General features: G+C 38.3%; 51 protein-coding genes and 1 pseudogene (1 of these 52 running past the window's edge). 46 read left to right on the top strand and 6 right to left on the bottom strand.

The window, feature by feature from the left end:
- On the top strand, positions 1-946 hold the 3' portion of the coding sequence (gene glmM, locus OMU_RS06540) for a phosphoglucosamine mutase (protein ID WP_016179181.1). 410 nt of this gene lie to the left of the window's left edge; the window shows 946 of its 1,356 coding nt (coding positions 411-1,356); the start codon falls outside the window, past its left edge; it ends in the stop codon at positions 944-946.
- An 88-nt stretch (positions 947-1,034) separates the two neighbouring features.
- On the opposite strand, the gene glmS is transcribed toward glmM, so the two are convergent.
- Positions 1,035-2,843 (bottom strand): glutamine--fructose-6-phosphate transaminase (isomerizing), encoded by a 1,809-nt coding sequence (gene glmS / locus OMU_RS06535; protein ID WP_016179180.1) that lies wholly within the window; start codon positions 2,841-2,843, stop codon positions 1,035-1,037.
- 481 nt (positions 2,844-3,324) lie between these two features.
- Between glmS and OMU_RS06530 the strand changes: the two genes are divergently transcribed.
- The 8 genes from OMU_RS06530 (at position 3,325) to yihA (ending at position 11,495) form a co-directional block, all read left to right on the top strand.
- Positions 3,325-3,612 (top strand): hypothetical protein, encoded by a 288-nt coding sequence (locus OMU_RS06530; protein ID WP_016179179.1) that lies wholly within the window; start codon positions 3,325-3,327, stop codon positions 3,610-3,612.
- A gap of 185 nt (positions 3,613-3,797) precedes the next feature.
- A complete protein-coding gene (sppA, locus tag OMU_RS06525; protein WP_016179178.1) occupies positions 3,798-4,826 on the top strand; it encodes a signal peptide peptidase SppA in 1,029 nt (342 codons plus the stop codon).
- 2 nt (positions 4,827-4,828) lie between these two features.
- Positions 4,829-5,377, top strand: a complete 549-nt coding sequence (locus OMU_RS06520) for an RDD family protein (RefSeq protein WP_016179177.1) — start codon at positions 4,829-4,831, stop codon at positions 5,375-5,377.
- Positions 5,374-6,309, top strand: coding sequence for a tetratricopeptide repeat protein (locus OMU_RS06515; RefSeq protein ID WP_016179176.1), 936 nt, complete (start codon positions 5,374-5,376; stop codon positions 6,307-6,309). Before OMU_RS06520 ends, OMU_RS06515 begins: the two co-directional genes overlap by 4 nt.
- 103 nt (positions 6,310-6,412) lie before the next feature.
- Entirely contained in the window at positions 6,413-7,696 is a 1,284-nt protein-coding gene (tig, locus tag OMU_RS06510; protein WP_016179175.1) for a trigger factor, read from the top strand.
- 261 nt (positions 7,697-7,957) lie between these two features.
- On the top strand, positions 7,958-9,319 hold the full coding sequence (locus tag OMU_RS06505) for a GH25 family lysozyme (protein ID WP_016179174.1): 1,362 nt from the start codon (positions 7,958-7,960) through the stop codon (positions 9,317-9,319).
- 150 nt (positions 9,320-9,469) lie between these two features.
- Complete coding sequence (gene clpX / locus OMU_RS06500) at positions 9,470-10,717, top strand: ATP-dependent Clp protease ATP-binding subunit ClpX (RefSeq protein WP_016179173.1); 1,248 nt, start codon at positions 9,470-9,472, stop codon at positions 10,715-10,717.
- Positions 10,718-10,904: 187 nt separating this feature from the next.
- On the top strand, positions 10,905-11,495 hold the full coding sequence (gene yihA / locus OMU_RS06495) for a ribosome biogenesis GTP-binding protein YihA/YsxC (RefSeq protein WP_016179172.1): 591 nt from the start codon (positions 10,905-10,907) through the stop codon (positions 11,493-11,495).
- A gap of 11 nt (positions 11,496-11,506) precedes the next feature.
- Here yihA and OMU_RS23345 read toward each other — a convergent pair whose 3' ends face one another.
- Positions 11,507-11,653, bottom strand: coding sequence for an SPJ_0845 family protein (locus OMU_RS23345; RefSeq protein WP_016179171.1), 147 nt, complete (start codon positions 11,651-11,653; stop codon positions 11,507-11,509).
- A gap of 133 nt (positions 11,654-11,786) precedes the next feature.
- Between OMU_RS23345 and OMU_RS06490 the strand changes: the two genes are divergently transcribed.
- On the top strand, positions 11,787-13,115 hold the full coding sequence (locus OMU_RS06490) for a hypothetical protein (RefSeq protein ID WP_016179170.1): 1,329 nt from the start codon (positions 11,787-11,789) through the stop codon (positions 13,113-13,115).
- Positions 13,116-13,203: 88 nt separating this feature from the next.
- Positions 13,204-13,389, top strand: a complete 186-nt coding sequence (locus tag OMU_RS06485) for a hypothetical protein (protein WP_016179169.1) — start codon at positions 13,204-13,206, stop codon at positions 13,387-13,389.
- Between the two features lie 40 nt (positions 13,390-13,429).
- Here OMU_RS06485 and OMU_RS06480 read toward each other — a convergent pair whose 3' ends face one another.
- Genes OMU_RS06480 through OMU_RS06470 form a run of 3 tightly spaced genes read right to left on the bottom strand, consistent with a single transcriptional unit; the run spans position 13,430 to position 17,072 of the window.
- Entirely contained in the window at positions 13,430-15,355 is a 1,926-nt protein-coding gene (locus tag OMU_RS06480; protein ID WP_016179168.1) for a PTS fructose transporter subunit IIABC, read from the bottom strand.
- Between the two features lie 53 nt (positions 15,356-15,408).
- A complete protein-coding gene (gene pfkB / locus OMU_RS06475) occupies positions 15,409-16,323 on the bottom strand; it encodes a 1-phosphofructokinase (RefSeq protein ID WP_016179167.1) in 915 nt (304 codons plus the stop codon).
- Entirely contained in the window at positions 16,320-17,072 is a 753-nt protein-coding gene (locus OMU_RS06470; RefSeq protein WP_016179166.1) for a DeoR/GlpR family DNA-binding transcription regulator, read from the bottom strand. The genes pfkB and OMU_RS06470 overlap by 4 nt, the downstream gene beginning before the upstream one ends.
- A 158-nt stretch (positions 17,073-17,230) precedes the next feature.
- Here OMU_RS06470 and OMU_RS06465 point away from each other — a divergent pair, with 158 nt between their 5' ends.
- The gene (locus tag OMU_RS06465; protein ID WP_016179165.1) at positions 17,231-18,691 is read left to right on the top strand and encodes an alpha-amylase; all 1,461 of its coding nucleotides are present in this window, start codon (positions 17,231-17,233) and stop codon (positions 18,689-18,691) included.
- A 140-nt stretch (positions 18,692-18,831) separates the two neighbouring features.
- Here the strand turns inward: OMU_RS06465 and OMU_RS06460 are convergent, their stop codons facing one another.
- Entirely contained in the window at positions 18,832-20,406 is a 1,575-nt protein-coding gene (locus tag OMU_RS06460; protein WP_016179164.1) for a ClC family H(+)/Cl(-) exchange transporter, read from the bottom strand.
- Between the two features lie 152 nt (positions 20,407-20,558).
- On the opposite strand from OMU_RS06460, the gene pcrA reads away from it, so the two are divergent.
- From pcrA to ltrA (OMU_RS06295), 34 genes and pseudogenes are all read left to right on the top strand, one after another.
- Positions 20,559-22,808, top strand: coding sequence for a DNA helicase PcrA (pcrA, locus tag OMU_RS06455; protein ID WP_016179163.1), 2,250 nt, complete (start codon positions 20,559-20,561; stop codon positions 22,806-22,808).
- Between the two features lie 31 nt (positions 22,809-22,839).
- On the top strand, positions 22,840-24,858 hold the full coding sequence (gene ligA / locus OMU_RS06450) for an NAD-dependent DNA ligase LigA (protein WP_048719898.1): 2,019 nt from the start codon (positions 22,840-22,842) through the stop codon (positions 24,856-24,858).
- 195 nt (positions 24,859-25,053) lie between these two features.
- Positions 25,054-25,359: an Asp-tRNA(Asn)/Glu-tRNA(Gln) amidotransferase subunit GatC gene (gatC, locus tag OMU_RS06445; RefSeq protein ID WP_010744987.1), complete on the top strand. Its 306-nt coding sequence runs from the start codon at positions 25,054-25,056 to the stop codon at positions 25,357-25,359.
- On the top strand, positions 25,359-26,828 hold the full coding sequence (gene gatA, locus OMU_RS06440) for an Asp-tRNA(Asn)/Glu-tRNA(Gln) amidotransferase subunit GatA (protein ID WP_016179161.1): 1,470 nt from the start codon (positions 25,359-25,361) through the stop codon (positions 26,826-26,828). The genes gatC and gatA overlap by 1 nt, the downstream gene beginning before the upstream one ends.
- Positions 26,828-28,258, top strand: a complete 1,431-nt coding sequence (gene gatB, locus OMU_RS06435; RefSeq protein WP_016179160.1) for an Asp-tRNA(Asn)/Glu-tRNA(Gln) amidotransferase subunit GatB — start codon at positions 26,828-26,830, stop codon at positions 28,256-28,258. The genes gatA and gatB overlap by 1 nt, the downstream gene beginning before the upstream one ends.
- A gap of 13 nt (positions 28,259-28,271) precedes the next feature.
- Positions 28,272-29,282, top strand: a complete 1,011-nt coding sequence (locus tag OMU_RS06430) for a diacylglycerol kinase (RefSeq protein WP_016179159.1) — start codon at positions 28,272-28,274, stop codon at positions 29,280-29,282.
- A 160-nt stretch (positions 29,283-29,442) separates the two neighbouring features.
- Entirely contained in the window at positions 29,443-30,807 is a 1,365-nt protein-coding gene (rlmD, locus tag OMU_RS06425) for a 23S rRNA (uracil(1939)-C(5))-methyltransferase RlmD (RefSeq protein WP_016179158.1), read from the top strand.
- Between the two features lie 3 nt (positions 30,808-30,810).
- The gene (locus OMU_RS23890; protein WP_016179157.1) at positions 30,811-30,939 is read left to right on the top strand and encodes a hypothetical protein; all 129 of its coding nucleotides are present in this window, start codon (positions 30,811-30,813) and stop codon (positions 30,937-30,939) included.
- 23 nt (positions 30,940-30,962) lie between these two features.
- Positions 30,963-31,376 (top strand): hypothetical protein, encoded by a 414-nt coding sequence (locus OMU_RS06415; protein ID WP_171030591.1) that lies wholly within the window; start codon positions 30,963-30,965, stop codon positions 31,374-31,376.
- A gap of 50 nt (positions 31,377-31,426) precedes the next feature.
- Positions 31,427-32,095: a 2,3-bisphosphoglycerate-dependent phosphoglycerate mutase gene (locus OMU_RS06410; protein ID WP_016179155.1), complete on the top strand. Its 669-nt coding sequence runs from the start codon at positions 31,427-31,429 to the stop codon at positions 32,093-32,095.
- A 30-nt stretch (positions 32,096-32,125) separates the two neighbouring features.
- Positions 32,126-32,731, top strand: a complete 606-nt coding sequence (locus OMU_RS06405) for an HAD-IA family hydrolase (RefSeq protein ID WP_016179154.1) — start codon at positions 32,126-32,128, stop codon at positions 32,729-32,731.
- Positions 32,732-32,815: 84 nt separating this feature from the next.
- Entirely contained in the window at positions 32,816-33,199 is a 384-nt protein-coding gene (locus OMU_RS06400) for a DUF1149 family protein (protein WP_016179153.1), read from the top strand.
- A gap of 269 nt (positions 33,200-33,468) precedes the next feature.
- The gene (locus tag OMU_RS06395) at positions 33,469-34,860 is read left to right on the top strand and encodes an L-cystine transporter (protein ID WP_016179152.1); all 1,392 of its coding nucleotides are present in this window, start codon (positions 33,469-33,471) and stop codon (positions 34,858-34,860) included.
- 198 nt (positions 34,861-35,058) lie between these two features.
- Complete coding sequence (locus tag OMU_RS06390) at positions 35,059-35,430, top strand: VOC family protein (protein WP_016179151.1); 372 nt, start codon at positions 35,059-35,061, stop codon at positions 35,428-35,430.
- Positions 35,431-35,458: 28 nt separating this feature from the next.
- On the top strand, positions 35,459-36,187 hold the full coding sequence (locus OMU_RS06385) for a metallophosphoesterase family protein (protein ID WP_016179150.1): 729 nt from the start codon (positions 35,459-35,461) through the stop codon (positions 36,185-36,187).
- Positions 36,188-36,508: 321 nt separating this feature from the next.
- Positions 36,509-37,405 carry a DMT family transporter gene (locus OMU_RS06380; RefSeq protein ID WP_016179149.1) on the top strand — a complete coding sequence of 299 codons (897 nt, stop codon included), beginning with the start codon at positions 36,509-36,511 and terminating at the stop codon, positions 37,403-37,405.
- Between the two features lie 239 nt (positions 37,406-37,644).
- Entirely contained in the window at positions 37,645-39,825 is a 2,181-nt protein-coding gene (locus OMU_RS06375) for a Tex family protein (protein ID WP_016179148.1), read from the top strand.
- Positions 39,818-40,267 (top strand): SprT family protein, encoded by a 450-nt coding sequence (locus OMU_RS06370; protein WP_016179147.1) that lies wholly within the window; start codon positions 39,818-39,820, stop codon positions 40,265-40,267. The genes OMU_RS06375 and OMU_RS06370 overlap by 8 nt, the downstream gene beginning before the upstream one ends.
- 102 nt (positions 40,268-40,369) lie before the next feature.
- Positions 40,370-41,704 carry a UDP-N-acetylmuramate--L-alanine ligase gene (gene murC, locus OMU_RS06365; RefSeq protein ID WP_016179146.1) on the top strand — a complete coding sequence of 445 codons (1,335 nt, stop codon included), beginning with the start codon at positions 40,370-40,372 and terminating at the stop codon, positions 41,702-41,704.
- A gap of 164 nt (positions 41,705-41,868) precedes the next feature.
- Positions 41,869-42,348 (top strand): MaoC family dehydratase, encoded by a 480-nt coding sequence (locus OMU_RS06360; RefSeq protein WP_034876970.1) that lies wholly within the window; start codon positions 41,869-41,871, stop codon positions 42,346-42,348.
- Positions 42,341-43,024, top strand: coding sequence for a Bax inhibitor-1/YccA family protein (locus tag OMU_RS06355; RefSeq protein ID WP_016179144.1), 684 nt, complete (start codon positions 42,341-42,343; stop codon positions 43,022-43,024). The genes OMU_RS06360 and OMU_RS06355 overlap by 8 nt, the downstream gene beginning before the upstream one ends.
- 178 nt (positions 43,025-43,202) lie before the next feature.
- Complete coding sequence (gene polA / locus OMU_RS06350; protein ID WP_016179143.1) at positions 43,203-45,842, top strand: DNA polymerase I; 2,640 nt, start codon at positions 43,203-43,205, stop codon at positions 45,840-45,842.
- A 48-nt stretch (positions 45,843-45,890) separates the two neighbouring features.
- The gene (gene mutM / locus OMU_RS06345; protein ID WP_016179142.1) at positions 45,891-46,724 is read left to right on the top strand and encodes a DNA-formamidopyrimidine glycosylase; all 834 of its coding nucleotides are present in this window, start codon (positions 45,891-45,893) and stop codon (positions 46,722-46,724) included.
- Positions 46,725-46,727: 3 nt separating this feature from the next.
- Positions 46,728-47,327, top strand: a complete 600-nt coding sequence (gene coaE, locus OMU_RS06340) for a dephospho-CoA kinase (RefSeq protein WP_016179141.1) — start codon at positions 46,728-46,730, stop codon at positions 47,325-47,327.
- Positions 47,328-47,510: 183 nt separating this feature from the next.
- On the top strand, positions 47,511-47,984 hold the full coding sequence (gene nrdR / locus OMU_RS06335; RefSeq protein WP_016179140.1) for a transcriptional regulator NrdR: 474 nt from the start codon (positions 47,511-47,513) through the stop codon (positions 47,982-47,984).
- Positions 47,985-47,995: 11 nt separating this feature from the next.
- On the top strand, positions 47,996-49,309 hold the full coding sequence (locus OMU_RS06330) for a DnaD domain protein (RefSeq protein ID WP_016179139.1): 1,314 nt from the start codon (positions 47,996-47,998) through the stop codon (positions 49,307-49,309).
- Positions 49,309-50,235, top strand: coding sequence for a primosomal protein DnaI (dnaI, locus tag OMU_RS06325; protein ID WP_016179138.1), 927 nt, complete (start codon positions 49,309-49,311; stop codon positions 50,233-50,235). Before OMU_RS06330 ends, dnaI begins: the two co-directional genes overlap by 1 nt.
- A 118-nt stretch (positions 50,236-50,353) precedes the next feature.
- Complete coding sequence (locus OMU_RS06320) at positions 50,354-51,067, top strand: tRNA (adenine(22)-N(1))-methyltransferase (RefSeq protein WP_016179137.1); 714 nt, start codon at positions 50,354-50,356, stop codon at positions 51,065-51,067.
- Positions 51,048-52,169 carry a Nif3-like dinuclear metal center hexameric protein gene (locus tag OMU_RS06315; RefSeq protein WP_034876975.1) on the top strand — a complete coding sequence of 374 codons (1,122 nt, stop codon included), beginning with the start codon at positions 51,048-51,050 and terminating at the stop codon, positions 52,167-52,169. Before OMU_RS06320 ends, OMU_RS06315 begins: the two co-directional genes overlap by 20 nt.
- Positions 52,170-52,192: 23 nt before the next feature.
- Positions 52,193-53,422: a peptidase T gene (gene pepT / locus OMU_RS06310; protein WP_016179135.1), complete on the top strand. Its 1,230-nt coding sequence runs from the start codon at positions 52,193-52,195 to the stop codon at positions 53,420-53,422.
- Between the two features lie 102 nt (positions 53,423-53,524).
- A complete protein-coding gene (locus OMU_RS06305; RefSeq protein WP_016179134.1) occupies positions 53,525-54,559 on the top strand; it encodes a lysylphosphatidylglycerol synthase transmembrane domain-containing protein in 1,035 nt (344 codons plus the stop codon).
- A gap of 455 nt (positions 54,560-55,014) precedes the next feature.
- A pseudogene (gene ltrA, locus OMU_RS06300) lies at positions 55,015-55,809 on the top strand (group II intron reverse transcriptase/maturase); the annotation flags it as partial.
- A gap of 349 nt (positions 55,810-56,158) precedes the next feature.
- On the top strand, positions 56,159-56,281 hold the full coding sequence (locus OMU_RS23885; RefSeq protein ID WP_016178252.1) for a hypothetical protein: 123 nt from the start codon (positions 56,159-56,161) through the stop codon (positions 56,279-56,281).
- A 68-nt stretch (positions 56,282-56,349) separates the two neighbouring features.
- Positions 56,350-57,594, top strand: a complete 1,245-nt coding sequence (ltrA, locus tag OMU_RS06295; RefSeq protein WP_016178253.1) for a group II intron reverse transcriptase/maturase — start codon at positions 56,350-56,352, stop codon at positions 57,592-57,594.
- Positions 57,595-57,671 lie beyond the last annotated feature (77 nt).

The following is a 57,671-nucleotide window of genomic DNA, read 5'->3' as shown; positions in this document are numbered from 1 at the left end:
GGAGGATACATTGCCGCGTCCATCTGCTGAAGGATTAGGGACATTAGACGAATTCCATGAAGGGTTATTAAAATATTCTCAGTTCTTAGTGCAGACAATTTCAGGCGATTTATCAGGGTTAACAGTTTGTGTAGATGCAGCTAATGGTGCAACTTCAACAAGTGTTAATCGCTTATTTGCCGATTTAGAAACTGATTTTTACACAATGGGAACTTCTCCGAACGGACTAAATATCAATGCGGGTGTTGGTTCCACTCATCCAGAAGCTTTAGCGAAAATGGTCGTTGAAAAGGGCGCAGATGCTGGTTTGGCTTTTGATGGTGATGGCGATCGAGTGATTGCGGTAGATGAGCTTGGAAATATCGTGGATGGGGATCGCATTATGTTTATCTGTGCGAAATATTTAGCCGAACGTAAACGGCTAAAAAAAGATACGGTTGTCACAACCGTTATGAGTAATTTAGGTTTTCATAAGGCTATTGAGGATATTGGTTTGGATGATGTCATTACACAGGTCGGGGACCGTTATGTGGTTGAAGAAATGCGTAAGAATGATTATAATCTTGGCGGTGAGCAATCAGGTCATGTATTGTTCTTAGACTACAATACAACAGGTGATGGTATGCTGACGGGGGTTCAATTATTAAACATTATGAAACAAACCGGTAAAAAGCTCTCAGAACTTGCTAGCGAGGTAACAATCTATCCTCAAAAATTGGTAAACATTCGTGTCAGCGACAAGTACGGTGCCATGGACGTACCAGCCATCAAACAAGCAATTGAAGAAGCAGAAGCAGAAATGAATGGAGACGGACGCATCTTAGTTCGTCCTTCAGGAACAGAACCGTTATTGCGAGTTATGGCTGAAGCGCCTACAGATGAAAAGGTCGACTACTATGTCGATAAAATCGCAGCAGTTGTTCGTGAAGAAATTGGATTAGATTAGAGAACAAAAACGCCTGATTTCTTAAGTTCGGGCGTTTTACATGTAAAAGAGGGAGTGACTATTACTTTTGTCACTCCCTCTAGTTTGTTTATTCAACAGTCACAGACTTAGCTAAGTTACGAGGTTTATCAACATCGTATCCACGCAATAAAGTTGCATAATAGGCAATTAATTGTCCTGGAATTACAGAGACAAGCGGACGTAAAAATTGATGAACGGTCGGTAAAATGATTTGGTCACCATCTTTGCTTAATTCTTCAGATGCAATTACTAAAGTATGGGCTCCACGACTTTCCACTTCTCTTAGATTTCCGCGCGTGTGAGGAGCGGTTACAGCCTCAGTAATGATTCCAATAACCGGCGTACCCTCTTCGACTAAAGCTATCGTACCGTGCTTCAATTCACCAGCTGCGAAGCCTTCTGCTTGAATATAAGAAATTTCTTTTAGTTTTAGTGCGACTTCCATTGAAACATAGTAATCTTCAGAACGTCCGATGTAGAAAGCGTTTCGAGTCGTTGCCAAATATTCAGCTGCAATTTCCTCGATCATCGTTTTTTCAGCAATCATCACATCCATTGCGTTCGCTGCGATTCCAAGTTCTTTTGTTAAATCAAATTCTTTTGCAGCAGTAATTTCTTTTGCTTCGCCAACAGCCTTTGCTAAAACGGTTAATGCTGCTATTTGAGCGGTATAGGCCTTAGTTGAAGCAACAGCAATTTCTGGTCCTGCATGTAGTAGCATTGTGTAGCTTGCTTCTCTAGATAAGGTTGATCCGGCAACGTTGGTCACAGTTAATGAAGGGTATCCAAGTTCATTAGTTTTTACTAACACTTGACGACTGTCCGCAGTTTCACCACTTTGTGTCAAGTAAATAAAGAACGGTTTCTCTGAAAGTAAAGGCATATTGTAACCAAATTCACTTGATAAATGGATTTCAACTGGAATATTGGCCAAGCCTTCGATAATCTGCTTGCTTGCCCAACCAGCATTATTACTTGTACCACAAGCAACAATATAAATACGATCACTGTTTAATAAACTTTGCAACAACTCATTTTCGATAACGACGGTTCCTGTTTCATCTGTGTACTCACTGATGATCCGACGCATCGTTGCAGGCTGTTCATCGATTTCTTTCAACATATAGTAAGGATAGGTACCTTTTTCCATATCAGAAAGATCAATTTTTGCTTCATAGGGAGCACGTTGGATTTCATTTCCAGACTCGTCTTCAATTTCAATACGATTTTTTATAACGATGACCATTTCCCCATCATTGATTTCAACAAATTGATTCGTTTGTTCTAACATTGCCATCGCATCGCTGCAGACTACATTGAAACCATCTCCTAAACCAATCAAAAGTGGGCTCTTGTTTTTGCCAACATAAATTGTTTCACGATCTTTTTTGTCGATTAAACCGAAAGCATATGATCCATGAATCTCTTTTAGTGCATTACGAAATGCTTCTTTTGTTGAAAGACCTTGTTCCGAAAAGTACTCGACCAAATGAACAGCAATTTCAGTGTCCGTTTCACCATAAAAAATGTCATCTGTTAAATATTTTTCTTTTAGCTCATCATAATTTTCGATTACACCGTTATGAACCAACACAAAGCGTTTACTTTGTGAAGTATGTGGATGAGCATTTTCTTCACTTGGTTCGCCATGGGTAGCCCAACGTGTATGACCAATTCCGATTGTGCCGTGTACGTCTTTACCAATTTTGTCGGCCAGTTCCTTAATTCGACCTTGAGACTTTACTAAAAAATCATCATTTTGATCTGCTACAAAGATGCCTGCTGAGTCATACCCGCGATATTCTAATTTCTCTAAACCATTCACTAAAATACTTGTTGCTTGATCATTTCCTACAATTCCTACGATTCCACACATAATGTCTTCCTACTTTCCTGTCATTATATGTTCCCGAGCTGTCCGATCATTTTTTTGTTCTTTTATAAAGTTTTTGTAATGATCTGTAGAGCACAGCAACCCTGAAGCCACCCGCCGAATCATTCGATTAGCTTCTTCCTCGTCACCTCTAGAAGAGGTCTGGCGCTATCTTATTGGTACATTTAAGATTTTTTTGTTTTACTCTCGGAAACAATGAATAATATAATACAAACTTTCAGTATAGTCAAACATTTTTTTATTTTTTAGTAATTGGTATATATGAAATTAGTGAAAAAAAGAGAGGGATAACAAAGAATCTTCTACGTTTCATCTGTAAGAAGAATAAGGTAGAATAGAGAAGTATCATTTATCGAATAGTTTTAGCGCAAATCTTTTTGTTACTTGTAGCGACTATTCGTTTGTAAAAAAGATATTTCTGTGAAGACTCTTTTCGCAGAAAATATATAAGGAGGAAAATAGAATGAACCAACCAGAAAATCTAACAGTCGGCGAGTTACGTAAATATTTAGCGCAACTTGTTGATAATCCAGAGATTAACGATGAAACGAAGATTTTCTTAGATACCGGCTGGGATAGTATTCAAGAAATCAATCCAGATGCGTTAAGCATTGAGGAAGCCCAAGCCTTCAAAATTGAAGATCCTTTAACGCATGAATTTTTTGGCGGATATTCTTTAGTGGAAAAAGCTGAAAAAATGAAAGCAGAAGGTCCAACAGAAAAAGTAATGATTATCCGTAATTTATATTAATGTGGTAGCTTTATTCTGAGTAAAATTAAGAATGTCAGTTCGACTTTTTTGCAACATATTTCAACATAAGATAGTTAATCAAATAGCTAATTTATCTAGACGTTTAGTTAAAGATATTGACATTCGAATCAAACTAATTTTTCTTGGAAAATTATCACTTTAAAAATGAACAAGGAGGAAGATAGATGAATAAAAGACGTTGGGTGGCGGTTGGTATTGCAGTAGTATTACTGATTTTCTCAGGAATCTCGACAACAATCAGCCGAAAAAATGAAAGTAAAAAAGAGCTTAGTCAAGTTAATGAACTACTGTATGGAACCGGTGAACCCCAAGAAAAAGTGGAAGAAGCTGGATCTAGCAGCAAAAAGATTGTCAAACTTGTTGTGGAAGGGACGATCATTGATGATGGCACTAGTGGATTGTTTTCAACTGGAGGATACAATCATGAATCCTTTATGAAGCAATTAGCTACAATTAAAAAGGATTCTTCAGTGAAAGGGATTTTGTTAGAGATCAACTCACCAGGAGGTTCAGTTTACGAGACAGCCGAAATTACTCGCGCATTGAAGGAATTGCAAAATGAGAAGAAAATTCCGATTTATGCTTCAATGGAAAGTCAAGCTGCTAGTGGCGGCTACTATATTGCAGCAAATTCGGATCGAATATTTGCAACTGAAGATACTATGACTGGTTCTATTGGAGTGATTATGTCCAGTATGAATTATTCTGGTCTGATGGAGAAGCTTGGGATTGCTGATGCTACGATTAAGAGTGGTGCTTTAAAAGATATCGGTTCTGGATCAAGACCACAGACAAAAGAAGACAAAGAGGTATTGCAAGCTTTTGTGGATAGTATGTATGGCCGATTCGTCAAAGTTGTAGCAGATGGTCGTAAAATGAATGAAGCAGATGTTCGGAAATTAGCGGATGGAAGAATTTACGATGGAGCTCAAGCTCTTGAAAATGGCTTGGTAGATGATATCGGTTATCCAGATCAAGCGTTGAAAGCCTTGCGGAAAGATAATGGGTTGAACGATGCGAAGGTTGTTTCTTATACAAGCGGATCAACAAATTTCTTGGATACTTGGCTTGGCAATAGTCTGGCGGAGTTGCAGGGGATTAAACCATCACAAGAAGAATTAGTTAGAAACATTGCCGAAAGCGTTGGTACTCCACAAGCTCCAAAGGCAATGTACCTCTATGGGGGTGAGTAAAAATGATTGAAGAAACTGACCAAAGACCTGCTGTCGGGCCGGTAACACGATTACTTGAACAGAAAAAAGAGCGTAAGCCGCAATTTCATCATTATCCAGATTATTTTTATGCGGGTTTTTGGATTCGATTTTTTGCATACCTTGTAGATTTAGCGTGTATTTCAGCCATTAATGGAATTTTATTAGGATTACCTGCAAATTTGTTTGGATTAACAAAGAATGATGAATTGTTCAGTATTTACGGGTTATTAACACTTGCTATTTATTTAGCTTATTTTGTGCTGCTGACAAAATTAAACAACGGGCAAACGATTGGAAAGATGATTTTTGGGATTCGAGTCGTCTGCTTTACAGAAGAAGAATTGAGCTGGCAAACTGTTTTAGTGCGTGAGTGTGCTTGTCGTTTTATTTTGCGAGGCTCGGTTTTTATGTTAGGTTATCTTGTAACAATTTTTACACCAAACAAGCAACATATCGGTGATTATTTCTCAGATACTAGTGTTGTTACATTAAATTTACTTGCAGCTAGAGAGGATTTTACACAGGGATGAATCCAATAGAATTTCCTAATAACGATCATTACTATTTAACTCTTGCTGAAGAGGCTTTTTCAGCAGGGAACTATTTACAAGCGTTGGAAAACTACAAACTTGCCTATCAAGAGAATCCTTCGACTAAACTAAACCATCTAATTGCCAATCTTTCCCTAGAACAAGGGGATTTTGAAGAGGCTTTAGCGTTTTCCGAGGAGGAACCAGACAGTTATCTCGAAGCACCAGAGACAATAGATCTTTATTTGCAAATTCAATTGTACTCACACAGATTTTTTGCAGCTCGTGAATTTTTATGGCGGGCTCAAAAGATGAAACAGCTAACAGAAGAACAGAGAAATCTTTGGTTGATGCGCATTGAGGATCAAGAATTTTTTTATCAAAAACAGCAACAGGCTATCATGGAGCAGCTTGAATCAGAGATTCGACAGTTACCGTTATTGTCGCCAATGGAACAACTGGTTTCAGTTAGAGCGATCAAGCAATTATCTGAGGAACGTCTGCAAGTATGGGCTAAAAAATTTATGCTGGAACCCAAAGTAACGCCTATAGTACGCAGCTATTTATTTGAAAGTTTAGCGCGAATAGGAGTTTCTGAGAAGGTTCACTATTTGACGTTCTTAGATGAGATAGCAGAGTTGTCACCAGCTATTACAGGAGTAGATGAAACTCTCCAAAATGAAATCTCAATCCGTTTGGATGAGCACTTAAGCGACGAAGATCCAATACTTTTATCAAATATATTGGAGCAAGTGAAATTGGAAATGGCCTTCTTATATCCATTGCAAAGATCATTTATGGAACCTGAAGCTTGGGTGGCTAGCTACTTATCAGAGTATTGGTCAGGGTATCGAAATAGCTCAGAGTTGCTTGATGAGAGGATTGAAACGATTCGAAAAAAGATAAAACAACTGATGTTCGCTTATCATTAAAAAATGCCTAGAGTAAAAGCTTTATATTTACATTTCACAATCAGTAGTGTAATATTTAATGGTATGCAAAATGCAAGTATATTAGTATTCGGAGGGAACAAATTTGACTGCAAATTTTGAAAAAACAGGCACCAATGATGGTGTGTTAACTTTCTCAATTGAACAAACCGAGATTCAAAAAGGATTAACAAATGCATTCAACAAAGTGAAAAAAAATCTTAACGTACCTGGCTTCCGTAAGGGAAAAGTATCTCGCCAAGTATTTAATCGTATGTACGGTGAAGAAGCGCTATACGAAGATGCATTGAACGACGTTTTACCAGTAGCTTATGAAACTGCTGTAAAAGAAGCAGGTATTGATCCAGTTTCTCAACCAAAAATCGACGTGGATAGCATGGAAAAGGGCGAAGCTTGGGTAATCAAAGCTGAAGTTACAGTAAAACCTGAAGTGAAATTAGGCGATTACAAAGAACTTGAAGTTCCTAAGCAAGATGTTGAAGTTTCAGATGCTGACGTAGATGCACGTTTGAAATCAGAACAAGAATCTCAAGCTGAATTAGTTATCAAAGAAGATGAAGCTGCTGAAAATGGTGACACAACTGTTATCGATTTCGAAGGCTTTGTTGGCGAAGAAGCATTTGAAGGTGGAAAAGGTGAAAATTATTCACTTGAATTAGGCTCTGGCTCATTCATTCCTGGCTTTGAAGAACAATTAGTTGGTCACAAAGCAGGTGAAAGTTTGGATGTAACCGTTACTTTCCCTGAAGATTATCAAGCAGAGGATCTTGCTGGGAAAGAAGCGATCTTCAAAGTAACGATTCACGAAGTAAAGGCAAAGGAATTACCTGAATTAGACGATGATTTTGCTAAAGATGTTGATGAAGAAGTGAATTCTTTAGATGAACTAAAAGCAAAATACCGTGATGAATTAACAAAACAAAAAGAAGAAGCTGCGAAAGAAGCGAAAGACGAAGCGGCTATTAAACAAGCCGTTGAAAATGCTGAAATCGTTGACCTTCCTCACGTGATGGTTCATGATGAAGTACACCGTTCAATGGACGAATTTTTAAACAACATGCAACGTCAAGGAATCTCTCCAGAAATGTATTACCAATTAACTGGTTCTACTGAAGAAGATCTTCATACACAATTTGAAGGCGAAGCAGAAGGACGAGTAAAAACAAACTTGGTAATGGAAGCTATCGTTGAAGCAGAAAAAATTGAAGCATCTGAAGAAGATATTGCTAAAGAAATCAAAGATTTAGCAGAAATGTATCAAATGCCAGAAGAACAAATCAAGCGTGTTTTGACAGAAGATATGCTAGAACATGACATCAAAATGAAAAAAGCAGTTGAATTAGTGACAGGAACAGCTGTAGAAAAATAGTTTTTTAATTTTCTTTGTTGTTTAGCAAAAGGGATAAAAATAGCAGTAAATTGGTATGTAACACAATTTTGTGTTGCATACTTTTTTTTCAATAACTTAGTTTTTCACTTTCTGATCGATAAATATAATGAATAACTTCAAAAAAATACTTAAATTTGGTAATATTGAATTATTAATGAATTGATACTATATCTTGTTTTTTTATTTTTGAAGTTTTTTAAAAAGAGCGTTAAAGGGATTATGAACCTTGAGGAGGAGAATATGAAGAAAAAGATTCTTGGACTATGTTTTTTATCAGTATTATGTTTAAATCTATCAACAACAGTTTTCGCCGAGGAGAGTCAAGTAGTAAATAGTACTGAAATCAGTGAGACGACCTCAATTAATAGTACAGATGAAAGCAGTAGTTCCGAAACAACTGAGACAAGTAATTCTGAACAAACTATAGAGAGCACTGAAGAAAAGGTAACAGTACCTGAGACACAGATTGAAACGGCTGAAGGGACGATGTCTTTGCCAAAGGGGCGTTCTGATCTGTATCCTACGATTCAACTATTTGCTGCATTACCGTCTGTATCAGCTTCAAATACGAATACACCAAGCAAAAGCTTTATAGATATTTCTTCGCATAATGGAAATATTTCTGTTGCAAACTTTCAAAAAATGAAAGGTTACGGTGTCACAGGCGTGGTTGTCAAATTAACGGAAGCAACCAGTTATACGAATCCTTATGCGCAATCACAGATTAATAACGCTATGGCTGCTGGAATGAAAGTTTCCGCCTATCATTATAGTTGGTTTACTACTGATGCACAGGCTAAGGCAGAAGCAAACTATTTTGCGGCTGCGGCTAAGAAATTTGGTTTGAGTAGCGGTACTGTCATGGTTAATGATATTGAAGAACCTCAAATTCTTGGTAAAGGGAATCATACCAATAATTCTAGAGCTTTTGAGAATCAATTGAAAAGCTTAGGCTATGGAAATGTTCGTCACTATATTGGCTTGAACTGGTTAACAACAGGACGAATCAATGCTTCTGTAATTGGGAATAAAAATATATGGGTCGCTGCGTATCCATATAATCTTTCTACAACAAATTTCTATACACAATATGGAGCATGGCAATGGTCTTCACAACTATCATTCCCAGGTATCAGCGGAAATTTTGATATTAATGCAGATTATACGAAAACATTCAGTAATCCTGAAACGACTCCACCTGCAAATTCAATTCAGATGTACAGACTTTATAATCCGAATAGTGGCGAGCACTTTTATACACAAAATGTCGCAGAAAAAAATAATTTGGTTTCAAAAGGGTGGAAATACGAAGGTATAGGCTGGAATGGACCAACATCAGGGAATCCAGTTTACCGTCTGTATAATCCGAACGCGGGAGATCATCATTATACATTACATGCTTATGAGAAAGACAACTTGATTAAAAAAGGCTGGCGTTATGAAGGTATTTCGTGGTATTCTGGGGGACCAAATGCATTGCACCGTCTTTATAACCCAAATGCAAAAGCAGGTTCTCACCATTATACGTTGAATACAAATGAAAAGAATAACTTAGTGCAAAAGGGCTGGAAATATGAAGGCTTAGCTTGGTATGCAAAATAAAGGAAAGTTCTCGATTTTCGAGAACTTTTTTCTTTAGAAATCCTTTTTAATTCCACTTGGATTCTTTGTCTTTTTAATGCTTTGTGTTATTATAGATAAAGACTGCAATCGTGGAAACACTTGTAGAGAAAGAAGCAAGAGGTGAAAGCCATGTATGAGAGCACAGGCGCAGGTGAAACAGTCCGCTGTTCATTTTGTGGAAAGACCCAAGAAGAAGTAAAAAAAGTTGTTGCGGGTCCGGGAGTTTACATTTGTAATGAGTGTATCGACCTTTGTAAAGAGATTATAGATGAAGAATTCCATGAAGAAGCTATTCGTGAATTTATTGATGTACCAAAACCAAAAGAATTATTAGATGTTCTAAACCAATATGTTATCGGTCAAGATCGGGCAAAAAAGGCCTTGTCGGTTGCGGTGTACAATCATTATAAACGAGTGAATACTGAAAACGATGGACTAGATGAAGTTGAATTACAAAAGAGTAATATCTGTTTGATTGGACCAACAGGTTCAGGTAAGACATTTTTGGCACAAACTTTGGCAAGAACCTTAAATGTTCCATTCGCCATTGCAGATGCAACAAGTTTAACTGAAGCAGGTTATGTTGGTGAAGACGTTGAAAATATATTGTTGAAGCTGTTACAGGCGGCCGATTACAATGTTGAGCGTGCTGAAAAAGGAATCATCTATATTGATGAAATTGATAAGATTACGCGTAAGAGCGAAAATGTTTCAATCACTCGTGATGTTTCCGGCGAAGGTGTTCAACAAGCGTTACTTAAAATTCTTGAAGGAACGGTTGCTAGTGTTCCGCCTCAAGGGGGACGTAAACACCCACATCAAGAGTTTATTCAAATTGATACGACCAATATTTTGTTTATTGTTGGTGGAGCCTTTGATGGAATCGAAACGATTGTTAAAAATCGTTTAGGTGAAAAAACTATTGGTTTTGGTAAAAATAATAAAAAAATTGATGAAGATGCAAGTATCATGCAGCAGATTATTCCAGAAGATCTATTGAAATTTGGTCTGATTCCAGAATTTATCGGACGCTTGCCAGTTACAACTGCGTTAGAAAAACTTACAACAGAGGATCTGGTTCGAATTTTAACGGAACCGAAAAATGCTTTAGTGAAGCAATATCAAAAATTGCTTTCCTATGATGATACAGATTTATCTTTCGATGCGGATGCGTTGAATGCAATTGCGGACAAAGCGATTGCACGTAATACAGGTGCTCGTGGTCTGCGTTCTATCATTGAGGATGTTATGATGGATGTGATGTTTGATATTCCTTCTGATGAATCGATCGAAAAAGTAATAGTTACGAAGGATTCTGTCGAAGGCTCGGGTAAACCGATTATTGAATACCATAACAATAAGAAAAAAGCTGGTTAGTAAAGCAGGAGCTGTGACAAAAGTCTTGTCATAGCTTCTTTTTCCGAATAAACGGTGTTCCAGAAGTAGCTTCTTCGGAAATAAGTCGAAATTTCACAAAAATTTGAGAAATAATTTTCGGAAATTCCTTCTTATTTCTTGAAGCTGACCACCTCTGTCACCACCTCTTTTTGAAAGGCGTGAAGGAATGAAAGTGCATAATGCAGAGATCGTTATTAGTGCGGTCTCGCCAAAACAGTATCCTGAAACTGATTTACCTGAGATTGCGTTAGCAGGACGATCAAATGTTGGGAAATCTTCTTTTATCAATACGTTGATTGATCGAAAAAATTTAGCGAGGACTTCAGGGAAACCAGGGAAAACTCAAACTTTAAACTTTTATCTCATCGAAAATGCGCTACATTTTGTTGATGTACCTGGATATGGCTATGCGAAGGTATCGAAAACAGAAAGAGCGAAGTGGGGTGAGATGATTGAAACCTATATTACCAGCCGCAAACAGTTACGTGCGGTAGTTTCTTTAGTTGATATACGCCATGATCCAAGTAAGGAAGATATTCAAATGTATGAATTTTTGAAATACTACAATATTCCTGTGATTGTGGTTGCGACAAAAGCAGATAAGATTCCACGTGGTAAATGGAACAAGCATACTAGTGCAATCAAGAAAAAATTAGATTTTGATCCTGAGGATACATTCATCCTTTTCTCATCTGAGACAAAAAAAGGAAAAGAAGAAGCATGGGCAGCAATTGAAGCAGCAATAGAAAAGGACTAGGCCTAAGAAGCCTAATCCTTTTTTTTATCAGTTTGTTCATTTTTTGGTTTTAGAAATTTTTGGATATCTTCGTCTTTTTGAACTTTTTTGTCTGGATCTACCGCAAAAGATTCAAATAATTTATCTAAATCATCGGTTTTTTCAAATTTCAGGCCCATCTGAACCCCTCCATTTTAGTTTTATCATATTCTACTATAGTATACAATTTTTTAAAACTTAGTAATCAATTTCATAGGGTTTTTTAAATCTTTACGATATAATTATAATAGAGTGATGAGAAAGGGGAAAGCAATGGAAAAAAATCAAAAGATTTATAGTGTCAGCCAGCTTTACGATTTGAAGCAAGCCGACATCCAATCAAAGATAAATGATTGGTTAGTCATGAGTCGCCTATTGCTGGAACCAGACAAAATGTTGATTAACGGAAAAGAGCAGTTATTTGATCAGAATCAATTGAAGCGGGTGATTTCGAGCTTTGGCATGAAGGAAGATTTCTGGTTGCAGTTGAAGAATTCTGAAGAGGAAACAACTCTACATCTTTTAAGTGATACGTTATTTGAAAAGTATATCATCAAGGAAAAGAATTTTTATTATTGGGAAAGAGTGTATCTGGATTACCTGAAGAACCGCTTGATTGACCATGGTTTTTTTGCTTACATTCGTTCCTATGATGAATATCTTTATCATAATACAAGTGATTTATCTGAACGTCGTTCTTTTGAAACAGCTAAAGAAACAAATGTGCTACCAAAGATGAAAGGCCTTAATGGAGATATAGTCGTCGATTGTAACGTATTTCCCGGCTATGATGTGTTTTATAAGGGAGTATGTTTAACCGCTTGCTGGTGGCTATTTTTAGGAGCACCTTATAAAAAATTATTCGCTAAGCAACTATTGCTAGAGATTCAGCAAGTGGAAAGAGTAGCTGAATTAGGATCTGGTGTTTTCTTCGAATTGTACAAAGACCCTTTTCAATGGCAAGAAAAGGCAAACTTGAAATTTCAACAATTATTCCGAGATCAACTTGGAATTTCACAATTATCCTATACCAATGGAGTTGGGTTATTAAAACAGCCCTACATTGAATTTGCTTTTGAAGATACTGTGATTCAAACTGTTCAATATCAAAATGAACAATTTCAACCAACTGAGAAGAGTGAGGCATCTTATTTTGTGACACGCACTTACAATTTTTTAACGAACCAATATCGCGTGAATCGAATGAAAGGTGGTCTAAATGCTCTAGCCTATTTTCCTTGGATTGATGATGAAAGTGAACGAATGATGAATTATCATATTTTATATCCTGAGCTAACCTTGGATAAGGGTTTAGCCGCTTTTGAATATTATATCCGTGATTCAATCGAATTTGAAATTCAGGATATGCGTTATAAAGACTATACTGCTGTTTTACAATTGTTTATTCCGAAAAAAGCTTTTTTGGATTTTCCTTTAGAAGAGTTGAAATCCGCACTAAAAGATATGACGATTCATCAAGTTAGTCGTAAAAATGATTCGTTGACATTCTCGTTAGAAAAAGAAGCCAAACATCTGATTGTTTCCTTTATTGATCAAAAGAAAGTGTCCGCAAAAAATCAATTAGACATACTTGAAATATAGAGGAACTTGAATTTCCTAGTAAGTAATGGTTGGTATGTAACTTAAAAAATTATTTCATTCATACGAATACGAAAAGGAGAGGTTATCTATGGATCACAGGTATATTAAGATTATGGGTAGTTGCTTACTGATTGTAGGAGTAATTTTTGCGTTGCCGCTTCCGTCACTAGAAATTCCTTTGTCAATTATTGTCCTCTTTATTGGGATGATTCTTTTTTCTATCAAACCAAAACCTCAGCCAGTCAGAGCGCGTAGAAAAGATCGCTGGATGTAAAAAAATCCACTCTCAATTTTTTGTGAGAGTGGATTTCTTTTTATTTAGTAATAGGTTTTTTTACTAAACCGTAGATAACACCTGAAACAATCGCTCCAATGATAATAAACAAAAGATAAAGTAGTGGGTGGCTTAATAAAAGAACAACAAAGATACCACCATGAGGAGCGAGTAACTTAATACCAACAGCACCAACTAAACCACCAGCTAAAGCTGAACCAACTACGAAACTTGGAATTACACGAATTGGATCGGCAGCTGCAAAGGGTATCGCTCCTTCTGTTACGAATGAGAGCCCCATTACAATGTTCGTTAATCCTGCGTCTACTTGACTTTTTTCAAACTTGTTTTTGAATAAACGAGTTGCAACGAAGATTGCTAAAGGAGGAACCATTCCACCAGCCATAACAGCTGCCATTACGATTGACCCACCTTGAGCGACACTTGTCGCAAGTGTTGCTGTACCAAATACATAAGCTGCTTTATTAATAGGACCGCCCAGATCGACAGCCATCATTCCGCCAAGCAAAGCACCAAGTAAAATTGCATTTGATCCGCTTAACCCAGTTAGAAAGCCATTTAACCCATCATTAATTGCCTTCATTGGAACATTGACTAAGAGCATTAAGAATCCAGTAATCATCAAACCAAAGAACGGATAGAAAAGAATTGCTTTAATACCTTCAAGTGATTTCGGCAAGTTTTTAAAGATCTTTTTCAAGAAAATGATGACATAACCAGCTAAGAATCCACCAATTAATGCGCCTAAAAATCCAGCACCCCCAGTATTTGCTAACGCTCCAGCGGCAAATCCAGCGATTAAGCCAGGACGATCAGCAATACTTGATGCGATAAAACCAGCAAGTACAGGAAGCATGAATCCAAATGCGGCGCCGCCGATTTGGTTAAACCAACTAGCGATTTGGTTGTAATTACCAAGGTTTGCCAATTCCGATTGAGGAACTCCCATAAATTGGTCAATCATGAATGATAAAGCGATCATGATTCCTCCACCGATTACAAATGGCAGCATATGGGAAACACCGTTCATTAAATCCTTGTAAATACGTTGGCCTAAAGTTCCGTTATCACTCTTCTCTTCCGTAGCTGAAGATTCTTCAGCATTACCATGGTAGACAGGGGCACTTCCACTTAATGCTAAATTGATTAGTTCCTCTGGCTTCCGAATACCATCACTAACTGGACGGTTGACTAATTCTTTGCCATTAAAACGATTCATTTCCACTTTTTTATCAGCGGCTATAATGACACCATCTGCTCGAGCAATATCTTCATCACTGAGGCGATGTTTGATTCCTTCAGATCCGTTGGTCTCAACCTTGATATCAACACCCATTTCCTTTGCTTTTTTCTTTAAAGCATCTTCGGCCATATAAGTATGAGCAATTCCGGTAGGGCACGCTGTAACCGCTACAATATATCGACGGTTAGTATCTTTGCTTTTTTCTTCAGCCTCCGAATGAGCTTCTGCTTTTTCTTCAGCTTCCTTCGCTTTTTCTGCTGCATCAAAAGTTGCTTGAACCTGTTCAGGTGTTTCGGCAGCTTTCAATTTAGCGACGAAGTCAGGATTGATCAACAGTCTAGACAAGGCAGCCAAAGCTTGCAGATGCGTATCATTAGCACCTTCTGGAGCAGCAATCATGAAAAACAAGTAGGTAGGTTGCCCATCTAGGGATTCATAGTCCACACCATTTTTACTTTTTGCAAATAGAACGGTAGCTTCTTTGACGGCACTGTTTTTTGCATGAGGCATTGCGATGCCATCACCTAAGCCAGTTGAAGTTTGGGCCTCACGATTTAAAATACCTTCTTTGTAGACATCAACATCAGAAATTCGCCCAGCATCATACATTTTTTGAACCATTTCATCGATAGCGGCTTTTTTAGTCGTCGCCTGCAAATCCATAATCATGGCATCTTTGATCAATAAGTCCTTAATATCCATTATAGTTCCTCCAATTGTTATAAAATGTGTTCAAACAGAAGGGGAGATCTGAATTATTTTACTTTGGTGATCTCAACTTCTGGTAGTAATTCTTGAATAAAATCTGCAGTGGCTAAATCATCTGAAAAAGTGGTAGCACTACCGCAGGCCACTCCCCATTTAAAGGCTTCGACAGGATCTTGAGTTTTAGTGAAGCTTCCAACAAAACCCGCAATCATTGAATCTCCAGCGCCAACTGAATTTTTCACTGCCCGCTTTAGTACATTTGACTGATAGACTCCTTCGCTAGTAAATAATAATGCGCCATCACCAGCCATTGAAACGAGTGCATGCTGCGCACCTTCATCTAGTAAACGTTGACCAAATGGAAAAATGTCTTCAACAGACGTAAAAGTCGTTTGATATAGATCAGCCAATTCATGATTGTTTGGTTTGACTAATAAAGGCTTCTTTTCTAAGGCATCCATCAAATCTGCACCAGTGGTATCAATAACAAATGAGGCTCCTTGTGCTTTAATGATTTCAATTAAATCTTGATAAAAACCTGTTGGAACACTAGCAGGCTTACTTCCTGATAAAACCACTATATCGTTTGCATTTAAGCTTCCTAAAACTTTTTTCAGTTCAAGCATTTCTTCAGTTGAAACGATTGGACCTAGTCCGTTAATTTCGGTTTCTTCATTTGCTTTCAATTTGATATTGATTCGTGTATCGTCGGAAACTGGTGTGAAGTTTGTTTGAATGCTTTCTTTTTTTAGCCATTTCTCAATAAAATGTCCAGTAAATCCACCAACAAAGCCTAAGGCGGTAGAATCGTTATCAATACGTTTTAAAATACGTGAAACATTGATGCCTTTTCCTCCTGGCAGTTTCAAATCGCTTTTCATCCGATTAACATCGCCGATAGTTAGTTGATCGACATGGACGATGTAGTCAATTGATGGGTTTAGTGTCACTGTATAAATCATACAGAAACCTCCTTCAAGGTAGTTTGTTCTGTGATTTGATCATGGATAACCAAAGGACAGGTGTCGGTGAGGATCGAAGCTGCTGACAATGAAGCGACACTGACAAAACTTGTTTGATTGAATTTGCTGTGATCAACTAAAACAAATGCTTCTTCAGATTGTTGAATAGCTGTTCTTTTTAGAATTGCTTCTTCAGGGTCAGGAGTGGAATAGCCGCTATCTAAGTGGACTCCGTTCATTCCCATGAACGCTTTGTTAAAACGATACTGTTTCAATTGTTCTAAGGCCTGTGAGCCAACGACTGCGTCAGTTGTCAGTTTGATGCGTCCGCCTAGTACAATTGTTGCGATTTGTGCTTCAACTAGTCGAGCGGCGAGGCCAACTGAGTTTGTAACAACCGTAATTGTGCGATTTTTAAGGAATGGAATCATTTCAGAGGTTGTCGTTCCAGCATCTAAATAAATGACATCACCCTCAGTAATACTTTCAGCTGCATATTCAGCGATCATTTTTTTCTGTTGAACGTTTTTGGATGATTTTTCGAACATGCCTAGTTCTTGTTCAAGATGCTGTGGACGTTTAGCACCGCCGTGAACGCGCTCCAGCATTTGCAAATTTTCTAATTCTTGTAAGTCTCGACGTATTGTTGATTCGGAAGAGTCCAACCATTGAATCAAATCTTGAGATTTCACTAATCCATCACGTTCCAACCACTCGATTATTTTTCTATGTCTTTCTTCTGTAAGCATTTTCAATCCTCCTTCAACTGAAATAGTAACATAAATATTTTCAAAAGACAATCAAAAACGACCAAAAACATTCAAAAACGTTTAAACTTAATAATATGGTTCGTCTTATTTTGAAGCTTTCATTAATTTCGGTATGATAGATATAAGAGGTGAAGGTTATGGGAAAACAAACGATTTTACAAGGATTTGAGTGGTATTTGCCTAACGATGGCAACCATTGGAAAACATTAGCAGAAAAAGCAGAAGAATTAAGTAGCTTTGGAATCAATGCTGTTTGGATGCCACCCGCTTATAAGGGATCAGAGGGCGCCAATGATGTTGGTTATGGAACTTACGATCTTTATGATCTTGGTGAGTTCGATCAAAAGGGCAGTGTTAGAACAAAATATGGCACAAAAGAAGAATATTTGAGCAGTATTACTGCATTGAAGAAAGCCGGACTGAAAATTTATGCGGACATTGTTTTCGATCATTTTATGGGAGCTGATGAGACGGAAGTGGTCTCAGCTGTTTCTTATCAATTTGATGATCGAACACAACCAAGCTCTGGCAAGGAAGAAATTGAAGCATGGACGAAATTTACTTTCCCAGGACGTCAAGGTAAATACAACGACTATCAATGGAATTGGAAAAATTTTTCTGGTGTTGATTATGATGCTCGTGAAAAAGATCATGCGATTTTTAATTTTGCAAATAAGGGCTGGGCACCGAAAGTTGATGATGAGAATGGCAACTTTGACTATTTAATGGGATGTAATCTGGACATGGAGAATCCCGATACGATAGAGCAACTAGATAAGTGGGGGAAATGGTATCAAGAATTAACGGATGTTGATGGCTATCGTTTGGACGCGGTAAAGCATATCCGTTTTGATCTTTTTGTTGACTGGTTGTTGCATCGTAGAGAGGAAAAAGGCGAAGAGCTGTTTGTTGTGGGGGAATATTGGTCTGATGAGCTGGATAAGTTACAGGAATATCTTGATTCATCAGGAAATTTGATTTCACTTTTCGATGTACCATTGCACTTCAATCTATTTCAAGCCGCTTCAACGATGGGTGGATTTGATATGCGGCAAATATTTGCTGGAACCTTGATTGAGACTCGACCCGACTGGGCTGTTACCTTCGTTGACAATCATGATACCCAACTTGGGCAAAGTTTGGAGTCTTGGATAGAGGGCTGGTTCAAGCTACATGCCTATTCATTGATTTTACTGAGAAATGAAGGAACTCCGGTTGTCTTCTGGGGCGATCTTTATGGTACCGAAAAAGCTGAAGCAGTGGGCTCTGGTCTGACTAACTTAATAGAATTGCGAGAAGAATTAAACTTTGGAAATCAGGCAGACTATTTTGACGATCCAGATGTTATTGGTTGGACGCTAACCGGTGATTTTGATGATAGTGACTCTGGAGCTGCTATAATTATGACGAATGCCAAAGGCGGCGAGAAAGAAATGACCGTTAGCGCTATTCATGAGGGAGAAACATTTGTTGATTTGCTGGGAAATAACGAGGCAAAAGTTGTTTTGGATGAAAATGGACAAGGTGTATTTCCAGTAAATGATGGGCAAGTTTCTGTTTATGTTAATGAGAAACTGGTTCAAAAAATACGAGGATAATTAATTAAGAAGAAAGTGTTACAATAGTTGAGTTTTTTAAGTAGCCATATAAAAAAGAAAGCGAACAATCATAACTCTTTTCCATATGGGATAGTTTTATGATAATTCGCTTTTTTTATTAGTATTCTCAAAAAATACGATTAGTCTTTGATCTTTTTATCTTGTATTTTTGCAATCGCTGCATCAGAACGTTCGCGAATCTGTGTTTTGATTTTTTTAGTGTAACCCTCGTCTGTCAGGATCATTAGTAAATCACCGACTTTCATGACTGTATCTCCATGAGTGAGTATCTCAGAAGAGCCACGTCTAATCGAAATCAACAGCATTTCTTTTGGCCAATTAAAATCGCGAACCATTGTGCCATCTAACGTACTTTCGGCAGTCACCGGGAATTCGATGATTGTTTTATTTCCGGTAATACTTGGCAGATGCCCGTTTAATAAACGTTCAAGCAATGATTCATAGATAGGATTACCACCTAACAAATCGTTGATGACATATGCAGTTAAAGAACAAACCGCTAGTGGCATTAAATGAGTAATATTTCCCACCATTTCAGTCACAAGAATAATTGCCGTTAAGGGCGCCTTGCCAATAGCGGTAAAATATCCCGCCATCGCAAAAATTGCAAAATCTCTGATCAGCATCGGGTCCATTCCGAACCATCGATGCAGGATAGTTCCATAAATTGCCCCAATCAAAGCACCTAACGTCAGAATTGGTAAAAAAATACCGCCTGGAAGATTCGCGCCGTAAGAAACCATTGAAAAAATAAATCGTAAAACGAATAATGATATTAAAACAATCAGCGGAAAAACTTGTTCACCAATTGATAACACAATTTGATTCCCACCACCCAAATAATGGGGGAAAAAAAGTGCAATTGGAATAATCAATAAAAATGGGATAATGCCATACAGATGTTCTGGCAAATGGCTGCGTTTATAAAGTTGTGGCAAAGATAAAAGCACAACTTGATACACATACCCCAGAATACCTAAAATAATTCCCAAAAGAATTAATAAACCATAGTATTTCAAAGGTAACGAAGGAACATTAGCAATAAACAAAACCGGCTTTAAGCCGAAAAAGTTCAAGGAAATTAAATTTGCGGTCAATGCTGCTGTTAGAGAAGTCAACCAAATCAAAGGAGAAAAATGATGATGGACCTCTTCAATCACAAATAACAGTCCAGCAATCGGGGCATTAAAAGCAGCTCCTAAGCCTGCAGCAGCTCCACTAGAAATAAAAATCTTTTTTTCAGAGGTAGATGCCTTTGTATACTCACTGAAACCTTGACCTACCATCGCACCTAACTGGATTGAAGGACCTTCGCGACCTAAGAATAATCCTGAACCTACTGAAAGAACGCCACCAACAAATTTTTTCCATAGAACTGAAAACCACTTCAGCTTAATCTCCCCCTGAAGCGTGCCTTCAACCTGGGGAATTCCGCTTCCTTTAATATTGGGTTCTGATTTAATCAAACTGCCAACAATAAAGGCGCAAACCAACATAATTAAAGCCCAAGGGATAATCCAAACCGGATTTCCGCGAAGCCAAAGATAAAGTGTGACCATGTGTTCCATCATTTCTTCTATCAGTAAGCGAAACAAACTGACAATGATTCCTGCGATTGCTCCAATCAGAATACCTTTCAATATAAAAATTACTTTTGTACTATCTAAACGTTTGATTTCATGTTCGTTTTTCATGATTTCCTCCCATATCCTTATTAAATTTAACGCGCTTTTCTGAGAAATACAAGGATGAATCAATGAATTCGCTTTTTTAAAATGTTGCTAGTGTCGCGAAACTTTCTGAGATGCTATAATAAAAAAGATTGAATAAAGAAAGGACGTTTTGCATGCCAAACAAACAGGAGTTGTTAGCAGGACTAAACCCTAAGCAAAAAGAAGCGGTGCTTCATACCGAAGGACCGTTATTGATTATGGCGGGAGCAGGGAGTGGAAAGACGCGAGTTTTGACACATCGAATTGCTTATTTAATAGAAGAAAAAAACGTGAATCCATGGAACATATTAGCGATTACCTTTACCAATAAAGCAGCACGAGAGATGAAGGAACGGGTAAGCGGGATTTTAGGAAAAGGCGGAGAAGATGTTTGGGTTTCAACTTTTCATTCCATGTGTGTACGTATTTTACGTCGTGATGTCGATGCGATTGGTTATGATCGGAACTTTACAATTTTAGATAGCTCAGATCAATTAACATTGATGAAACGAATTTTAAAAGAACTAAATATCGACCCTAAAAAATATGATCCACGTTCGATTTTAGGAAGTATCAGCAATGCAAAAAATGAATTGTTGACACCAGAAACGTATGCTGAACGTCAAGGTTCTTTTTTTGAAGAAATCGTTGCCCGTTGTTATGATGCCTATCAAAAGGCATTGCGAAATAACCAGAGTATGGATTTCGACGACTTGATCATGAATACGATTCGATTATTTGAGGATAACGATGAAGTTTTAACGTATTATCAAAATAAATTTCATTATTTACACGTAGATGAGTATCAAGATACTAACCATGCCCAATATACATTGGTTAATATGTTGGCTGCGCGTTTCCGTAATCTATGTGTAGTCGGTGATGCTGATCAAAGTATCTACGGTTGGCGTGGTGCGGATATGCAAAACATCTTAGACTTTGAGAAAGATTATAATGATGCAACCGTTATTTTATTAGAACAAAATTACCGTTCAACTAAAAGTATTTTAGATGCCGCCAATCAAGTAATCAAAAATAACAGTAATCGTCGAGATAAGAACCTTTGGACGGACAATCAGGCAGGAGAACAAATTACTTATTATCGTGCGGATAGTGAACGTGACGAGGCGCAATTCATCATCAGTAAAATCAAAGAAGAAATTCAAACCAATAATCGCAGTTACAATGATTTTGCAGTTCTTTATCGAACAAATGCGCAATCACGGGTAATTGAAGATACGTTAGTTAAGTCTAATGTGCCTTATACAATGGTTGGTGGTCATAAGTTCTATGATCGTAAAGAAATAAAAGATATCATCGCCTATTTAAATATCATTAACAACCCGAGAGATGGTGTCAGCTTTGAACGAGTAATCAATACACCAAAACGGGGAATTGGTGCTGCTTCAGTTGAGAAGTTACGAAATTTTGCAGCGATGCATGACTGGTCGATGGTTGAAGCGGCACAAAATGTCGACTTAGCAAATATTTCCGGCAAAGCTGGGCGGATGATCGGCGAATTCGGTACAATGATTACGCAATTCCAGGAAATGGTCGCTTATTTACCAGTAACAGATATAGTTGATCAAGTTTTAGAGCGGACAGGATACTTAGATGAATTAAAGAATCAGAGAACTTTAGAAGCGGAATCCCGTCTTGAGAATTTGGAAGAATTTCGAACAGTTACAAAAGAATTTGATAAACGAAATGAAGTACAGGATGATGAAGAAGCAGATGCGCCAGAAGAAAAACTTGCTGTTTTCTTAAACGATTTAGCTTTGGTTTCAGATTTGGATGATTATCAAGAAGAGAGTGCACAAGTAACCTTGATGACATTACATGCAGCCAAAGGGTTAGAGTTTCCAATCGTCTTTCTAATTGGCATGGAAGAAAAAATATTTCCACTCTCTCGTTCATTGATGGAAGAGTCCGAATTAGAAGAAGAACGCCGCTTGGCTTACGTAGGAATTACTCGCGCCGAAGAAAGCTTGTATTTAACAAATGCTTTTTCTCGGACGCTTTATGGAAAAACACAATACAATCAGCCTTCACGTTTTGTTGCTGAAATTGATGATAGCCTGTTGAATTCAGTGGGAATGCAGCCACAACCTAAAGCTACATTCAACAATCCATTTACTTCAAATCCAAATGCCATGAAGCCTAAGTACCAGCATGCAACAAGACAACCGATGACGAATAAGACAGCATCTGGCGGAGAAAATGAGAATTGGAATCCTGGGGATAAAGTTCAACATAAAAAATGGGGAACTGGCACAGTTGTAAAAGTTAGCGGCAACGCAAAAGATGTAGAGTTAGATATTGCATTTCCACAGCAAGGTGTCAAACGTCTACTGGCAGCCTTTGCGCCAATTCAAAAAGTATAAGTAATAATTAGGAGGGATCTTCTTGGAACCAATGACTTTTCAAGCAGCGGAAAAGCGTTCAGCAGAGCTTCGCGACGAATTGAATCAATATGCGTATGAATACTACGTGCAAGATCAGCCTTCGGTGGAGGATTTTGTTTACGATAAAAAATATCAAGAATTAGTAGAGCTCGAAACAGAATATCCTGATTTAATCACACCTGAGTCGCCTACTCAACGTGTCGGTGGAAAGGTATTAGAAGGCTTTGAAAAAGTTGTTCACGATATTCCTTTATATAGTTTAAATGATGTCTTTAGTAAGGAAGAATTGATGGCCTTTGACGAGCGAGTCAAAAAAGCTATTGGACATCCAGTTTCCTATTGTGTGGAGTTAAAAATTGATGGACTTTCAATCTCATTAAAATACGAGAACGGAGTCTTTGTTCAAGGGGCAACTCGCGGAGATGGAACAGTTGGTGAGAATATTACTGAAAACCTGAAAACGGTCAAATCAATTCCCTTACGCTTAAAGGAACCGTTGACGATCGAAGTTCGGGGAGAATGTTACATGCCGAAAGCTTCATTTATCAAACTGAATCAGCAGCGAGAAGAAGATGGAAAAGAGGTCTTTGCAAATCCTCGGAATGCAGCAGCAGGGAGCTTACGCCAACTAGACACTCGTATCGCCGCCCAACGAAATTTAAGTACTTTTTTATATACTTTAGCAGATTTTGGTCCGTTAGAATCAACTACTCAGGATCATGCGCTAAATGAGATGTCCCGGCTAGGCTTTCGAACAAATCCTGAACATCAGGTCTGCGAGACGATTGACGAAGTCTGGGAATATATTGAAAAATTTCATGAGATGAGAGATCAATTATCATATGAAATTGATGGAATTGTCATCAAGGTGAATGAGTTTACTCTACAAGATGAATTAGGTTTTACGGTGAAGGCGCCAAGATGGGCAACCGCCTATAAATTCCCGCCTGAAGAAGCGCAAACAACGCTATTAGACATTGATTGGACCATTGGACGAACGGGTGTATTGACGCCAACGGCAATCATGGAACCAGTGCGTTTAGCTGGAACAACAGTAGGACGAGCAAGCTTGCATAATAGTGACTACATTGAGAAAAAAGATATTCGGTTGAAAGATACAATTTTAGTCTATAAAGCTGGTGATATAATTCCAGAAGTTGCGCAAGTTATTTTAGAAAAACGTCCAAATAACAGCGAACCCTATCCAGTACCAACACATTGTCCAATTTGTGGAAGCGAACTAGTCCATTTAGATGAAGAGGTTGCGTTGCGCTGTATCAATCCAAAATGTCCAGCACAAATTAAAGAAGGCTTGAGTCATTTTGTCTCCCGGAATGCCATGAATATTGAAGGTCTGGGACCGCGTGTATTAGCGCAAATGTTCGATAAAGGGTTGGTTTCTGATGTTGCGGATCTTTATTCGCTAGAAAAAGAGCAATTACTGACATTGGACAAGATTAAGGATAAATCAGCTGAAAATATTTTGCAGGCGATTGATGCTAGTCGGGAAAATTCTGTTGAACGTTTGATCTTTGGACTAGGGATTCGTCATGTTGGCGCGAAAGCAGCAGGAATATTAGCTGAGCATTTCGGCAGTCTTGAAGCTATTAGTAAGGCTAACAAAGATGAAATTGTTAGTCTGAATACAATTGGCGAAACGATTGCTGACAGCCTGGTGACCTACTTTGAAAACGAAGAAGTTCATGAATTAATGCAAGAATTAGCTGATAGAGGAGTAAATCTTGAATACAAAGGAATTCGTGCGAGTCAATTAGCAGAAATCGAATCGCCTTTTAAAGATAAAACGATTGTCCTGACTGGCAAGCTTGTCGATTACACAAGGGAAGACGCAAAAGAAAAAATTCAAAATCTAGGTGGTAAGGTTACCGGCAGCGTTTCTAAAAAAACGGATATTGTAGTTGCTGGTGAAGATGCCGGAAGCAAGTTGACCAAAGCACAAAGTTTAGGAATTGAAATTTGGAATGAAAAACAAATGATTCAAGCAATCGAAGAAAGTCACACAGACTAGACAAATTTGTCTAGAAGCTTGTTGACGTTTCGATTAACGAACAGGTATTATAAAAAGACGTTAAAGCTATTAGAATGACTCTATTTTCAAATTTTTTGAATTGAACAATTTTTCAAAAAATTTCAAGAAAAAACCGTGAATTCTAACAGAGATATGATAAAATGATTGAAAATTGACAAATGAAAGAGGGATATTATGGCAATCAATGAAGAACAAGTAAAACATGTCGCGAAACTTGCGAAGCTTTCTTTTTCAGATGATGAATTGACCGGTTTTACGGATCAATTAGGCAAAATAATCGACATGGTCGAACAACTTGGGGAAGTTGATACAGAAGGCGTGCCATTTACTTCCAATGTATTAGAAACAATCAATGTTATGCGTGAAGACGTAGCTGATGAAGGCTGGTCACGCGATGAGTTAATGAAAAATGTTCCGGAAAGCGAAGATGGATTCATCAAGGTTCCGGCTATCATTGACAACGGAGAGGCTGGTGCATAATGGAAAAATTATACGATAAATCAATTGAAGAATTACACAGTCTGTTAGTTTCAAAAGAAATTACAGCCACTGATTTAACAAGTGAAACCTTTGCTCGCATCAAAGAAACAGAAAAGGACATTGATGCTTTCATTACTTTAAATGAAGAAAAAGCGATGGAAATGGCAAAAGCCATTGATATTAAAGGAATTACCAATGACAATGCATTGGCTGGTATTCCAATCGGAATCAAAGACAACATTGTAACGAAAGGGCTTTTGACAACAGCCGCATCTAAAATTTTATCGAATTTTGATCCTATTTATGATGCAACTGTTATGGAAAAAGTTTACAGTTCAGATTTGATTCCAGTCGGAAAATTGAATATGGACGAGTTTGCTATGGGAAGCTCAAGTGAAACATCTTACTTTAAGAAAACAAAAAATGCTTGGGATCAAACAAAGGTTCCTGGTGGATCTTCAGGTGGTTCTGCAGCAGCTGTTGCTGCAGGCGAAGTTCCTGTTTCATTGGGTAGCGATACGGGCGGAAGTATCCGCCAACCGGCGGCATTCAATGGTGTCGTTGGTATGAAACCAACTTATGGTCGCGTATCTCGTTTTGGATTGATCGCGTTTGCATCTTCGTTAGACCAAATAGGACCATTTACGCGTACGGTTAAAGACAATGCCTTGGCTCTGAATGCTATTAGTGGCTATGATCCAAAGGATGGTACTTCTGCTGGAGTATCTGTGCCTGATTTTTCTGCTGGCTTAACAGGCGACATTAAGGGAATGAAGATTGCCTTACCAAAAGAATTCATGGCTGAAGGTATCGAACCTGGCGTTAAAGCGGCGATCACGAAAGCGGTCGAAACCTTTAAAGCATTAGGTGCGACGGTTGAAGAAGTCAGCTTACCACATTCAAAATATGGCGTAGAAGTGTACTATATCATCGCTTCCTCTGAAGCAAGCTCAAATCTGCAACGTTTTGACGGTATCCGTTATGGGTTCCGTTCAGAAGATGTCCAAAACTTGGAAGATGTGTACGTAAACACTCGTACAGAAGGTTTCGGCGATGAAGTTAAGCGTCGGATCATGTTAGGAACATTCTCTCTTTCTGCGGGCTATTATGATGCTTACTTTAAGAAGGCTGGGCAAGTACGGACATTGATCAAACAAGACTTCGATAAAGTCTTTGCTGATTACGATTTAATCATTGGACCAACATCACCAACTGTTGCCTTTGGTATTGGTGAAAATATCGATGATCCAATCACAATGTATCTAAATGATATCTTAACAATTCCTGTAAACCTTGCTGGACTACCAGGTATGTCTGTACCTGCAGGTTTCTCAGAAGGATTGCCAGTTGGATTGCAAATCATCGGAAAACATTTCGACGAATCAACTATGTATAAAGCGGCTTATGCATTTGAACAAGCAACAGATTTCCATAAGCAAAAACCAGTGATTTTAGGGGGGGACAAATAATGAACTTAGAGACAGTCATTGGGCTAGAAGTCCATGTAGAATTAAAAACAAACTCTAAAATCTTTTCACCTGCGCCCGCTCACTTTGGTGCAGAAGCAAATACGAATACCAATATTATTGACTGGGGTTACCCTGGTGTTTTGCCAGTCATGAATAAAGCAGCAATCGAATTTGGGATGAAAGCCGCATTGGCTTTAAACTGTGAAATCTCAAAGAATATGCATTTTGATAGAAAGAACTACTTCTATCCGGACAACCCAAAAGCTTATCAAATCTCGCAATTTGATGAGCCGATTGGCCATGATGGTTGGATCGAAATCGATGTGAATGGTAAAAAGAAAAAAATTCGCATTGAACGTGTTCACTTGGAAGAAGATGCTGGTAAGAATATGCATGGTATCGGCGGCTACTCTTATGTCGATTTAAACCGTCAAGGAACACCGTTGATCGAGATTGTTTCTGAAGCGGATATGCGTTCGCCTGAAGAAGCCAATGCTTATTTGGAAGCCTTACGCTCAATTATCCAATTTACTGGCGTCAGCGATGTGAAGATGGAAGAAGGTTCAATGCGTTGCGATGCGAATATTTCTTTGCGTCCTTATGGGCAAGAAGAATTTGGTACAAAAACGGAATTGAAAAACTTGAACTCCATTAGTTTTGTCAAAAAAGGGTTGACCTTTGAAGTACAACGTCAAACAAAAGTTTTGCTTTCTGGTGGAACGATTCAGCAAGAAACTCGACGTTACGATGAAGGAACGAACAAGACAATCTTGATGCGTGTGAAAGAAGGATCAAGTGACTACCGTTATTTCCCAGAACCAGATATTCCGCGTTTCGAAATCGACGACGCATGGATTGAAAAGGTTCGTGAAACATTGCCTGAAATGCCAGCAGCTCGTCGTGAACGCTATGTAAATGACCTAGGTTTACCAGAGTACGATTCAATGGTCTTAACTATGAGTCGTGAGATGTCTGATTTCTTTGAAGATACTTTGAAAGAAGGCGCGGATGCGAAACAAGCCTCTAACTGGTTAATGGGTGAGGTTTCTGCATACTTGAATAGTGAAAAACTAGAATTAGCGGATACGAAATTAACGCCGAATAATTTAGCTGGTATGATTACATTAATCGCAGATGGTACGATTAGTTCTAAGATCGCCAAAAAAGTTTTCCGTGAATTAATCCAAAATGGTGGAGATGCAAAAGAGGTAGTTGAAGCTAAAGGTTTAGTACAGCTTTCTGATCCAGCCCAATTATTGCCAATGATCAATGAAGTACTTGATAATAACGAACAATCCGTTGAAGACTTTAAGAATGGTAAAGATCGCGCCGTTGGTTTCTTAGTTGGACAAATTATGAAAGCAACTAAAGGAAAAGCGAATCCAGGAGTAGTCAACAAGTTACTTCAAGAGGAATTAGCGAAACGTTAGAGGGAGCTCGATCATGAGAAAAGCACGACTGATTTATAATCCAGTATCTGGAAAAGAAATCATGCGCACTAATTTGGCGGATATTTTAGATGCTATTGAGAAAGCAGGTTATGAAGCAAGTGCCTTTGCTACGACTCCCGAGCCTGATTCAGCTAAAAATGAAGCAACCCGTGCCGCAAAGGCTGGTTTTGAGCTAGTTGTCGCAGCAGGAGGAGACGGGACCATTAATGAAGTTGTAAATGGGATTGCCGGCTTAAAAGAACGTCCTAAAATGGCAATTATCCCGGCTGGAACAACAAATGACTATGCACGAGCACTAAAAATTCCTCGCAGCAACGTTAAAGCTGCTGCTGAGGTTATTCAAAAGCAGCAAACTGTTAAAATGGATATCGGCAAAGCTGCGGATACTTACTTCATCAATATTGCAGCAGGCGGTTCATTAACCGAGTTAACCTATGAGGTTCCTTCTGAATTGAAGAGTATTTTTGGTTATTTAGCGTATTTGGCTAAAGGTGCAGAAATGCTTCCGCGAATCAAACCGACTAAAATGCGTCTGGTTTATGAAGGTGGAGAATATGAAGGCAATGCTTCAATGTTTTTCTTAGGCTTAACGAATTCGATCGGCGGTTTTGAAACGATTGCGCCAGATGCAAAGTTGGATGATGGGAAATTTTCACTAATTGTTGTGAAAACAGCAAATCTTTTTGAAATTGTCCGCTTGATTACGTTAGTATTGAATGGTGGTAAACACGTGAACGATTCAAAAGTTTTGTACGTGAAAACCAGTTTTCTAGATGCCAGCTTAATAGATACTGACAAAAAAATGATGATCAATTTGGATGGGGAATACGGTGGCGATGCACCAATGCGCTTTGAAAATCTACATCAGCACATTGAGTTTTATGCGAACACGGATGAGATTGACGATGCGGCTATCTTAGGACCTGATAATGAAAAAAGAGAAGCAGGGATCGAACTCGTTAAGGAATACGAGAAGATTCAAGACGAAGATACAGAAGAATAATTTTAAAAAACAATCTCGCTTCAGTTTGGCGGGATTGTTTTTTTCGGTAAATAAATCCTTCCATTCTTACAAAAGTCTTAAGGGAGATATAGCAGGCGTTGCCTTGCTTTTTCTAATAGAATTCATTAGAATAAGTGAATCAGCCTTAAAGGAGAATAACATGACCACAGTAGAAAAAAATCAAACATATACCGTTACAATCGATGACTTGTCGCATGAAGGGTTAGGTGTTGCTCACATTGACGGATATCCACTTTTTATCGAAAATGCTTTACCTGAGGAAGAAATGACAGTCAAAGTGGTTAAAGTCGGTAAAAAATTTGGGTATGGTAAAGTGATCGAACGATTTAACGCAAATCCAGAACGCCAAGAAGTGAAGGATCAGGATTTATTAAGAAGTGGTATTGCACCTTTAAGCCATATGACTTATAGCTATCAATTACGTTTTAAGCAGCAACAAGTGGAAAAGGTTCTAAAAACAATCGCAAAACTGCCAGAGCTGAGCGTAGCCGCTACTTTAGGAATGGAAAATCCGATTGGTTATAGAAACAAAGCTCAGATTCCAGTTCAAAAAGTCGATAATCAGTTAATGACAGGTTTTTATCGTAAAAATTCTCATGTATTATTGCCGATTGAGGATTATTACATCCAAGACCCTAAAATTGACCAAGCGATTATTACAGTGCGAAATATCTTAAGACGTTTTAACGTAAAGGCTTATAATGAACGTGAAAACACAGGTTTTATTCGTCATATTGTCATCCGTCGAGGGCATTATAGCCATGAGATGATGGTGACACTAGTTACTCGAACAGAACGTTTCTTTAAGGGAACTGAAATTGCTGAAGTGATCAAAACAGAGTTACCGGAGGTTGTTTCAGTCATTCAGAACATCAATCCAGAAAAGACTAATGTGATCATGGGTCGGGAGGAAAAGGTCTTATTTGGTAAATCGACAATCAATGACACCTTGCTAGGTAAGGTTTATCAAATCTCTCCCCAATCATTCTATCAAGTAAATACAGAACAAACTGAGGTGTTATATCAAACTGCGATTGAATTCGCTGATTTGAATGCTGAAGACATTGTAGTTGATGCTTATTGTGGAATCGGAACAATCGGTTTATCCTTAGCTGAAAAAGTTAAGCATGTTTATGGTGTAGAAATTGTGCCACAAGCTATCGAAGATGCGAAAGCAAATGCTAAGAAAAATGGGATTGAAAATGCTAATTATGAAGTTGGTAAAGCTGAGAAAATTATGCCACGCTGGGCACGAGAAGGGATTGAACCCTCGGTGATTTTTGTTGATCCACCACGAAAAGGGTTGGATGAAAAATTTATTGAAGCATCCGTTGCTGTTAATCCTGAAAGAATTATTTATATTTCTTGTAATCCAGCTACGTTAGCTAGAGATTTGAGAAGATATGAAGACCTTGGTTACCATGCTGTGAAAGTTCAACCAGTAGATTTATTCCCACAAACATATCATGTAGAATCAGTAACGCTCCTTGTGAAGGCGGTGTAAAAAATGAATCAAAAAGAGAAAATGCTAGAGCTAATCAAACAGAAACAGGGTGGCGGTCGTTCTAAAAAGATGGCAACACCTAAAAATGATCGTAAAAATATGCGTAAAGGACCCAAAATTTTCAATAAGTAGGATCATAGAAAGGGGTAGTATCATTGGGGAATATTTGGATACAGCGATTGACCAAATTTTACCAAAAATATGCGTATTTAATGCGCGGACGTTATGGTAGATTGGATCAAATCAATAAAGCCTTACTCATTGTATGGGCTGTGATGATGATTTTTGACCGTTGGATTCCGTTTTACATTGGAAATATACTTGCAATTGCTGCTTTCGTGCTGGTTCTTTATCGTTTTTGTTCGAAAAAGATTTATCCGCGAAGCAATGAAAATCAAAAATTTATTCAGTGGCTTGCTCGTATGAAAGATTTCTTCAAAGGTAAAAATGGAACTTATCGTTATTTTAAATGTCCAGAGTGTAAACAAAAGATGCGTGCACCAAAAGGTCGTGGGAAAATCAAAGTGACCTGCAAGCATTGTCACACACAGTTTGTGAAAAAGGTCTAGTTTTTAAAACTAGGCTTTTTCTGTTATTCTTTTAGTGAGAAGGTGAAAAGATGAATTTAGTATTAGTCCGACATGGCGAAAGCGAAGCGAATTTTGAAAACTATTGGACTGGATGGCTGGATGTAGATTTGACTGAAAAAGGAATTGAGCAAGCCAAGACAGCTGGTAATAAGATTAAGAATCATGGATTACTGATTGATGTTGCTTTCGAATCAGTTTTAAAACGTTCGATTAAAACGGCTCAAATGATTTTGCAAGAAGCAGAAGCGAGTTTTGTTCCTGAATATAAGACGTGGCGCTTAAACGAACGTCACTATGGCGCATTAGTGGGAAAAAATAAAGATATCATTGCGGAGCATTTCGGTGCCCAACAAGTGAAAAAATGGCGAAGAGGCTTTGATGAAGTCCCTCCACTAGCCAAAGACAATCATTTTGATCGTCGATATAATCATTTGGACCCACGATTGATACCGACTGGAGAAAGTCTACACATGACTTCACAGAGAGTGCTTCCTTTGTGGCAAGATCAGATCGCGCCGAACTTACTTGATGAGAAGACTGTTTTAGTTTGCGGACATGGTAATAGTTTGCGTGCATTAGTTCAGTTTTTAGAAAATGTTCCTACTAATCAAGTAGATCAAATTGAGATTCCTAATGCTACGCCAATGATTTATACTTTCAACTCACAATTGAAAATTATACAAAAAGAAATTTTATAAAAACAGGATATTAACTTAGAAAGGCATGACATGAATTATATTTGGGATTTTGATGGCACATTATATGATACGTATCCAATCATGTTAAAAGCATTGATGGAAACTTTTAAAGAATTTGGGATCGAAAAAGATGAAAAAGAGGTTTATCAGAAAATCAAAACTGAATCAATCCGTCAAATGATTATGGATTGGCGTTTACCTGTACCAGATTTTGATCGAAAGTATCATAGTTATGAGGCTCAGAAAAATAGGAACTCTTTTCCTTTTAAGGAGACAAAGGAGACGTTGGAAAAACTGCAAAACATGGGTGGTAGACATTTTATTTTGACTCATCGTACTGTGGATTCAACCTGGCAATTACTAAAAAGAGACGGATTAGATTCGCTTATCGTTGATATCATTGGAAGTGATTCGAATTTTCCAAGGAAACCAGATCCAAGTGCAATTTATTATTTTATTGATAACTATCAATTAGAATCTGAAAAAACTGTGATGATTGGCGATCGCAAATTAGATATCGAAGCTGGAAATAATGCTGGTGTGCAAACAGTTTTTCTTGATTTGGATCATTTTAGCCAAGTTGTTAAGGCGACTTATTCTATAAATAATTTAAAAGAAATGGTACAAATTTTCTGAGTAGAAAGCTATAATTAGGAAAAGGCTATTAATGAGTAAGCTGTTTATTAAAAACATTATTTCAACTCGAGCGAGAGGTGTAAAATGAAGTTACAACGCGATCAGGAGGTCGTAGAATCATTTAACTACGGACTTCCTCCGAAAGATCAGGTAGTGAAACAAAAATTGCTGATTAATTTCAGTCCACTGGAAGCAACAGATCCTGGATATCCACCTGAAAATAGTATTATGGGGGTGCGGATCGAATTTGTTCTTCCATTTGAGGAATTTATTATTGGCGGAGTTCTTTCTCAAGTGATCCACGTGATTGGTCGTCAAGTCAAACAGCAAAATGATTTGACTGAAGCGGAAGCCAATGAGATGATCCGTCCAATACTAAGACTGATTGAACGTATGGTTTATGAAATAACTGAGATTGCGTTAGATAAACCAGGCGTTAAAATTAATTTTTCATCTAATACCATTTAAAAGGAACCCTACCTGAAACTGACACTTATTTTCCAATTAGTCGTCATTTTTTAAGGTAGAGGTCCTTTTGTATATGATTATGAAAATTTCTTTGAAACTATGCAAATTTCAGGACAGATTATTTTATCTGGGTTATAATTTAAAGGTCACTAAAATTTAGGAATCGCGCAACTATATTTTAGGGTATTTTGTTGAAGAACAAATACCGGGAACCTTTACTTCCTTTGACAGACTTGTCATTATAGAAAGCTATTTTAAGGAGGAATACAATGACAACTCTGTTCACTGTATTAGTGATTCTAGTATTCGTTGCGTTGCTTGTGGCTTTTTACCAAATGCAAAAAAGACATGTGAAATTTTCTAATCGCGTTTTTGCTGGATTAGGCGCCGGAATTGTTTTCGGCGGGGTTTTGCAATTACTTTTAGGTAATGGTAGCAAAGTGATTTCTCAAGCGATGGAATGGATTGGAATCGTTGGTAATGGTTATATTTCATTATTACAAATGTTAGTTATGCCTTTAGTATTTATTTCGATCGTTGGTGCCTTTACCAAAATGAAATCAAGCAAGAAGCTTGGAAAAATCAGTGCCAATGTTTTAGTTACATTATTGGCTACAACGGCAATCGCTGCTTTGATTGGGATTGTGGCTGTTATGGTCTTTGGACTAGATGGTGCGACATTTACTAAAGGAGCAGCTGAAACTGCTCGAATCAAAGAGTTGGCGGATCGTCAGTCAATGGTTCAAAACTTTTCAATTCCGCAACAGATTTTATCCTTCATCCCAACTAATGTCTTTGCTGATTTTGCGGGAACACGACCAACAAGTACAATTGGTGTGGTAATTTTTGCGGCTTTTGTAGGGATTGCCTTTTTAGGTGTTCGACGAAAAGCACCAAAAGAAGCGGAATTCTTTGCGAATTTGATTGAAAGCTTATATAAGGTTGTTATGCGTATCGTGACGCTAGTGTTACGTTTAACGCCATATGGTGTCTTTGCTTTGATGACAAATGTATTAGCAACCAGTGATTTTGAAGCAATTGTTAACTTAGGTAAGTTCATTTTAGCCTCTTATAGTGCATTGATCGTTGTTTTATTGGTTCATTCTATTATTCTGTTAGGTGTAAAAGTGAACCCAATCAACTTCTTTAAGAAGGCTTTCCCAGCATTGAGCTTCGCGTTTACTTCACGTTCAAGTGCGGGAACGTTGCCGATGAATATTGAAACACAAACCAAAGCGTTAGGTGTAGATGAAGCTACGGCTAACTTTGCAGGAAGCTTTGGTATCTCGATTGGTCAAAACGGTTGTGCTGGTGTGTATCCAGCAATGCTTGCGACAATCGTAGCACCTACAGTTGGTGTAAATGTTTTTGATTTGAAATTTATTGTGATGCTAATTGCTATCGTAACTATTAGTTCATTTGGCGTAGCTGGTGTCGGAGGCGGAGCAACTTTCGCTTCATTAATCGTTTTAGGTGCGATGAACTTACCAGTGGCGATCGTTGGTTTAGTAATCTCTGTGGAGCCGATGATTGATATGGCTCGTACCGCGGTTAATGTCAGTGGCAGTATGGTTGCTGGCGTCGTAACTAGTGAACGCATCCATGAATTAGACCGGGAAATTTTACATGATGAAAATGCTTCGATTGAAGTAAATTCTTAATATGAAAGGCTTGGCTGGCGCGACCAAGTCTTTTTTGCTACACTCAACTTGCTAGTCTAGCTAAATGACCGTAGTGCTTCAATGAAACCAGAACATTGGTTACCGAGAGATATTTTTTATTGGATTAGCATTAGAGGCCACTCTTTGATATATTGAGTGTATGTAGATTTAGAATATGTATTTTTTGGAGTGAATATTTTGTTTAACGAACAGGTAAAAGTAATTTTATATGCAAATGATGTACGTAAAGCTAGTAATTTTTGGCAAAGTTTAGGATTTGTCGAGATTAGTTTTGAAGAATTGGATGGTTCTCAAGTGGCAGAAGTAGCGATGAGTCAAAATAGTACGACACGTCTGGTAATCTACGATCGAGAATTTATTGAAAAAAATGATGATGAAGCAGCTGAGCCATCTCCCGCTTTAATTTTTGGAAGTGATGATGTTATGGCATTGTACAAAAAATTGCAGAAGGTGGATGTTCAATTAGGAGAGTTGGCTCAAATTGGCGAAGAGTTTTTATTCAATTTTGTTGATGCGGATGGAAATTATTTTGTAGTATCAGGTAATTAAAGCGTTCTTCAGTTAGGGGCGAACAAAGATGGAGCAGGTTTTTGTAATTGGTGATGTTCACGGGGAATACGATATGTTCAGATCAATCTTAAAAAATTTTCAGCCGGACGAACAGCAGTTGATCCTGATTGGAGATCTGAATGATCGAGGGCCCAAAAGTAAAGACTGTTGGCTTTTAGGAATGGAACTTGTAAAAAAATACCAAGCAATCTATTTAAGGGGAAACCATGAGCAATATTTTCTGGAGTTTATGAACAGTCCAGAAGATTGGTTTCCAAGTTATCTTTATAATGGTGGAAAAGAAACGATTGAAAGTTTGTTACATAAAGGCGCGACAGATGAATATTCACCGACTGAGATTGCTATGATGATCCGTAGTCGGTACAAAGATATGTTGAATTTTTTAGCGGAACGTCCATTCTATTATGAGTGGGGCAATTATGTCTTTGTTCATGCTGGAGTTGACTTGACAAAGGATTGGAAGGAAACCTCCCTGCAAGATTTCTTGTGGATTCGCGAACCGTTTCATGAAGGTAAAAACAATACAGGAAAAACAATTGTATTTGGTCATACTATTACACCAATGCTATATGGAGATATGCAAACGACAGCCCTTTGGCAATCTGATGGAAAAATCGGAGTTGATGGTGGAGCAGTCTTTGGCGGAACTCTGCACGGGGTGGTTTTTGATAAAAATGGCATTGTTCATGATTACGAAATCCCTAATACGGACGGACCATGGCAACCAGATTTTTAACGTTCAAAAAGATTCAACAATTATTGAAGTCACTATTTTGTATCATTGAAGAATAAAGTGAAGATCTCACTATTTAAGCTGAACGCTTCAAAACTTTCTAATTTAAAAGTTTTGAAGCGTTCGCTTTTTTTGATTTCAAAAATCCTTCTGGTCTCAGTATCATTTTTTTGTTAATTGCATTGCGCAATTCTTTACAAAATGTCATAGTGATTTAGTAGAGTCTTAATTAGTTTAGGATTAATATCGTACTAAGCAGGATTATGCTGTAGGGTTCTGTTATTTATAATTGTTAAAAATTGAGAAAGGAAATTCTTTTATACTATGTCAGATATTGTAAAAGGTCATTTATCCGCGAGTTTTACCGTTGTCATATGGGCGTTGACATTTATTTCTACTAAGGTGCTACTTGAGTTGTTTTTACCAATCGAAATTCTTTTCGTGCGATTTCTTATTGGTTTTCTTGTTTTAACAATAGTCTCACGTAAATTCTTGCCCTTTAAGAGCTGGCGAGAGGAACGGTATTACATAGTTGCTGGTTTATTTGGTGTTTTTTTATATTATTATTTAGAAAACGTCGCACTGACCTATACTTTAGCAATGAACGTCGGGATCATTGGTTCGGTTAGTCCTTTTATGACTGCCTTGATCAGCCGCTTTGTTTTGAAGCAAGGAATGATCCCGCGTGTTTTTATTTTAGGCTTTATTTGTTCAATGATTGGAATTTCATTGATCAGTCTTTCAGGAACACTGAATGTTAATCCGATTGGTGATGGCTTGGCTTTGGTGGCAACAATTTGCTGGGCTTCCTACTCTTTAATAGTGAAAAAAATTAGCGAGTTTGGTTATGGAACTATTGCTACAACACAGCGGATTTTTTTCTATGGTCTATTGTTTATGCTGCCAGTTTTAGTTATTACGCTGGATAAGTTCGATTTTTCTCGTTTTTTGCAAGTGGAAAGTTTGGGTAATCTTCTTTTCTTAGGCATTGGTGCTTCCGCTCTGTGCTTTGTAACTTGGAATTTTTCGGTCAAAAATCTTGGAGCAGTAAGAGCAGCAGTGTACATTTACACCATTCCAATGCTGACTACGATAGCTTCTGTTTTGATTTTGGGTGAGAGGTTGACGCTTAAAACGTTCATTGGAATTTTATTGACTTTGACAGGTTTGCTTTTATCAGAGCTGCCCAATTTTATACAGCAAAGAAAAAAAGAGAGTTAAAAGTGCTGATCCATAATTTTTTAGATATTTTGGTCAGCTCCTATTTACGAATAAACGGCGACGTATAAGCAGTGTCTGTAGAAATAAATCGGAATTTTGAGGAGTACTTTCAGAAAACCCTTCATATTTCTTGACGCTGAACGCATATGGGGACGTCCATTTTTTGCTTGAGATCAATAAGCAATCTTTCTTGAAATATGATAAAATAGATAAGATTTTGGATGAAATGAGGAATTGAAATGGCAGAGAATTTAAACCAGGAAATCATTCAACTACTGAATAAAGAATTAACGGATTATCGTCCGCAGCAGATCAATGTCGTTTTGACATTACTTACAGACGGAAATACGGTACCTTTCATTGCTCGTTATCGTAAAGAAATGACAGGCAGTTTAGATGAGGTACAGATTCGTGAAATCGAAGAACGTTACAATTATTTGGAAAACTTAGAAAAGCGTAAACAAGAAGTTTTACGACTAATTGACGAGCAAGGAAAATTAACAGACGAGTTAGCTAAGAAAATTCAACAAGCAGTTAAAGTTCAAAAGGTTGAAGATTTATATCGTCCATATAAGCAAAAACGTCGAACAAAAGCAACGATCGCTAAAGAAAACGGGTTAGAGCCTTTAGCCAATTATTTGGTGAGCTTTCCGCAATCTGGTGATGTCTATGCTAAAGCTGGCGAGTTTATAAATGAAAACATCGTCAATGCTGAGGAAGCTTTGCAAGGAGCACATGAGATTGTAGCCGAACAAATTAGCGATAATCCTGATTTTCGCACGTGGATTCGTTCGTATACGAAAAATAAAGGTGTGTATCAGAGCAAGGTCAAGGATGCCGATAAAGATGAAAAAGGTGTCTATGAAATGTACTATGATTTTGCTGAGCCAATCAACAAAATGGTTTCTCATCGTGTGTTAGCCTCCAATCGTGGTGAAAAAGAAGAGATTTTAAAAGTTTCAATCGTGGTCGAAGAAGAAAAAATCTATGAATATCTTGAACGTCAATTAGTGCAGAATACTCGAGCTGTCACTGCGGAGTTTGTTCGTGAAGCTTACAAAGATAGCTATAAACGATTCATCGGACCTGCGATTGAACGGGAGATTCGAAATGAATTGACGGAAGAGGCAGATGAACAAGCGATCAATATTTTCGGTGAAAATTTACGCAATTTACTATTGCAACCACCTTTAAAAGGAAAAGTCGTGCTGGGATTTGACCCAGCGTATCGTACTGGCTGTAAACTAGCTGTGGTAGATGAAACCGGAAAAGTTTTAGCGATTGAAGTGATTTATCCTCACAAGCCGGCTCCTCAGGCAAAACGACAAGCTGCTGGACCTGCATTTCAAGCGTTAATTAAAAAGTATAACGTTGAGATGGTTGCGATCGGCAATGGCACTGCAAGTCGTGAATCTGAATTATTCGTAGCTGAACAACTAAAACAAGTTCAACAAGAAGTCTTTTATGTGATCGTTAATGAAGCAGGAGCTTCTGTTTACTCAGCCAGCGACATTGCCCGGACAGAATTTCCTGAGCTGCAGGTTGAAGAACGAAGTGCAGTCAGCATCGCGCGTCGATTGCAAGATCCGCTGTCAGAATTAGTAAAAATCGATCCAAAAGCTGTTGGTGTTGGTCAATATCAGCATGATGTTTCTCAAAAACGTCTTTCTGAGCGTTTAGATTTTGTAGTAGAGACCGCGGTTAACCAAGTCGGAGTAAACGTCAATACGGCTAGTCCACAGCTATTACAGTATGCTTCTGGCTTAAACAAAACGACAGCGCAAAATATTGTTAACTATCGTGAAGAAAACGGTGCATTTACCTCGCGTCCGCAATTGAAAAAAGTTCCTCGCTTAGGACCAAAAGCTTACGAACAAGCTATCGGTTTTTTGCGAATTCCTGGAGCAAAGAATGTGTTAGATACAACTGCCATTCACCCAGAAAGCTACAATAGTGCAAAAGAAATTTTGGATCTTGCTGAGGTTGACCTAAAATTATTAGGTTCTGTGGAAGCCACAGAAAAAATCAAAGCATTACAGTTAAGTCAATTGCAGCAAAAGCTTGAAATTGGTAAGGAAACGATTAAGGATATCTTGCAAGCCTTGCTTCAACCAGGGCGAGATATGCGTGATGAAATGCCCGCTCCTTTATTACGTCAAGACGTATTGACGATGGAAGATTTAAAAGCGGGAATGGAGCTTCAAGGAACTGTTCGAAACGTGATTGATTTCGGAGCCTTTGTTGATATTGGAGTAAAACAGGACGGATTGGTCCACATTTCTAAATTGAGTAAAAAGTATGTAAAACATCCAACTGACGTAGTTTCGGTTGGTGACGTGGTGACTGTTTGGGTCGAAGCAGTTGATGTCAAAAAAGGACGTATCAGTTTGACAATGGTTCAAAGTGATAAAAATGACTAATCAGGAATTACAGGCTCTCGTCGAAAAGATCTCTCATGATTCTTTTCGACAACCCTTCCGTCATAATGCCCGCTTTAATCGTCGACTTAAAACGACAGGTGGACGCTATCATTTGAAAAGCCATGATTTAGATTTTAACCCGATTCTTTTTGAAAAATATGGTGAAGTGGAATTAATCAAAGTAATTAAGCACGAGCTTTGTCATTATCATCTTCATCTGGCAGGAAGAGGTTATCAGCACAAGGATCTGGAGTTTAAACAGCTGTTGAAAAAAACTGGCGGATCACGATTTGCTCCAAAACTTGTGGCAGTCACATTTCAAGTATATCAGTGTCGAAAATGCCATCAAGAAATTAAGCGCCGTCGAAAAATTGATACAAAACGATACGTTTGTGGAAGTTGTCATGGACAGCTAGAATTTTTGAAGACAATTGAATCATAGGAAGTGGCAAGGTAATCTGAAGAATAAAAGATTGCTATTTTTACGGATTTATATGATAATGTGAACCGCAAACAATTTTGTACATATAAGGAAGAGGATTAAATGAATAATAAAGAGATACTTTATCATTTTGTTGGAATCAAAGGATCAGGCATGAGTTCATTGGCTTTGGTCCTGCATGAAAAGGGCTACCATGTACAAGGCTCTGACGTTGAAAAATATTTTTTCACGCAACGTGATCTAGAAAAAGCCGGCATTACGATCTTGCCATTTAGTAAAGACAATATTAAGGAAGGCATGAAGATCATTCAAGGAAATGCCTTTCCAGATACCCATGAAGAAATCGCTCGGGCGAAAGAATTAGGATTAGAAATTGTTCGGTACCATGATTTTATCGGAGAATTTATTCAACCCTATACTAGTATTGCAGTAACAGGTTCGCATGGTAAAACAAGTACGACTGGATTGCTGGCGCATGTCTTAAACGGATTAGCGCCAACGAGTTACTTAATTGGTGATGGTACTGGACATGGTGTTCCAGATGCGACTTTCTTCGCCTTTGAAGCATGCGAATATCAACGACATTTCTTGGCATATGCGCCTGATTATTCAATCATGACAAATATTGACTTTGATCATCCTGATTATTTCAAGAGTATCGAGGATGTTTTTGAAGCCTTTCAAACCTTGGCTTCTCAAGTTAAAAAAGGAATTTTTGCTTATGGGGACGACGAATATTTACGTAAACTAAAAGCAGATGTACCGATTTATTATTATGGATTATCTGAAAACGATGATATTCAGGCACGCAATATTGTTCGGACAACAAATGGATCGGCCTTTGATGTTTACCATAAAGAAAAATTTATTGGGCGTTTTTCAGTTCCATCATTTGGTAAGCACAATATTCTTAATGCCTTGTCTGTTATTGCGGTTGCCTATTTTGAAGATTTAGATATGGACAAAGTTAAAGAAGAAATGTTGACTTTTTCTGGTGTTAAACGTCGTTTTACTGAGAAAAAGGTTGCTGATATGATTATCGTTGATGATTATGCACACCATCCAGCTGAGATCAAAGCAACGATTGATGCTGCTCGTCAAAAATATCCGGAAAAAGAATTGGTTGCTGTTTTCCAACCACATACATTTACTCGGACAATTGCTTTGATGGACGAGTTTGCTGAGGCCCTGGACAAAGCCGATCAAGTTTATCTGTGCGATATTTTTTCATCTGCTCGTGAAACGGCAGGGGATGTAAAAATAGAAGATTTAGGTGAAAAGATTCAAAAGGGTGGACAAGTAATCAAAGAAGAAAACATGTCGCCTTTATTGGATCATGAAAATGCCGTCGTAATTTTTATGGGCGCTGGAGATGTTCAAAAGTTTGAACGTGCATACGAAGATTTATTAAGTAATACGACACGCAACGTATTATAATATAAAAGAAGGGTTCAGACATTTTTTGTCAGAGCCCTTCTTTTAACAAATCTGGCGAAATTCACGGGTTTATTTATTGCATAAATCTTTATACTTGAATATGTACAAACTTGTGTTTTGTTTGCTTTCTGATAAAATAATGAATAGAACAAATGACGGAGGGAATGAATTTGTATAATATGAAGGCTCGGAAAATAGGCAAAACGATTGACGAAATTGAGGAAGGTGACTCGTTATCGTTAACGGAATCGATCGAAGATAATCAGATTCTTTTATATTTAGGTTTGACAAATGATGCAAATCCTTTGTACATCCAACATGACTATGTAAAAGAAACTGAATACGAACAGCCACTTGTACCCTCGATTATGTTAATGGGCATCATTACGAGTGCGATTTCTAAACATTTACCAGGACCGGGTTCTCACGTAGTGAATTTTTCAATTAATTTTATTGATCCAGTTTTTCACTATGAAACACTAACCTTTGAGTTTGAAGTAATCAAAGTAGATAAAATGAAAGATGTCGTTACTATTTCCGTTGAAGCGGTAGAAGCAACGGATAACGAAGAAAAACGCATTTTGGATGCTGTGGTAATGGTGAAACCGCCACAAGCACAATTAGGAGATGAGATAAATGAATAATCAAGAAGCACGCGTTTATGGTTTAAATCGGTTCTATGGAAAAATCTATGCATTCTTGGCATTGGGCATTGGAATCAGTGCGGTGATTTCCTATATGACTTTAGGGCCGTGGGCGTATCAAATGGGCAGTTTTATTCAGAATTTCCCACTAGGCTTTTGGGGAATCTGGATCGCTGAAATTGCCTTAGTGGTTTTTCTTGGTATTAAAGCACAGAAAAATCCTACATTAGCAATTAGTGGATTTATTGTATATTCTGCCTTGAATGGCTTAACACTGGCTGTCACCTTAGCAATGTATGATCTAGGGACTGTGACACAAGCATTTGTTACAGCCTCAGCGACGTTTCTAGTAATGTCACTTGTGGGTTCTTTTACTAAACGTGATTTATCTGGAATTGGTCGAGCAGCTTTAAGTTGCTTGTTGGGGATTATCATTGCGATGCTGTTAAATGTTTTTGTTTTACACAGCGGTGCCGTAGATTTCTTTATTTCTATTTTAATGGTAGTAATAATGTCCGGGATTACAGCTTATGATAATCAAATGATTCGTAAAATCTATCTTGGAACAAATGGTGAAGTTGGAAATGGCGTTGCGGTCTTTATGGCCTTGCAGTTGTATCTAGATTTCATTAATCTGTTTATTTCATTCTTACGAATTTTTGGAAGTAGTAAATAGAGGCGAGCAATCGTCTCTTTTTTTTGGACTAGTGAATATTGAAAACAAAATAGCTTCATTCTTTTCTTTTCAACGAATACTTTGTTAAAATGAATCGTGAAGGATTGAAAGTCTCGTTCATTAATTTTTATAGAACATTTCTAAAAAAATCCCTGAATAGGAAATAGGAGTCGAAGAGATGAGTGAAAAGAAATTATTATTAGTTGACGGAAACAGTGTAGCGTTCCGTGCTTTTTTTGCCTTGCATAATTCGTTGGAGCGCTTTAAAAATAAAAATGGCCTACATACGAATGCGATCTATGCATTCAACAATATGTTTGAAAACGTGATGGAGCGTGAAAAACCTACCCATGTATTAGTTGCTTTTGATGCCGGCAACACGACATTTCGGACAGCTATGTATTCTGAATATAAGGGTGGTCGTTCAAAGACTCCTGGTGAATTTCGCGAGCAAATGCCTTACTTACGTGAATTATTAGTTGGTCTCGGCGTGAAACATTATGAGTTGGACAATTACGAAGCGGATGACATTATTGGAACTTTGGCCCATCAAGCAGCGGATGAAGGCTATGATGTCGTTGTTTTATCTGGAGACCGCGATTTAACGCAATTAGCGACAGATAAGATTAAAGTGGATATTACAGTTAAAGGTGTTAGTGAAATCGAATCTTACACTCCGGAACATGTTGCCGAAAAATATGACGGGTTAACGCCAAATCAAATCATCGACATGAAAGGACTTGCCGGAGATACCTCGGATAATTACCCAGGCGTAACAAAAGTCGGAGAAAAAACGGCAATCAAATTATTGAAGCAGTTTGGCAGTGTTGAAGGTGTTTACGAAAGTATTGATGAACTAAAGAAAAGTAAAATGAAAGAAAATTTGATTAATGATAAGGATCAAGCATTTTTATCTAAGGAATTGGCTACAATCAAATTAGATGCACCAGTTGAAATTTCCATTGATGAATTAGTTTATAACGGAAAAGATTTGGATAAGCTTATTCCTTTCTTTAAGGAGATGGATTTCAAAGGCTTTTTAAATAAATTGAACGTGGAAGAAGAGGAAGTTGAGTTAGAGGACATCAAATTCGAAGTTGTCACGGAGTTTAACGAAAAGATGTTTGATGCCGATGCCGCCTTATATGTTGAAATGCTAGAGGACAATTATCATTTATCAGATATCGTGGGTGTCGCTTGGGGCACTGGAGATAAAATTTATGTAACAAATGAATTGGCTTTGTTTGAAAATGAGGCATTTAAGAAATGGCTTGAAACAGCAAATGGTAAGAAGGTTTATGACGCTAAGCGTACTTATGTGGCATTGAATCGCTATATTACAAAAACCGAGGGAATCAACTTTGATGTTTTATTAGCTGCGTATTTATTAGATACGAATGATAACAGTAACGATATCGCGGGTGTGGCACAGTATTATGGTTATACAGAAATTCAAACGGATGACCAGATTTATGGAAAAGGAGCCAAAAAAGGGTTGCCTGAAGATGATGAAATTTTCTTTGGACATTTAGCTCGTAAAATTAAGGCAATTCATTTCCTGAATGATAAGCTAGAGAAAGAATTGGAAGAGAAGAAACAAGATAAGCTGTTTTACCAAATGGAACTGCCCCTTTCTCGTATTTTAGCAGAAATGGAAATTGCCGGAATTACGGTTAATGCACAAACGTTACAGGCTATGCGGGGAGAATTCTCGAAACGTTTGCAAGAAATCGAAGAAAAAATTTATCAAGAAGCTGGTGAAGAGTTCAATATCAATTCACCAAAACAATTGGGCGTGATCTTGTTTGAAAAAATGAATTTGCCAGTTATTAAGAAAACAAAAACAGGTTATTCGACAGCGGTAGATGTTTTAGAACAGCTGCGTGAACAGGCCCCAATCGTTGAACATATTTTAAATTATCGTCAAATTGCAAAAATCCAATCAACCTATGTTGAAGGATTATTAAAAGTGATTCAAGGGGATAATAAGATTCATACACGCTATATTCAGACCTTGACCCAAACCGGCCGATTAAGTTCGGTTGATCCAAACTTGCAAAATATTCCAATTAGATTAGAAGAAGGACGAAAGATTCGTCAGGCTTTTGTTCCTCGTGATGAAGACTGGGTAATCTATTCTTCTGACTATTCTCAAATTGAATTGCGTGTTTTAGCACATATTTCTGGGGATGAGCATTTGAAGCAGGCGTTTCGTGATGGTATGGATATTCACACTAGTACCGCGATGCGTGTCTTCAATGTTACTGAAGATGAAGTGACGCCGAATATGCGTCGAAATGCCAAAGCAGTAAACTTCGGAATTGTGTATGGTATTTCTGATTATGGGCTATCACAAAATCTGGGAATTACGCGCAAGGCCGCACAAGAATATATCGATACGTATTTTGAAAATTATCCAGACGTAAAACGTTATATGGAAGAAAGCGTACGTGAGGCTAAAGATAAGGGCTATGCTGCCACACTTTATAATCGACGACGCTATTTACCAGATATTAATGCGCGAAACTTCAATCTTCGTTCATTTGCAGAGCGAACAGCCATAAATACGCCAATTCAAGGAAGTGCAGCAGATATCTTAAAACTTGCAATGATTGAGATGGCAAAACGTTTGAAGGAGGAAAAACTACAGGCGACGATGCTGTTGCAAGTACACGATGAGCTTGTTTTCGAAGTTCCAGAAAGTGAATTGGAACAATTAGACAAATTAGTCAAAGAAGTGATGGAGAACACTGTTCAGTTAGATGTCCCGTTGTTAACCGACAGTAATTGGGGCAAAACGTGGTATGAAGCAAAATAAAAAGAAGCTGGGAGAAATTCCAGCTTTTTGATTTAGGAGTGAAGTAAAATGCCAGAATTGCCAGAAGTAGAGACTGTCAGAAAAGGTTTGGTCTCTTTGGTTAAGAATAAAACGATTGCGAAAGTTGATGTTTATTGGCCGCGCATTATTGAATTTCCCGAGATCGATATTTTTCAGCAGCAATTGATCGGTGAAACAATAGAAACAGTGGATCGACGTGGAAAGTACTTGATCTTTGAATTTACACATTACGAGATGGTTTCACATTTACGGATGGAAGGAAAGTATGAATTTTTTGATCAGCCGACTGCGTTAGACAAACACAGCCATGTTCGTTTCATTTTTACTGATGGTTCTGAGTTAATTTATCATGACGTACGTAAATTTGGTCGAATGGCTCTATTGAAAAAAGGAACGGCGAAAGAGTATAAAGGTTTGACGCGGTTAGGCCCTGAGCCGACAGATGCGGATTTTGACTTAGCTGATTTTAAAGTTAAATTGAAAAAGGCTTCCACCATGATCAAGCCTCTATTACTAAATCAAAAAATCGTGGCAGGCTTAGGAAACATCTATGTTGATGAAGTCCTCTGGTTAGCGAAGATTCATCCTGAACAACCGGCGAATACGTTGAGTTCTCAAAGTGCTCGCCAGTTGCGTGAAGCGATTATCGAGGTGATCGGAAAAGCGAAAGAGGCAGGCGGAACGACCATTCGAACCTATTTAAATGCGCTTGGAGAGGCTGGACATTTCCAACAAGAATTGCACGTCTACGGACAAACTGGTGAACCGTGTTCGCGTTGTGGCACACCAATTATCAAAATCAAAGTAGCGCAAAGAGGGACACACCTTTGTCCTCATTGCCAAAAACTAAAGAAGGTGTAGAATTTGAGCTTTGTATTAGGTGTTACTGGTGGTATCGCTAGTGGAAAATCAACGGTTGTAGATTTTTTTAAGGCAGAAGGATTTCCAGTTGTTGATGGAGACATTATTGCTCGGGAAGTCGTAGAGCCGGGTACTGAAGGACTGATGGCTTTAGAGAAAGTTTTTGGTAAAACAATTTTGCAAAACGATGGTAGTTTGGACCGCAAAAAATTGGGAACTTTAATCTTTCAAAATGAGCAAAAAAGACATCTGTTAAACAAAACACTTGATCCATTTATTCGTGATGAAATAAAAAAACAAACACTAGAGGCAAAAAAAGGAAGTCACTTGGTGATTGTTGATATCCCACTCTTATTCGAAGGACATTACGAATCAATGATGGATGAAGTGGCAACAGTTTATGTTACACCAGACATCCAATTGGAACGCCTGATGGCAAGAAATAATCTTTCTGAAGAAGAAGCTTTAAAACGCATTAATAGCCAGCTTCCGTTAGAGGAAAAGAAAAAAAGAGCGGATTTCGTATTTGATAATTGCAATTCACAAGAAACAACGCGTCAAGAGGTTCTTAAATGGTTAGAAAGAAAAAAATTTGTTTCTTAAAGAATTCAGCGTCGTAGCTTTACGACGCTTTTTTTAGTGGGCTGGTTATGGTAAACTCATGTTATATAAACAAAAAAGTTTTCTTTCAAACCTGTTTTTGTTTTTGAGAAATTATTCTATATAACAAAAAGATATTCATACAAAGTGAGTCATTCTAATTAATAAGAAAGTGCGGGTGAAATTATGCGTTGTCCAAGATGTAATCATAATAATTCACGAGTAATTGATAGTCGACAAACAGATGACGGGCGAGCGATCCGCCGTCGAAGAGAATGCGAGAGCTGCGGGTTTCGTTTTACGACCTTTGAGCGTATTGAGGCAGCTCCTTTATTAGTTGTTAAACGAAATGGGGATCGCGAAGAGTTCAGTCGTGATAAAATTTTACGCGGGTTGATTCGCTCTGCAGAAAAACGTCCAGTAGCTATGGAACAGATGGAACAGATCGTGGATCATGTAGAAAATCGTGTTCGCAGTATGGGAGAAAATGAAATTCCTACGAGTCAAATCGGCGAATTTGTCATGGAGGATTTAATGGAAGTGGACGAGATCGCCTATATTCGTTTTGCGAGTGTTTATCGACAGTTTAAAGACATGTCTGTATTCTTGAAGGAATTGCAGGAAATCGTTGACAAAGCAAAGTCAACAGATGATGAGTAGGAGGCTTTTTAGTGGCAGAAGAACTAAAACCCAGCACCTTTTACACGGTCTACGGTGAGCCACAACTTGATCAAAGCAAACAGGATGCGTTGCTTTATTTATATCAGCCGATTATCGGCAGTAACGCATTAAGCTTATATTTAACTTTTGTTAGCGATGTTAGCATAGAGGGTAAGAGTGCCAGCCTCATGCATACGGATTTATTAGCTGCAGTGGATACTGGACTGATGAATCTGGTGAAAGCGCGAGAACAATTAGAAGGCATTGGTTTGTTAGAAACGTTTCAAAAAACAGATAATGAAATTGGCATGAGTTTGCTCTATCAGCTTCACCCTCCATTGATTCCAGAGAAATTTTTTCAAGATCCTTTGATGGCTTATTTACTGATGGACAAGGTAGGAAAACGACGTTATGAACGTTTAGTTGAGCGCTTCAAGCCGAAAACCTTTGAAAAAGGTGAAGTCAAGAATATTACCAAACGTTTTCGTGAAGTTTATCGTTTCGATGATAAAGCTTTTGCCAGCCAAAGTGAAAGTTTAGAACAAACACAAGAGGCTTTTTCTACCCAAACAGATTTTGATTGGTCATTGTTTACGCAACAGCTTAAACGCTTTAATTTGTTTTTGAGTTATGATGATCGTGAAAAGCTGCAAACCTTTCAAACTTTGTATGGCTTGAATGAATTGGATTTAGCAGAGTATGTAGCGAAGGCAAGTGCTGGTGAAAAAAACGGGTTGAATTTTAGCTATTTACGTCAGCTGATCAACAAGGAAAAACGTCCCAACGTATCTGCTGAGCCTAAAGAAACGATGATCGATAGCTCTGCCAATAACGGAAGTTTTTCTCCGCAGGAATTAGAGGTCATTGCTCAAAGCAAAAAAATTGCGCCAGTAACATTTTTACGAGCGATTAAACGCGAAAAAGGCGGATTTGAGACAAATACGGAAGTTCGATTGCTAGAAGAATTGATTAGTCGCAATTTGTTACCGAAAAGCGTCATCAATATAATCATCAATTATATTTTGGTCATTCAAAACCAAGCGGTAATCAATGCGAACTATTTGAATGCTATCGCAAATGATTGGGCACAGAAAAAAATTATCAGTCCTGAAGCGGCAATCGCCCATGTACGTGAGAACAATCAAAAACTGGTTCGCAAACCTCAGACCAGTCGTCCAGCTTATCAAAAACGCGGAGCGGGTCGTAAAGAAGCGTTGCCAGAGCACATCAAACAGCCACCTAAAGAGACCAAATTAACACCGGAAAAAGAAGCAGAATTGAACCGTAAATTAGCGGAATATTTAAGTAAAGAAGGTGACGATTAATGGAAGATGTAGGAAAAGAGTTGAATCGCATCATTAAAAGCCGTGGGGTCGATGGTCGTTACCGCCAAATGATGGAAGAAGTTTTGGCCGATCCAGATGTTCGTCAGTTTATCGAAGAGCACAAAGAAAAGCTGACACAAGAGGATATCGAAAAATCCTTTGCGAAATTATATGAGTTTGTTCAAGAAAAGAAAAAATATTTAGCTTCTGATCCAACTATGATTGCACCGGGTTATGAACCGCAATTGAGTTTAAACTTTCACTTTATTGATGTGACCTATGTACCGACAGATGAGCTGTTGCGTATGAAGCGTGAAGAGGAAATCCGCAATCGCGTGAATTCGCTAGATATGCCCAAAGATATTCGCAAGGCCTCGATTCGCACCTTTGAGGTTACCTCTGGGCGTAGTGAAGCATTGGAGGCTTCTCTGGATTTCATTAATCAATATGAGGCAGCACCAAAAATGTTTCATAAAGCCTTGTTTTTAGTGGGGGATTTTGGTGTAGGGAAAACCTACTTGTTAGGAGCTGTTGCCCATGAACTAGCAGTTAAGGGTTTCGAAACCACACTTTTACATTTTCCAACATTTGCTGGAGAAATGAAACAAGCGATCTCCAATGACAAAGTAGGTCCAAAACTAGATGAAGTAAAACGGGCACCAATCTTAATGATTGATGATATCGGTGCAGACTCCATGAGCGCTTGGATTCGCGATGAAGTGCTAGGAGTGATCTTGCAGCATCGAATGCAGGAGCAATTACCGACCTTTTTCTCATCTAATTTCAATATGGATCAATTGGAGCAACATTTATCCGTTACACAACGAGGCGATGAGGAACCTTTGAAAGCAAAGCGGATTATGGAGCGTGTTCGTTATTTAAGTAGAGAAATCTGGGTAATCGGTGAAAATCGCCGAAACGGTTAAAAAAACAAAAATATCCTTAGAAAAAGGCAAACGCCCTATTAAAAAGCGCTATCATTTAGCTCTTTTTAGGGGGCGCTTTTTTTAAGGAGTGTTATAATTACTTTTAGGATGTGAAAAAATGAACGCGAAAGATTTATCGATTCGTTTACAAAAAGCGGCAGAATTTGTGCCGCAAGATGCACGTTTAGCAGATATAGGTTCAGATCACGCGTATCTGCCCGTCGCTTTAATGCTGCAAAACAAGATATCTTATAGTATTGCAGGAGAGGTCGTAGTAGGCCCGTATGAGTCAGCTAAAAGGCAAGCAGCAAAAAATGGTTTAGAGAACAAAATTGATGTTCGGTTAGCGGATGGACTTGAAGCAGTTGAATTGAATGATCAGATTTCAGCCATCACTATTTGCGGAATGGGCGGTGTCTTGATCCGCGATATTTTACAACGTGGGAAAGAAAAAGCGCGCCTATCCGGTAAAGAGCGCTTGATTCTACAACCAAATGTTGGAGAGCGTCAATTACGTCAATGGCTAGTAGCTGAAGGCTATACGATCACAGAGGAAGCCATCATTGAAGAAAATCAGAAAGTTTATGAGCTGATTGTTGCTGATAAAGATTTAGTGCAGCCGGATTATACTGCCAAAGAACTATTCTTTGGACCAGTTTTACTGAAAGAAAAAGCTCCTGTTTTTATCAAAAAATGGCAGCACAAACTAAGCAAAATGGAAAAAATCTTAACTAGTTTACACCAAAGTGATCAAGATGTTACCGAAAAAATCCGCGAGGTTATACTGGAAATTGAATGGATCAAGGAGGTACTTGAAGATGCAGGGAAGTGAATTTATCCAGCGTTTTAATCAATATTGTCCCGAATGGTTGGCTGAAGAAGGCGATCCTGTCGGCCTTCATATTGGTACTTTAAATAAAGAAGTCAATCGAATCATGATGAGTTTAGATGTTCGACCAGCAGTTGTCGATGAAGCGATTGAGAAAAAAATTGATCTGTTAATTGTGAAGCATCCACCGATTTTTCGTCCTGTTTCTCGTTTAACGACTGACGATATTCAAACAAAGATGTATGCGGATTTGATCAAACATGATATCGCGGTTTTTGCGGCGCACACGAATATGGATATCATTGAAAATGGATTGAATGATTGGTTTTGTGAAGCATTAGCTGTTTTTGATACGGATTATTTAATTCACACCCATACGGTATCCATGAAAAAACTGGCAGTTTACGTTCCTCAAGAGGCCGCAAAAAAAATGCGCCAAGCATTGGCTGAAGCTGGTGCAGGAGAACAGGGAAATTATCAAGCGACTTCATTTACCATTAATGGAACAGGGCGTTTTACGCCAAATGCAGAAGCAAATCCGACAATCGGCGCGGCGAATGTTGCTGAACAGGTCCAAGAAAGTAAAATTGAAGTGCTGTTTCCTGAGACACGGCAAACGGAGGTAGTTCAAGCGATGCTTGCTGCTCATCCATATGAAGAACCTGCTTATGATATTTATCAAATTGATAATTTGGCAGAAAAGTATGGAATTGGTCGAGTCGGCGAATTAAAGGAAGCGATGCCGACAGAAGACTTCATTGAAAAAGTGAAAAATACGTTTGATTTGGAAGGCTTACGTGTGGTTTATCCTCATAAGACAAAGAAAACAATTAAACGCGTAGCAATTTGCGGCGGCAGCGGAGAAAAATTTTATCGTGAGGCCGTAGCAGCAAAGGCGGATGTTTATATTACTGGAGATGTTTACTATCATACCGCTCATGACATGCAAGAAACAGGAATGTTGGTAATTGATCCAGGACACTATATTGAGTCGCTATGTAAAGAAAAACTGGTAGACTTATTTAACCAATGGAAAAATGAAGAGGACTGGAAGGTTGAATTTTTTGTATCTGAGACTTCCACAAATCCTTTTTCATTTAAATAAATAGCATTAAAGGAGAGAGTAAGATGTACGAAAATTTATTACCGCGTTTTTTAAAGTATGTAAAGACAGAAACTCGTTCTGATGCGACAAGCACCACAACACCCTCAACTCAAACACAGGTAGCCTTTGCTAAAGAGCTGATGAAGGAATTAGAAGAGATCGGTATGCAGGAGATTACCTACAACGAAAATAACGGCTATGTGATCGCCACTTTGCCAAGCAACCTTGACAAAGAAGCGCGGACTATCGGTTTTATCTCTCACATGGATACAGCAGATTTCAACGCAGAAGGAGTCAACCCTCAAATCGTTGAAAATTATGATGGTGAATCTACTATTAAGTTAGATGCTGACGTAAAATATACATTAAATGTAAAAGATTTTCCGAATTTGAAAAACTACGTCGGACAAACATTAATCACTACTGATGGATCAACACTACTGGGTTCTGATGATAAATCTGGGATTGCTGAAATTATGACAGCGATGGAGTATTTGATTAATCACCCTGAAATCAAACATGGTGAAGTACGTGTCGGCTTTGGTCCCGATGAAGAAATCGGTATCGGTGCGGATAAATTCGATGTGAAACAGTTCAACACAGATTTCGCCTATACTATGGATGGTGGTCCAATTGGCGAATTGCAATATGAAACATTTAGCGCTGCTCAAGCAGAAATCACGATGCATGGGAAAAACGTTCATCCAGGGACAGCTAAAAACACGATGATTAATGCGTTACAAATGGCAATTGATTTCCATAACCAACTACCAGAAGGCGATCGACCAGAAAAAACAGATGGACGTGAAGGTTTCTTCCATTTATTAGCTTTAGATGGAAATGTGGAAGAAGCGAAAATGACCTATATTATTCGTGACCATGACCGTGATAAATTTGAAGAACGTAAACAAATGATTACAGATCTACAAGCAAAAATGAATAGCCAATTTGATCAAGAACGTGTGGAAATCAACATGTATGATCAATACTACAACATGGGTGAAATCATTGAAAAAGACATGAGTGTCATTGATCTTGCTAAGGGTGCGATGGAAGAGGTTGATGTGAAACCAATCATTGAACCAATCCGTGGCGGGACAGACGGTTCTAAAATCTCATTTATGGGTATTCCTACGCCAAATATTTTTGCTGGTGCTGAAAATATGCATGGTCGCTTTGAATTTGTCTCATTACAGACGATGGAAAAAGCAGTTGACGTAATTGTAAAGATTATTGAAAATAATGCTAAATAATAATTTTTCTGAAAAAGCTTTGAGAAAACTTGAAGCTTTTTCTTTTTTTGCTCATTCGCATGTGGTAGGCTATAGCAATAAAGAAAAAAATGAGGCAAAAAAATGAACTTATCAATCAATCGTAAATTGATTCTAAATATCCTTATATTTATAGTAATGATCGGCGTTATTATCTTCGTTATTCGTGACTCTCTAAGTGATATTTTCACCGAACTGGGTAGAACTTCTTTACCGGTCCTTTTAGGTGTGACAGGACTCGGTTTAATTAGTCAAGTAATCGAAGGGTACACGATTAAAAATATTGCGGGTGAATTCAACCCAGAATTTACCATTCGAGACGGATTCTTTGCATCCGCATATGCAACTTTCTATCGTGTTATCACATTCGGTACAGGATCAATTGTATCTGAGGTTATTTACTATCATAAAAAGGATCTGAGATATTCTGAAGGAACGGGCACGAGTGCCTTGAGAATGGTCACCTATAAAATCGCCTTAATGGTTTGGGCGCTGGTCTTTTTAATTGTGAAAAGCGATGCGATTCAAGAACATATCTCAAACGGGATCTTTTTAGTGCTTGCTGGAATTTTGGTAACATTACTAATTATTTCGAGTTTATTGGTATTAAGTCTTAATATCAATGCACAGGTAGTATTAGTAATCATTTGCAACCGCTTGTTCAAACGAAAAAAATTAAGAGATATCGTTGATCAGGTGAATAATCAAGTTTATTCTTTACGTGGTGCTATCAAATCATTCATCCGTGATCGTCGTTCTGTTATTCGAGTATTTTGCTCAAATATGGCAAAATTAGTTGTTTGGTATTCGTTACCCTATTTCATATTGGTTCAAGATTATCCTGATATTGATCTTTGGCTGACAGTGGCTTTTATCAGCTTCACGGTGATTATTGGTGGTGTTTTGCCAGCGCCAGGGGGAATCGGCGGCTTTGAGTTTGTTTATGTTTTATTATTTCGAAATGTTGTTGGAAGAGTAGATGCCGTGTCTTCATTGCTATTATATCGTTACGCGACATACTTGCTGCCGTTCTTGATAGGGATGATTTATGTACTATTCAAAAAGCAGCGACAAATCAATCATGAAATCAAAGAAGCTAAAAAGGAAGTTAACGAATAAGCGTTAACTTCCTTTTTGGTGTGCGCCCTGCATGGGTGAAAACTTGGTGGTGAAAGTCCACTACAGGCTTGGCAGTAGGAACTGTTAGCGAAAGACAAGGTGGCAATCGTGAGGTTGTGGCTGAAGGAAGTCGGACGCAAACTCCTGAACTGACGAACAGAAACTAGATACAAGGCTGAATTAGGTCGGATAAGTCTTCATCACAAGACAAAGTCCAATACTGCCCGAAACCTATACAGTAAATCTAGCAGTTACATAGGAGGAAAGTTTTCACTCTTACCGGGGGAGATCTCATGAGGGTGTTGTGGGCGTTGAATGAAAACAAACCAGCACAACGATCATGGCGACATGATGGTGAATCATGAGAAGTCAGCCGAGGTCATAGTAGTAACGACACTGACCGTTACGAAGGACTGAACAATAAGAATCTTGAATAATTTAGGAGGTGTGAGAAGATGCGACGACCGCAGAAAACAAGAAAACTTGGCTATCATCAAAGAGCTAGTGTGGAACACGAAGGGTATGATGAAGTGCGCAGCACTTCTTGCGGTGAACAGAGGAAACAAGATGGTGTAGAAAATCTGTTTGGGAGAATTCTAGAGCGGAATAATCTCAATCAAGCGTATCTTCAAGTAGTCAGAAATAAAGGGGCGGCTGGTGCAGATGGGATGACCGTCGATCAACTGCTTCCTTACTTGAAAGAGCACCGCGAGGAATTACTATCCAATTTACGCCAAGGGAACTATAAACCTCAGCCTGTTTTGCGAGTAGAAATACCGAAACCAAACGGCGGTGTAAGAAAACTAGGAATTCCCACGGTTATTGATCGTATGCTTCAACAGGCAATCAATCAAGTGTTACAACCGCTATTTGAACCAGAATTCTCAGATAATAGTTATGGGTTTCGCCCAAATCGCAGCGCACATGACGCAGTGAAGAAAGCAAAATCTTATTATGAACAAGGTTACCGATATGTGGTGGACATTGATATGAAAGCCTACTTTGACACCGTAAATCACGATAAGCTGATGTATTTCATTGAGCGGAAAGTAAAGGACAAACAAGTCCTAAAACTGATCCGTCAATACTTAATGAGTGGTGTAATGGAAAATGGACTCATCACAACAACGGAAGAAGGAACGCCCCAAGGAGGCAATCTCTCTCCCCTGTTAAGTAACATCTACCTGAACGAATTTGATCAAGTGCTAGAAAATCTAGGACATAAATTTGTTCGATACGCCGATGACTGTGCGCCATGAAAGTGTGCGTGAATAGATAAACTATTCAAAGCAGCTATGCTGTATAGATGATGGCAGACGGCCTGCCGAAACCGCCATACAGGTGGAGGTTTCAAACCACCTTAAGGTGCTGTAGTCAAAAGCTATGGTATTGAGCGTTAAGGAAAAGGCAACCAAGAGTTGTCAGGTGTGTGTTATGGAGATGAGTGACCATACGAACCACCCACAGAAGTGTCGAAAGCGTATAAATTCCGTCAAAACTGGGTATAGTCGTTGACCTAGGATGAGCTTGGAGGAAACCTGTTTACTGATCAGGCGGCGGGCGGCATAAAGGTGGCATGAACATAACATAGGCGTCTATATGGAACGTGGGAACCCACGGGCTGATGTCAAGGGAGTATTTCAAGCGGAAGCCCCGCAAGAAAAGAGTACCGATGCAGTCATGGGGGCAGATTGGGTTGTAGTAGTGAAGAAGCTCTTGTAACGAGAGTGGAGCGAAGAACCTGAGTTATCCAGTTTCAAGGATAAGTCAACTTTAAGGAGGAGGAACTTATGCAAGAAACAAAGTCATACAATATTTCAAAACAAGCAGTTTACCAAGCATTTCTAAAAGTAAAAGCCAATAAAGGAACTTTTGGAGTAGATGAAGAATCAATTGAGGCTTATGAATATAAGCTGAAAGATAATCTATACAAACTGTGGAATCGATTATCATCGGGAAGTTATTTCCCAAAACCGGTAAAGGCAGTATCCATTCCTAAAAAGAGTGGTGGGCTGAGAGTACTTGGGATTCCAACAGTTGAAGATAGGATTGCACAGATGGTAGCGAAGATGTATTTTGAACCTGTAGTAGAACGATTGTTTTATGAGGATTCTTATGGCTATCGGCCGAATAAGTCGGCAATCCAGGCAATAGAGAAAACAAGAGTTAGATGCTGGAAAAGAGATTGGGTACTGGAATTTGATATTAAAGGACTATTTGACAATATCAGACATGACTATCTAATTGAAATGGTAAAAAGGTACACTCAAGAGAAGTGGATTATCCTATATGTGGAAAGATGGTTAAAAGCACCTTTCCAGAGGGAAGATGGTTCGACTGTTTCGAGAAAAGCCGGGACACCGCAAGGTGGTGTAATCAGTCCAGTTCTAGCGAACTTGTTTCTTCATTATACGTTTGATGACTTCATGGAAAAAGAATTTCCTAATATACAGTGGGCTAGATATGCCGATGATGGTATTACTCATTGTGTATCCCTAAAGCAAGCGAAATATCTGAAGAAAAGATTGGAAGAACGGTTTAGAATCTTTGGTTTGGAGTTACATCCTGATAAGACAAAGATTGTTTACTGCAGAGATAGTGATAGGATGGGGAACTATCCGATAACGACATTCGATTTCCTGGGCTTTACGTTTAGACCTAGAGGCGCCAAGAATAAATATGGAAAATGCTTCACAAATTTTCTTCCGGCTGTATCAGATAAAGCGAAAAAGGCGATTCGCAAAGAGGTAAGGAATTGGCGATTACAATTAAAAGCGGACAAAAAGCTAGAGGATTTAGCGAATATGTTCAATAGTAAAATTCAAGGATGGATGAACTATTACATGAAATTCTATAAATCAGAAATGTACAGTCTACTGCGCTACATCAACCAATGTCTCGTGAAGTGGGTTCGTCGTAAATATAAAAAGCGACAAGCACGAAGAAAAGCGGAACATTGGTTAGGGGAAATCGCCAAGCGAGAAAGAAATTTATTCGCGCATTGGAAAATTGGAATATTACCATCGGCTGGATAATGGGAGCCGGATGAGCTGAGAGGTTCACGTCCGGTTCTGAGAGGGCCTAAGGGGGAGGTTCCCTTGGGCTACTTACT

Source organism: Enterococcus avium ATCC 14025 (assembly GCF_000406965.1).
Classification (GTDB): domain Bacteria; phylum Bacillota; class Bacilli; order Lactobacillales; family Enterococcaceae; genus Enterococcus_A; species Enterococcus_A avium.
Note: the sequence above shows the minus strand (reverse complement) of the source record. Positions and strands in the feature narration are given on the sequence as shown.

What these genes read in the sequence shown, in the direction of transcription:
- glmS (WP_016179180.1), bottom strand. Translation starts at nt 2,843, where the DNA reads ATGTGTGGAATCGTAGGAATTGTAGGAAATGATCAAGCAACAAGTATT.
- OMU_RS06530 (WP_016179179.1), top strand. Translation starts at nt 3,325, where the DNA reads ATGAACCAACCAGAAAATCTAACAGTCGGCGAGTTACGTAAATATTTA.
- sppA (WP_016179178.1), top strand. Translation starts at nt 3,798, where the DNA reads ATGAATAAAAGACGTTGGGTGGCGGTTGGTATTGCAGTAGTATTACTG.
- OMU_RS06520 (WP_016179177.1), top strand. Translation starts at nt 4,829, where the DNA reads ATGATTGAAGAAACTGACCAAAGACCTGCTGTCGGGCCGGTAACACGA.
- OMU_RS06515 (WP_016179176.1), top strand. Translation starts at nt 5,374, where the DNA reads ATGAATCCAATAGAATTTCCTAATAACGATCATTACTATTTAACTCTT.
- OMU_RS06505 (WP_016179174.1), top strand. Translation starts at nt 7,958, where the DNA reads ATGAAGAAAAAGATTCTTGGACTATGTTTTTTATCAGTATTATGTTTA.
- clpX (WP_016179173.1), top strand. Translation starts at nt 9,470, where the DNA reads ATGTATGAGAGCACAGGCGCAGGTGAAACAGTCCGCTGTTCATTTTGT.
- yihA (WP_016179172.1), top strand. Translation starts at nt 10,905, where the DNA reads ATGAAAGTGCATAATGCAGAGATCGTTATTAGTGCGGTCTCGCCAAAA.
- OMU_RS23345 (WP_016179171.1), bottom strand. Translation starts at nt 11,653, where the DNA reads ATGGGCCTGAAATTTGAAAAAACCGATGATTTAGATAAATTATTTGAA.
- OMU_RS06490 (WP_016179170.1), top strand. Translation starts at nt 11,787, where the DNA reads ATGGAAAAAAATCAAAAGATTTATAGTGTCAGCCAGCTTTACGATTTG.
- OMU_RS06485 (WP_016179169.1), top strand. Translation starts at nt 13,204, where the DNA reads ATGGATCACAGGTATATTAAGATTATGGGTAGTTGCTTACTGATTGTA.
- OMU_RS06480 (WP_016179168.1), bottom strand. Translation starts at nt 15,355, where the DNA reads ATGGATATTAAGGACTTATTGATCAAAGATGCCATGATTATGGATTTG.
- pfkB (WP_016179167.1), bottom strand. Translation starts at nt 16,323, where the DNA reads ATGATTTATACAGTGACACTAAACCCATCAATTGACTACATCGTCCAT.
- OMU_RS06470 (WP_016179166.1), bottom strand. Translation starts at nt 17,072, where the DNA reads ATGCTTACAGAAGAAAGACATAGAAAAATAATCGAGTGGTTGGAACGT.
- OMU_RS06465 (WP_016179165.1), top strand. Translation starts at nt 17,231, where the DNA reads ATGGGAAAACAAACGATTTTACAAGGATTTGAGTGGTATTTGCCTAAC.
- OMU_RS06460 (WP_016179164.1), bottom strand. Translation starts at nt 20,406, where the DNA reads ATGAAAAACGAACATGAAATCAAACGTTTAGATAGTACAAAAGTAATT.
- pcrA (WP_016179163.1), top strand. Translation starts at nt 20,559, where the DNA reads ATGCCAAACAAACAGGAGTTGTTAGCAGGACTAAACCCTAAGCAAAAA.
- ligA (WP_048719898.1), top strand. Translation starts at nt 22,840, where the DNA reads ATGACTTTTCAAGCAGCGGAAAAGCGTTCAGCAGAGCTTCGCGACGAA.
- gatC (WP_010744987.1), top strand. Translation starts at nt 25,054, where the DNA reads ATGGCAATCAATGAAGAACAAGTAAAACATGTCGCGAAACTTGCGAAG.
- gatA (WP_016179161.1), top strand. Translation starts at nt 25,359, where the DNA reads ATGGAAAAATTATACGATAAATCAATTGAAGAATTACACAGTCTGTTA.
- gatB (WP_016179160.1), top strand. Translation starts at nt 26,828, where the DNA reads ATGAACTTAGAGACAGTCATTGGGCTAGAAGTCCATGTAGAATTAAAA.
- OMU_RS06430 (WP_016179159.1), top strand. Translation starts at nt 28,272, where the DNA reads ATGAGAAAAGCACGACTGATTTATAATCCAGTATCTGGAAAAGAAATC.
- rlmD (WP_016179158.1), top strand. Translation starts at nt 29,443, where the DNA reads ATGACCACAGTAGAAAAAAATCAAACATATACCGTTACAATCGATGAC.
- OMU_RS23890 (WP_016179157.1), top strand. Translation starts at nt 30,811, where the DNA reads ATGAATCAAAAAGAGAAAATGCTAGAGCTAATCAAACAGAAACAGGGT.
- OMU_RS06410 (WP_016179155.1), top strand. Translation starts at nt 31,427, where the DNA reads ATGAATTTAGTATTAGTCCGACATGGCGAAAGCGAAGCGAATTTTGAA.
- OMU_RS06405 (WP_016179154.1), top strand. Translation starts at nt 32,126, where the DNA reads ATGAATTATATTTGGGATTTTGATGGCACATTATATGATACGTATCCA.
- OMU_RS06400 (WP_016179153.1), top strand. Translation starts at nt 32,816, where the DNA reads ATGAAGTTACAACGCGATCAGGAGGTCGTAGAATCATTTAACTACGGA.
- OMU_RS06395 (WP_016179152.1), top strand. Translation starts at nt 33,469, where the DNA reads ATGACAACTCTGTTCACTGTATTAGTGATTCTAGTATTCGTTGCGTTG.
- OMU_RS06385 (WP_016179150.1), top strand. Translation starts at nt 35,459, where the DNA reads ATGGAGCAGGTTTTTGTAATTGGTGATGTTCACGGGGAATACGATATG.
- OMU_RS06380 (WP_016179149.1), top strand. Translation starts at nt 36,509, where the DNA reads ATGTCAGATATTGTAAAAGGTCATTTATCCGCGAGTTTTACCGTTGTC.
- OMU_RS06375 (WP_016179148.1), top strand. Translation starts at nt 37,645, where the DNA reads ATGGCAGAGAATTTAAACCAGGAAATCATTCAACTACTGAATAAAGAA.
- OMU_RS06370 (WP_016179147.1), top strand. Translation starts at nt 39,818, where the DNA reads ATGACTAATCAGGAATTACAGGCTCTCGTCGAAAAGATCTCTCATGAT.
- murC (WP_016179146.1), top strand. Translation starts at nt 40,370, where the DNA reads ATGAATAATAAAGAGATACTTTATCATTTTGTTGGAATCAAAGGATCA.
- OMU_RS06360 (WP_034876970.1), top strand. Translation starts at nt 41,869, where the DNA reads ATGAATTTGTATAATATGAAGGCTCGGAAAATAGGCAAAACGATTGAC.
- OMU_RS06355 (WP_016179144.1), top strand. Translation starts at nt 42,341, where the DNA reads ATGAATAATCAAGAAGCACGCGTTTATGGTTTAAATCGGTTCTATGGA.
- polA (WP_016179143.1), top strand. Translation starts at nt 43,203, where the DNA reads ATGAGTGAAAAGAAATTATTATTAGTTGACGGAAACAGTGTAGCGTTC.
- mutM (WP_016179142.1), top strand. Translation starts at nt 45,891, where the DNA reads ATGCCAGAATTGCCAGAAGTAGAGACTGTCAGAAAAGGTTTGGTCTCT.
- nrdR (WP_016179140.1), top strand. Translation starts at nt 47,511, where the DNA reads ATGCGTTGTCCAAGATGTAATCATAATAATTCACGAGTAATTGATAGT.
- dnaI (WP_016179138.1), top strand. Translation starts at nt 49,309, where the DNA reads ATGGAAGATGTAGGAAAAGAGTTGAATCGCATCATTAAAAGCCGTGGG.
- OMU_RS06320 (WP_016179137.1), top strand. Translation starts at nt 50,354, where the DNA reads ATGAACGCGAAAGATTTATCGATTCGTTTACAAAAAGCGGCAGAATTT.
- pepT (WP_016179135.1), top strand. Translation starts at nt 52,193, where the DNA reads ATGTACGAAAATTTATTACCGCGTTTTTTAAAGTATGTAAAGACAGAA.
- OMU_RS06305 (WP_016179134.1), top strand. Translation starts at nt 53,525, where the DNA reads ATGAACTTATCAATCAATCGTAAATTGATTCTAAATATCCTTATATTT.
- OMU_RS23885 (WP_016178252.1), top strand. Translation starts at nt 56,159, where the DNA reads ATGGAACGTGGGAACCCACGGGCTGATGTCAAGGGAGTATTTCAAGCG.
- ltrA (WP_016178253.1), top strand. Translation starts at nt 56,350, where the DNA reads ATGCAAGAAACAAAGTCATACAATATTTCAAAACAAGCAGTTTACCAA.